Annotated in this window: 39 protein-coding genes and 1 tRNA gene; 14 read left to right on the top strand and 26 right to left on the bottom strand. The window is 60.9% G+C overall.

Going from position 1 to position 41,204, the window contains the following annotated elements:
- Positions 1-115 precede the first annotated feature (115 nt).
- The gene (locus tag O4H53_RS25285; protein WP_269367695.1) at positions 116-889 is read right to left on the bottom strand and encodes an MBL fold metallo-hydrolase; all 774 of its coding nucleotides are present in this window, start codon (positions 887-889) and stop codon (positions 116-118) included.
- Positions 890-975: 86 nt separating this feature from the next.
- Positions 976-3,411, bottom strand: coding sequence for a mechanosensitive ion channel family protein (locus O4H53_RS25280; protein WP_269367694.1), 2,436 nt, complete (start codon positions 3,409-3,411; stop codon positions 976-978).
- 336 nt (positions 3,412-3,747) lie between these two features.
- Here O4H53_RS25280 and O4H53_RS25275 point away from each other — a divergent pair, with 336 nt between their 5' ends.
- The 7 genes from O4H53_RS25275 to O4H53_RS25245 are packed head-to-tail and all read left to right on the top strand — an operon-like array spanning position 3,748 to position 10,215.
- On the top strand, positions 3,748-4,962 hold the full coding sequence (locus O4H53_RS25275; RefSeq protein ID WP_269367693.1) for a glycosyltransferase family protein: 1,215 nt from the start codon (positions 3,748-3,750) through the stop codon (positions 4,960-4,962).
- Entirely contained in the window at positions 4,959-6,200 is a 1,242-nt protein-coding gene (locus O4H53_RS25270; RefSeq protein ID WP_269367692.1) for a glycosyltransferase family 4 protein, read from the top strand. The genes O4H53_RS25275 and O4H53_RS25270 overlap by 4 nt, the downstream gene beginning before the upstream one ends.
- A complete protein-coding gene (locus O4H53_RS25265; protein WP_269367691.1) occupies positions 6,197-7,273 on the top strand; it encodes a glycosyltransferase family 4 protein in 1,077 nt (358 codons plus the stop codon). Before O4H53_RS25270 ends, O4H53_RS25265 begins: the two co-directional genes overlap by 4 nt.
- Entirely contained in the window at positions 7,270-7,854 is a 585-nt protein-coding gene (locus O4H53_RS25260; RefSeq protein WP_269367690.1) for a histidine phosphatase family protein, read from the top strand. Before O4H53_RS25265 ends, O4H53_RS25260 begins: the two co-directional genes overlap by 4 nt.
- Positions 7,851-8,984 carry a glycosyltransferase family protein gene (locus O4H53_RS25255; RefSeq protein ID WP_269367689.1) on the top strand — a complete coding sequence of 378 codons (1,134 nt, stop codon included), beginning with the start codon at positions 7,851-7,853 and terminating at the stop codon, positions 8,982-8,984. Before O4H53_RS25260 ends, O4H53_RS25255 begins: the two co-directional genes overlap by 4 nt.
- Positions 8,981-9,742 carry a polysaccharide deacetylase family protein gene (locus O4H53_RS25250; RefSeq protein ID WP_269367688.1) on the top strand — a complete coding sequence of 254 codons (762 nt, stop codon included), beginning with the start codon at positions 8,981-8,983 and terminating at the stop codon, positions 9,740-9,742. Before O4H53_RS25255 ends, O4H53_RS25250 begins: the two co-directional genes overlap by 4 nt.
- Positions 9,739-10,215, top strand: a complete 477-nt coding sequence (locus tag O4H53_RS25245) for a class I SAM-dependent methyltransferase (RefSeq protein WP_269367687.1) — start codon at positions 9,739-9,741, stop codon at positions 10,213-10,215. Before O4H53_RS25250 ends, O4H53_RS25245 begins: the two co-directional genes overlap by 4 nt.
- Here the strand turns inward: O4H53_RS25245 and O4H53_RS25240 are convergent.
- The 3 genes from O4H53_RS25240 to lepA all read right to left on the bottom strand — a co-directional run bounded on the left by O4H53_RS25240 (position 10,212) and on the right by lepA (position 13,777).
- Positions 10,212-10,712, bottom strand: a complete 501-nt coding sequence (locus O4H53_RS25240; RefSeq protein WP_269367686.1) for an alkylphosphonate utilization protein — start codon at positions 10,710-10,712, stop codon at positions 10,212-10,214. The two genes, O4H53_RS25245 and O4H53_RS25240, sit on opposite strands and share 4 nt — an antisense overlap.
- 95 nt (positions 10,713-10,807) lie before the next feature.
- Positions 10,808-11,956 carry a hypothetical protein gene (locus O4H53_RS25235; protein WP_269367685.1) on the bottom strand — a complete coding sequence of 383 codons (1,149 nt, stop codon included), beginning with the start codon at positions 11,954-11,956 and terminating at the stop codon, positions 10,808-10,810.
- A 21-nt stretch (positions 11,957-11,977) separates the two neighbouring features.
- Complete coding sequence (lepA, locus tag O4H53_RS25230) at positions 11,978-13,777, bottom strand: translation elongation factor 4 (RefSeq protein ID WP_269367684.1); 1,800 nt, start codon at positions 13,775-13,777, stop codon at positions 11,978-11,980.
- Between the two features lie 299 nt (positions 13,778-14,076).
- On the opposite strand from lepA, the gene O4H53_RS25225 reads away from it, so the two are divergent.
- Positions 14,077-14,460 (top strand): hypothetical protein, encoded by a 384-nt coding sequence (locus O4H53_RS25225; RefSeq protein WP_269367683.1) that lies wholly within the window; start codon positions 14,077-14,079, stop codon positions 14,458-14,460.
- Between the two features lie 165 nt (positions 14,461-14,625).
- Here O4H53_RS25225 and O4H53_RS25220 read toward each other — a convergent pair whose 3' ends face one another.
- The 9 genes from O4H53_RS25220 to O4H53_RS25180 form a co-directional block, all read right to left on the bottom strand.
- Positions 14,626-15,213: a GNAT family N-acetyltransferase gene (locus O4H53_RS25220; protein WP_269367682.1), complete on the bottom strand. Its 588-nt coding sequence runs from the start codon at positions 15,211-15,213 to the stop codon at positions 14,626-14,628.
- Between the two features lies 1 nt (position 15,214).
- Positions 15,215-15,607: a ketosteroid isomerase-related protein gene (locus O4H53_RS25215; RefSeq protein WP_269367681.1), complete on the bottom strand. Its 393-nt coding sequence runs from the start codon at positions 15,605-15,607 to the stop codon at positions 15,215-15,217.
- Between the two features lie 8 nt (positions 15,608-15,615).
- Positions 15,616-16,077, bottom strand: a complete 462-nt coding sequence (locus tag O4H53_RS25210; RefSeq protein ID WP_067294184.1) for an arsenate-mycothiol transferase ArsC — start codon at positions 16,075-16,077, stop codon at positions 15,616-15,618.
- A gap of 3 nt (positions 16,078-16,080) precedes the next feature.
- On the bottom strand, positions 16,081-16,560 hold the full coding sequence (locus O4H53_RS25205) for a UPF0262 family protein (protein ID WP_269367680.1): 480 nt from the start codon (positions 16,558-16,560) through the stop codon (positions 16,081-16,083).
- 143 nt (positions 16,561-16,703) lie between these two features.
- On the bottom strand, positions 16,704-18,005 hold the full coding sequence (hisD, locus tag O4H53_RS25200; RefSeq protein WP_269367679.1) for a histidinol dehydrogenase: 1,302 nt from the start codon (positions 18,003-18,005) through the stop codon (positions 16,704-16,706).
- A 252-nt stretch (positions 18,006-18,257) separates the two neighbouring features.
- Entirely contained in the window at positions 18,258-18,764 is a 507-nt protein-coding gene (locus tag O4H53_RS25195; protein WP_269367678.1) for a GNAT family N-acetyltransferase, read from the bottom strand.
- The gene (locus O4H53_RS25190; protein WP_269367677.1) at positions 18,754-19,224 is read right to left on the bottom strand and encodes a DUF2948 family protein; all 471 of its coding nucleotides are present in this window, start codon (positions 19,222-19,224) and stop codon (positions 18,754-18,756) included. Before O4H53_RS25190 ends, O4H53_RS25195 begins: the two co-directional genes overlap by 11 nt.
- Complete coding sequence (gene murA, locus O4H53_RS25185; protein ID WP_269367676.1) at positions 19,221-20,492, bottom strand: UDP-N-acetylglucosamine 1-carboxyvinyltransferase; 1,272 nt, start codon at positions 20,490-20,492, stop codon at positions 19,221-19,223. The genes O4H53_RS25190 and murA overlap by 4 nt, the downstream gene beginning before the upstream one ends.
- 1 nt (position 20,493) lies before the next feature.
- Positions 20,494-20,664, bottom strand: a complete 171-nt coding sequence (locus O4H53_RS25180) for a hypothetical protein (RefSeq protein ID WP_205388098.1) — start codon at positions 20,662-20,664, stop codon at positions 20,494-20,496.
- Between the two features lie 86 nt (positions 20,665-20,750).
- On the opposite strand from O4H53_RS25180, the gene O4H53_RS25175 reads away from it, so the two are divergent.
- A tRNA-Thr gene (locus O4H53_RS25175) sits at positions 20,751-20,825 on the top strand.
- Positions 20,826-21,217: 392 nt separating this feature from the next.
- Here the strand turns inward: O4H53_RS25175 and O4H53_RS25170 are convergent.
- On the bottom strand, positions 21,218-21,631 hold the full coding sequence (locus tag O4H53_RS25170; protein WP_269367675.1) for a Cu(I)-responsive transcriptional regulator: 414 nt from the start codon (positions 21,629-21,631) through the stop codon (positions 21,218-21,220).
- 94 nt (positions 21,632-21,725) lie between these two features.
- A complete protein-coding gene (locus tag O4H53_RS25165) occupies positions 21,726-24,185 on the bottom strand; it encodes a heavy metal translocating P-type ATPase (protein WP_269367674.1) in 2,460 nt (819 codons plus the stop codon).
- Positions 24,186-24,398: 213 nt separating this feature from the next.
- Here O4H53_RS25165 and O4H53_RS25160 point away from each other — a divergent pair, with 213 nt between their 5' ends.
- On the top strand, positions 24,399-25,391 hold the full coding sequence (locus O4H53_RS25160) for an aldo/keto reductase (RefSeq protein ID WP_269367673.1): 993 nt from the start codon (positions 24,399-24,401) through the stop codon (positions 25,389-25,391).
- A gap of 2 nt (positions 25,392-25,393) precedes the next feature.
- Here O4H53_RS25160 and O4H53_RS25155 read toward each other — a convergent pair whose 3' ends face one another.
- From O4H53_RS25155 to O4H53_RS25130, 6 genes are all read right to left on the bottom strand, one after another.
- Positions 25,394-25,576 (bottom strand): hypothetical protein, encoded by a 183-nt coding sequence (locus O4H53_RS25155; protein ID WP_114272831.1) that lies wholly within the window; start codon positions 25,574-25,576, stop codon positions 25,394-25,396.
- 15 nt (positions 25,577-25,591) lie between these two features.
- On the bottom strand, positions 25,592-27,037 hold the full coding sequence (locus O4H53_RS25150; protein ID WP_269367672.1) for a peptidoglycan-binding domain-containing protein: 1,446 nt from the start codon (positions 27,035-27,037) through the stop codon (positions 25,592-25,594).
- Entirely contained in the window at positions 27,019-28,800 is a 1,782-nt protein-coding gene (locus O4H53_RS25145) for a hypothetical protein (protein ID WP_269367671.1), read from the bottom strand. Before O4H53_RS25145 ends, O4H53_RS25150 begins: the two co-directional genes overlap by 19 nt.
- Complete coding sequence (locus O4H53_RS25140; protein ID WP_269367670.1) at positions 28,797-30,506, bottom strand: lipase/acyltransferase domain-containing protein; 1,710 nt, start codon at positions 30,504-30,506, stop codon at positions 28,797-28,799. The genes O4H53_RS25145 and O4H53_RS25140 overlap by 4 nt, the downstream gene beginning before the upstream one ends.
- Before the next feature lie 220 nt (positions 30,507-30,726).
- Positions 30,727-31,878: a lytic murein transglycosylase gene (locus O4H53_RS25135; RefSeq protein WP_269367669.1), complete on the bottom strand. Its 1,152-nt coding sequence runs from the start codon at positions 31,876-31,878 to the stop codon at positions 30,727-30,729.
- A 101-nt stretch (positions 31,879-31,979) separates the two neighbouring features.
- Entirely contained in the window at positions 31,980-32,432 is a 453-nt protein-coding gene (locus tag O4H53_RS25130; RefSeq protein WP_269367668.1) for a CreA family protein, read from the bottom strand.
- A gap of 1,308 nt (positions 32,433-33,740) precedes the next feature.
- Between O4H53_RS25130 and O4H53_RS25125 the strand changes: the two genes are divergently transcribed.
- The 4 genes from O4H53_RS25125 to O4H53_RS25110 are packed head-to-tail and all read left to right on the top strand — an operon-like array spanning position 33,741 to position 39,145.
- Complete coding sequence (locus O4H53_RS25125) at positions 33,741-35,171, top strand: class I SAM-dependent DNA methyltransferase (RefSeq protein WP_269367667.1); 1,431 nt, start codon at positions 33,741-33,743, stop codon at positions 35,169-35,171.
- On the top strand, positions 35,168-36,730 hold the full coding sequence (locus tag O4H53_RS25120) for a restriction endonuclease subunit S (RefSeq protein WP_269367666.1): 1,563 nt from the start codon (positions 35,168-35,170) through the stop codon (positions 36,728-36,730). Before O4H53_RS25125 ends, O4H53_RS25120 begins: the two co-directional genes overlap by 4 nt.
- Positions 36,660-38,300 (top strand): AAA family ATPase, encoded by a 1,641-nt coding sequence (locus tag O4H53_RS25115; protein WP_269367665.1) that lies wholly within the window; start codon positions 36,660-36,662, stop codon positions 38,298-38,300. Before O4H53_RS25120 ends, O4H53_RS25115 begins: the two co-directional genes overlap by 71 nt.
- A complete protein-coding gene (locus O4H53_RS25110; RefSeq protein ID WP_269367664.1) occupies positions 38,297-39,145 on the top strand; it encodes a hypothetical protein in 849 nt (282 codons plus the stop codon). The genes O4H53_RS25115 and O4H53_RS25110 overlap by 4 nt, the downstream gene beginning before the upstream one ends.
- Positions 39,146-39,336: 191 nt before the next feature.
- Here O4H53_RS25110 and O4H53_RS25105 read toward each other — a convergent pair whose 3' ends face one another.
- The 4 genes from O4H53_RS25105 to O4H53_RS25090 all read right to left on the bottom strand — a co-directional run.
- Entirely contained in the window at positions 39,337-39,702 is a 366-nt protein-coding gene (locus tag O4H53_RS25105) for a hypothetical protein (protein ID WP_269367663.1), read from the bottom strand.
- Between the two features lie 28 nt (positions 39,703-39,730).
- A complete protein-coding gene (locus tag O4H53_RS25100) occupies positions 39,731-40,444 on the bottom strand; it encodes an NlpC/P60 family protein (RefSeq protein WP_269367662.1) in 714 nt (237 codons plus the stop codon).
- A gap of 97 nt (positions 40,445-40,541) precedes the next feature.
- The gene (locus tag O4H53_RS25095; RefSeq protein ID WP_269367661.1) at positions 40,542-40,895 is read right to left on the bottom strand and encodes a hypothetical protein; all 354 of its coding nucleotides are present in this window, start codon (positions 40,893-40,895) and stop codon (positions 40,542-40,544) included.
- Between the two features lie 111 nt (positions 40,896-41,006).
- Positions 41,007-41,204 (bottom strand): hypothetical protein (locus O4H53_RS25090; RefSeq protein ID WP_269367660.1); only part of this gene is annotated, 198 nt, incomplete at its 5' end.

The raw sequence follows: 41,204 nt of genomic DNA, 5'->3' as shown, positions 1-41,204 counted from the left end.
CCCCCCCCCCCCCCCCCCCCCCCCCCCCCCCCCCCCCCCCCCCCCCCCCCCCCCCCCCCCCCCCCCCCCCCCCCCGCTCCCCGGTCGGAGGGGCGTCAGCCCATTCGAAAGCAGATCAATCGTACCACTTGCCCATCTTCACCTCGACATCCGTGCCCACACGTTTGGCGAAAGCTTCCGGATCCTGGGTGCCGCCGTCCCGGCCGCGGTAGTGGTAGGGATAGACATATGTCGGCGCAAATTCGGACACCGCCGATGCCGCGGCATTCACGTCCATGGTGAAGGGCAGGTTCATGCAGACAAAGGCCAGGTCGATGTCCGACAGCTGCCGCATCTCGGGAATGTCCTCGGTATCGCCCGAGATATAGACCCGGAACTTGTCGAAGTTCAGCACATATCCGTTGTCGCGGCCTTCGGGGTGAAAATTCTTGCGCTCTTCGGTCATGTTGTAGGCCGGGATCGCTTCGATGTTCATCCCGGCAAACTGCGCCATTTCCGCGTTGGCCACAGCCGTTGCCTTGCCCTTCAGGTCATCGGGCAACATGTCAAAGACGGCCGGGTTGGTGATCAGTTGGGTGCTCTCCCCCACCAGGGAGGACAGGGTTTCTGCGTTGTAATGGTCCCCGTGTTCGTGGGTGATCAATACCAGATCCGCGGGCGGGAAATCCGCGTATTGTGCCGCATCGCCCACCGGGTCGACGTAAATCGTGCCCTTGGGCGTCTCCATGACAAAGGAGGCATGGGAGACCGGATGCACGGTGATGGGGCCCGCTTCGGTGTCGAAGGTATCGCCCGCGTGGGCTGCGGCACGCGCGGCATAGGGCAAAAGCGTGACAACCCCGGCTGTCGCAGCGGTGGTGACAAGGAAATGGCGACGTGTCTGTGACATTGTGATCCTCCTTCTGGGTTAGGCAGGAGATAGGCGGCTGCCCCCCTTTGTCAAAACCGGGGGAGCGTAAATTCGGCGTCGCGCGCCTAACGGTCATCCCCCATGTCTGCGGCGTCCCCCATGTCCTCTTCCTCGATATGGGCATGTGCCGCCGCGGTGACCGCCTTGCGGTCTTCTTCGCTCAGGTTCTCGACCTTGCCATCGGCCAGGCGCACGGTCACTTCGCGGTGGGCGAATTTGATGCCTTCGCGTTCGAACAGGGCGCGGATGTCCTCATAGACCTTCTTGCGCACCAGCCATTGATCCCCGGGCTTGGTCATGAACTTGACCCGGATGATCATGGCGCTGTCCTGCATCTCGATCACACCCTGGGATTTCAGGGGCTGGATGAAGTTGTCCCCGATCACCGGGTCATCCAGCAGTTCCTGCCCCAGTTTCTTGATCAGCTTGCGGACCTTTTCCACATCGGTGTCATAGGTCACCCGCAGCGGCAGTTTCATCATCACCCAATCGCGGGAATAATTGGTGATCACCTGCAGTTCACCAAAGGGAATCGTGTGCAGCGCGCCCAGATGATGGCGCAGCTGGAAGGACCGGACGGAGATCTTTTCGACCGTGCCCTTGACCTCGCCCACGTCCAGATACTCGCCCTTGCGAAAGGCGTCGTCGAACAGAAAGAACGCCCCGGCAAAGATGTCGCGCACCAGCGCCTGGGAGCCGAAGCCGATCGCCACCCCGACGATCCCGGCACCGGCAAACAGGGGGCCGACATTGATCCCCAGCTCCATGAGCACGATCAGCAGAAGCGTCACCACCACGAGGATCAGGATGAAGTTGCGAAACAGCGGCAACAGGGTCGCAAGCCGGCTTGCGGAAGACCCGCCGCCCTCATCGCCCAGTTCGACTTCCTTTTCATCCCCGGTTTCCTCGGCGATCTTGTTGTCGATCCAGATCCGGAAGGCGTGATAGACCACGTAACCGACAAAGATGATCACCAGGATGTCGAGAAACCGGTCGGCATAGCTTTCGACCATCTGCGCGCCGTCGTTGTCCCAGATGTAGAAAAACGCATAGGCCCCCGCGACAAAGGCAAGAATGCCGGCAACCCGCCCGGCAAGACCTTCGAAGGTGTTCAGCCGGTGGCGCGGTATCAGCCCCATGCGCGCCTCTTCCTCGGCCACGGCGGCACGGGTATCGGCCAGTTCCTCGCTCAGCCGCGCCGCTTCAACTTCGGAGATTTCGGACTGTGCTTCCAGTGCGGCCGCCAGCTCGGCCTCCTGGGTTTCTTCCTCGGCCAGCTTTTCGTTCATGCGGCGCATCGCGCGGGCGCGGGCGAAACTGCGTTCGATCAGATAGTTGATCACACCGTAAACCACGATGATCGACATCATGATGCCGTAGGCCCCCGCGATCAGCGGAATGGAGGACGGGTTCCCAAGGACCAGATCAGCGGTCAGTTCGAGCCAGGCGAAGATGACGTAAACAATCATCCCCGGCGCCCATGCACGCGACAGGAACCGCACGAGGAAACTGCATTCCTCCAGGGATTTCCCGTTCCGCAAAGCGAGGCTGACTGCGCGGCGGTTGATCAGGACCATCAGGATGTTCATCAGGACGATACCCGCCGACATCATCGCGCTGAGAAAGGCATAGACCTCGTAGTTCAGGCCCAGCTCACCGATCCAGATGCCGAAAAGAATCGCGCAGATGTCCAGGACGGCCAGGATCCATATCCACCTGTGCAGCCGTTTTGCGTCGCGGTCGCTGAAATGCGGGATCCGGTATTGGCTCAGAAAGGGCGAAAGGATCATCCGCCAGATCCCCGCAACCAGGCGGCATGCAAAATAGCCGATATTGATCAGGCTGACGGTAAATTGCATCGCCGTGTCTTCCAGGGTGCCAAAGATCGCGAACCCCAGGATGTATGCCACCAGCATCGAAACCAGGATACCCACGACGCCGACGGCAAAGCGCATGACGAGGAAGGGCATTTTTTCCACATAGCCCTGCGGGTTTTCCATCACGCGGGAGGTAACAAATCCCTTCGCGATCCGTCTGCCAAACACATATCGTTCGAACAGCGACCCGACCGCAAACAGGGCGAGGCACAACAGCAATGTCTTGCCAAAGGCCCAAATGGTGCCATCCGGGCTGGCCGCGCGCAGGATATAGGCGACTTCGTTGAAGGCGGCAGGCAGCAGTAACAGCCGGTCTACAAGGGCGGCCCGGAGCTGCATCGCCCGGTCCTGTGCGGCCATCAGCGGTGATTTCCCCGCCGGCTGCTCTGCCGTGGTTTCCGCAGCCTCGGTGGTGCCCTGGGTCAGCAGGTTGCCCTCGGTGTCGATCACCACCACGCCCACACCATTTTCGGCGGCCTGCCGGATGATCCGGTCGATGTTTTCCTCGCTCGCGGAGGGGGCAGCCTTTTCCTTGCTCAGCAGCGGCCCCAGCCCCTGCGCCTGCGCATCGGGGGCGGCCAGGCAGATCATCAAGGCCATGATGAGAAAGGTAAGATAGCGCATGATGGCCCCCAAATTCAATTTTACTACGCTAAGTCAGGCGACACACCATTGCAATCGCCGCCCCGGTGCGGCAGGGCCTCGGGCCAAATATCAGTGCAGATGTTTTACAAGCCCATATAACTTGTGCCATATCGGAATGCAGGCGCCACGGGCTGCCACACTAGAACCGGAAAGACCGCCCATGATGCACCCTGCCTGCTTCAGCCGCCCAACGCGCAGCCAGACCAGCCAGCGCCCCGTCCAGATGACAGACCCGGTGAACCGGGAAAGCAGTTTCCCAGAACAAGCGGGAAATCGGGCTGCGTCCTGATGCGATCAGGACCGGCACCGCTGCACATGGAACGTATGACCCACACCGTCACGATGGCCCGCAAGGCAACGTCGCACAGGATCATGTTCTACAGTCATGACACCTTCGGGCTGGGCCATTTGCGCCGGTCCCGCGCGCTGGCCACCGCCCTGACAAAGGGCGATGACAAGGCTTCCGCGATCATCCTGACCGGATCGCCCGTCGCAGGGCGATTTACCTTTCCCGAACGGGTCGATCATATCCGCCTGCCGGGCGTCACGAAACTGCCGGACGGGTCTTATGTCAGCCAGACGCTTGGCATGGACATCGACCAGACAACGTCACTGCGGGCGGGGCTGATCCAGACCTCGGTCGAGCAATACCAGCCGGACCTGCTGATCGTGGACAAGGAACCAACCGGCTTTCGCGGCGAACTGCTGCCGACGCTGGAGTGGCTGCATGCCAAGGGGAACATACCCTGCGTCCTTGGACTGCGGGATGTGCTGGACGAACCGGAGGTCATCGGGGCCGAATGGGCACGCAAGGGCGCGATCGAGGCAACAGAGCGGTTTTATGACGAGATCTGGGTCTATGGCGCACGCGATGTCTATGACCCGACCGAGGGGCTTCACCTGTCGGAGGCCGCCCGCGCGCGGTTGCACTGGACCGGCTATCTGCGCCGCACTGTCACTGACGCCTCCGAGGTGCCGGACAGGCCCTATATCCTGATCACCCCCGGTGGCGGCGGCGACGGCGCCACCATGGTGTCGCTGGTTCTTGAAGCCTATGAAAACGACCCCTCCCTGGGGCCGGACGCGGTGCTGGTCTACGGCCCCTTCCTGTCTGGCGAAGTGCGCGCGGCTTTCGACGCACGGGTGGCCAAACTGGGCGGGCGCGTCATCGCGACGGGATTCGACAGCCGGATCGAGGCGCTTTTTGCCCGGGCCGAAGGTGTGATCTGCATGGGCGGCTACAATACCTTTTGCGAGGTGCTCTCCTTTGACAAGCCGGCGGTGATCGTGCCGCGCACCAAACCCCGGCTGGAGCAGTGGATCAGGGCGAGCCGTGCGGAACAGCGCGGGCTGGTGCGGATGCTGGATGAAACCCGCGACGGGATGACCACCGCGTCGATGATCGCGGCCATCCGCAACCTGCCGCGGCAGGGCAAGCCATCGGAAGCCGGGGCAGACGGGCTGCTGGAAGGTCTGGATGTCGTGGTGGCGCGGGCCCGTGCCCTGATGGCCGGGGAGAACAGCAAATGAACGTCGGAAAGCTGGCTGTCGTGGTCAAGGGCTGGCCGCGCCTGTCAGAGACGTTTATCGCGCAGGAACTGGTCGCGCTGGAAGAGGCCGGTCTGCAGTTTGACATCTGGTCGCTGCGGCATCCGACCGATCACAAGACGCATCCGCTGCATGACCGCCTGCAGGCCCAGGTGCGCTATCTGCCGGAATACCTGCGCGATGAACCCGCCCGGGTGGCCCGCGCGATGGGTGCTGCGGCCGACATGCCCGGTTTTGACGCGGCCGCTGCCGCCTATGCTGCCGATCTGAACCGTGACGACACGCCCAACCGCCGCCGCCGCTGGGGGCAGGCCTGCGTGATGGCGCATGAACTGCCGCAGGATGTGGCGGGCCTTTATGCGCATTTTCTGCATACGCCCTCCTCTGTCGCGCGCTATGCAGCCATACTGAGAGGACTGCCATGGTCCTTCTCCGCCCATGCCAAGGACATCTGGACGTCGCCGGATTGGGAATTGCGCGAAAAACTGTCAGGCCGGCATCACGGCGCCGCCTTTGGCGCGACCTGCACCGCCTTTGGTGCGGCGCATCTTCAGGGTCTGGCCGACACGCCCGAGCGGGTCGATCTGGTGTATCACGGGTTGGACCTCGCACGGTTTCCTGCCCCACCAGAGCGGAAACTGCGCAAACCGGGTGACCCGTTCCGGATGATGTCAGTGGGGCGGCTGGTCGAGAAAAAGGGTTTTGACAACCTGATTGACGCGCTGGCCCTCTTGCCTGCCACCCTCGACTGGCACTGGACCCATATCGGCGGCGGGGCGCTGGACGCGCAGATGCGCGCGCGCGCCGAAGCGCATGGGATCAGCGACCGCATCACCTGGCGCGGGGCCTGCGACCAGCCCGAGGTGATCGCGGCGATGCGCGCCGCCGATCTCTTTGTCCTGCCCTCGCGCATCGCGGCGGATGGCGACCGCGACGGCCTGCCAAATGTGCTGATGGAGGCGGCCAGCCAGAAGCTGCCGATCCTCAGCACGCCGGTCTCTGCCATCCCCGAATTCATCGACACCGGTGTGCATGGCGTGCTGAGCGATGACGCACCGGCGACACTGGCCGAGGCCATGGCCGGTTTCGCCGCAGACCCGGTGCGTGCGGCAGCGATGGCCGATGCCGCCCTTGCACGGCTGACCTCGGATTTCCTGATGCAACCGGGGATCGCACATCTGAAAAAGCGCCTTGTGGCAATGCTCGCGCCGGCAAGATGATGCGGCTGGCGTTCTATGCTCCCCTGAAACCGCCTGACCACCCCACGCCCTCCGGTGACCGGGCAATGGCGCGGGGGCTGATGACGGCGCTTGAAAGGACAGGCGCTGAGGTAACCCTTGCCAGCACGCTGCGCAGCAGGGACGGCAGCGGGGACACCGCACTGCAAGCCAGTTTGTTTGCGCAGGCAGAGGAGCAGATCGCGCGCCTGATCCCGCAGGGCCGCCGGGAGCGTTGGCAGGCCTGGGTCAGCTATCACAATTACTACAAGGCCCCCGACCTGATCGGCCCCGCTGTCGCAGGGGCATTGGGCATTCCTTATCTGCAGGTCGAATCCACCCGTGCGCGCAAGCGGCTGGCAGGCCCCTGGGCCGATTTCACAGCCGCTGCAGAATCGGCGGCAGATGCCGCAGCGGTGATTTTCTACGTGACGGCCCGTGACGCCGAAACCCTGCGCCGCGACGCACCGACCGGGCAACACCTGATCCACCTGCGCCCGTTCCTGTGCCGCGACACATTGCCGGATGCCGCAGCTTTGAGTGGTCCGATGCTGAGCGTCGGCATGATGCGCGCGGGGGACAAGCTGGCCTCCTACCGCATCATCACGGAAACCCTGACGCTGCTGGAAGGCGACTGGGCGCTGGAGATCGCAGGCGATGGTCCGGCGCGCGCGGAGGTGGCGGCGCTGATGGCACCTTTTGGTGACAAGGTACGCATTCTCGGTGCGCTGACGGAAGACGCGCTGCAGGGCGCCTATGCCCGCGCATCCCTGCTGTTCTGGCCCGGCGTGAACGAGGCGTTCGGCCTGACCTATCTCGAAGCGCAGGCGGCGGGCCTGCCGGTCGTGGCACAGAACCGTCCCGGCGTCCGCGACGTGCTGGCACCGGGCATATACCCCGCCCCCGGGGCCGGGGCAGCCGCCCTGGCCCATCGGCTGACGGCTTTGCTGGCAAAGCCTGAGCTTCGCCAGGCCGCCGGGGCCGCCGCAAGGGACCACATTGCAGCCCACCACCTGCTGCCCGCCGCGATGCAATGCCTGGGCAGGGGCCTGTTCGCTGCGGGGGTGGCGGCATGAGCCGCCTTGCCCTCTTGCGCCACGGCCACACGGAATGGAACCGCGCGGGCCGCATTCAGGGCCGCACCGACATCCCGCTTGATCCCGAAGCACGGGCGCAACTGGCGCTGCTGTCCTTGCCGCCCCCCTGGGACCGCGCCGCGATCTGGTCCAGCCCCCTGCGCCGCGCGGCAGAAACGGCACAATTGGTCAGTGGCCGCGCCCCGACAACCGACCCGGCCCTGACCGAAATGGACTGGGGCAGCTGGGAGGGGCAAAAACGCCCCGACCTGCATGCCGACCCGGATTGCGACTATCGCCCGATTGAAGACTGGGGCTGGCACTATGCCCCGCCCGGCGGCGAAAGCCCCGCCGAGGTCCGTGCGCGCCTGCTGCCCTGGGCAGAGGCGCTGACGGGAGATGCGGTGGCAGTTTGCCATATCGGCGTGATGCGGGTGCTGCTGGCCCATGCCCATGGCTGGGATTTCGACGGTCCCGCCCCCTTTGCGGTGAAGCGCAACAGGCTCTACATCATCGACATAGACCCCTCCGGCTGGCGCCCCCGCGCCGAGCCGCTGCGCCTGACGGAGACGGCACCATGAAGGTGATGATTGTCGTAACCCACCTGCTGGGCACCGGGCACCTGTCCCGTGCACTGACCCTTGCGCGGGCGTTCCGGCAGGCAGGCCACAGGATCAGCCTGATGTCGGGCGGGATGCCTGCACCGCACCTGCAGGACGCCGATATTCCCCTGCATCAGCTGCCACCAGTGCGCTCTGACGGCGTCGACTTCACCCGTTTGCTGGACATGCAGGGCGATGTGGTGACCGACAGCGCGCTGTCCCGGCGTCAGGCCGCCCTGCTGGATCATTTCCACGCCGAGGCCCCGGATGTGCTGATCACCGAACTCTTTCCCTTTGGCCGCCGCATCCTGCGCAAGGAATTCCGCGCCTTGCTGAGTGCGGCACGCGGGAGCGCCGGCAAGCCGCTGATCTGCGCCTCCATCCGCGACATCCTCGCGCCGCCGTCGAAACCCAGGAAGGCCGCGTTCGCCGATGAGATGATCGACACCTATTATGACGCGGTGCTTGTGCATTCGGATGCGGCGATAACGCCCCTGAGCCTCAGCTGGCCGGTATCTGAGGTGCTGCAACCCAGGCTCAGATACACCGGTTTCGTGGCCCCGCCCCCTGCCCCGGCACATCCCCAAAGTGCCGGCGCGGAAGAGGTGATCGTCAGCGCGGGGGGCGGCGACGTGGGCGCGGAGATTTTCGCCGCCGCGCTGCAAGCCGCCAGACGGGACCCCGACAGGCAATGGCGGCTGCTGCTGGGCGGAGCCAAGGCAGCGGAACGCGGCGCGCAGATGGACGCGCCCGCCAATGTGGTGGTCGAACCCGCGCGTCCGGATTTTCGCCAGATGCTGCACCACGCGGCCGCCTCTGTCTCCATGTGCGGCTATAACACTGCGCTGGATGTCTTGCAGACCGGCTGCCGGGCGGTCTTCATCCCCTTCGATGCGGGCAGCGAGGTGGAACAGGGCATCCGCGCCGAGGCGCTTGCCAAACGCCCCGGCATTGCAGTGGTGCGCAGCGCCGATCTGACGGCAGAGACCCTGCTGCAGGCGCTGCTTGAGGTCACCGCAGGCCCGCGCCCCGCCGCGCTGCATCAGGGGCTGGACGGGGCGACGCGCACGGTCGAGATCGTGTCAGAGATGCAAGGGGCGCGGTCATGAGCACCGATTGGTCCCCCCTGACCGATGAGCTGGCCATCTGGCGGGCCGAGGGCCGGGATTTGCCGCTTTGGTGGCGGGATGACGACGCGACGGAGCCGACGGCAGCGCTGGAGCAACTCCTGCACCTGGCGGAAGCGCTGGAGATGCCGGTCCACCTTGCCGTGATTCCGCAACCTGCCACAGCGGCCCTGGCAAAGGTCATCGGCACCAGCGCCCATGCGACGGCGCTGGTGCATGGATGGGCCCATCTGAACCATGCGCCCGAGGGGCAGAAGAAGGCCGAGTTTGGCCATGCCCGCCCGGATGCGGCCGAACAGGCGCAGGCGGGGCTGGACCGCCTGCGCGGACTTCTTGGGCCAAAGCTGTTCGAGATGTTCGTGCCGCCCTGGAACCGCATCGATCCCGCCCTCATCCCGCGCCTGCCCGATCTGGGCTATCGCGCGCTTTCGACCTATACTCCCCGCCCCGCCCGCGAGGCGGCACCCGGGCTGGTGCAGATCAACACCCATATGGATCCGATCCACTGGCGTGGCGGCGGCGGGCTGGTCGATCCGGACAGCCAGATGACCGCCCTCCTCCGGCACCTGCAGGACCGCCGCAGGGGCCGCGCGGATGCGGCCGAGCCGCTGGGCTTTCTCACGCACCACCTGGTGCATGACCCCGCGATCTGGGACTTTACCCGCGCCTGCCTGTCGACCCTGCTTGCGGGCGGCGCCAGACCTGTGAACCTCATCTCCCTGAAAGGACCCCTGCCATGAGCCGTCTTGAATCCATGCGCCGCCGCCTGACCGCCCAGATCGACGGCATCAACTGGGCCGCAGGGCAGATCGAAGGGCTGGAGGGCGATGTGCTGGAACTGGGTCTGGGCAACGGGCGCACCTATGATCACCTGCGCGAAGTCCTGCCCGGTCGGCGCATCTGGGTGATCGACCGCGAGATGAACGCCCATCCCTCCTGCGTGCCCCCGGCGGAGAATTTCCTGCAAGGGGATGCCGACCGGATGCTGATGCAGATGGCCCGGAGCGGGACAAAGCTGGCGCTGGTGCATTACGAGCTGGGCATCGGCGTGGCCGAGAAGGACGCCGCCAAAAGCCGCGCCATGAGCCCCCTGATCGCGCCGCTGATGGTGCCGGGCGGGCTGGTCATCTCGCAGGATCCGCTTGAGGGGTTCGACCGCATCGCGGGGCCGGAGACGGTGGCAGGGGACAGATACCTGTTTTACCGGGTCTAACGCTTTTTCACGAATTCCGTCAGGATCACGATGCGCTGCCCCTCGACCCGGCCTTCGATATGGGCGGGGTTGTCGGGCACCAGCGAGATTCGATGGACGGCCGTGCCACGCTTGGCGGTAAAGCCCGCGCCCTTCACGTTCAGATCCTTGATCAGCACCACGGTGTCACCGGTGGCAAGCGGCACGCCGTTGCTGTCCTTGTGATCCGACCCCTGCGGCACGTTATCGGCCCATGCGCGGGTCTCGTCATCAAGGTAAAGCTGTTCGGCGAGGTCACGCGCCCAGTCCGTATCCAGCCGCTTGAGGATGCGCGCGGCCAGAACCTGCAGCGCCGGGTCCTCTGACCACATGGTGGAGGCCAGCGGGCGGAAATGATCGGGCGGCGTGTCCGGGTCCGCACAGGCGGCGCAGATCTCGACGGAGGCACCATCGGGGCCGCCGGGGACAGGCGTTTCGATGAGCGGGGTGTTTTCGGTGGTGCAGAGCGGACATGTCATGGGGATGGAGTAAGTTTCGCCGGTCGGGGGTGCAATTGAATTGTGTCATTGAAGGGGACCACCGCGCCCGTGAGACGGAAATAGTTCAAGGATGTTCAGTCTGAAGCGTCTGCTCTGTTGCGAATATATGTCGCAATACGATGGTCCATACTTTCCACGAAATAATCAGCGAAGATATCGCGGATCAAATTAGTACTGATGGATTGCGCTACTCGTTCAAAATTTATTGGATTTTTCGACAGTGCCTCACAACCAAGAACTCGATTATCATGACAGACGATGCAGAAAGTCGCAAAACTTGAAGTATACTCACCAAATCCAGTATCAAAGAAATGATCGGGCCATTTCAATTCGCAGGTATCGGGTTGTTCAATTTTGGAATATTTGGCGTGAAACGTTTTGAGCCGAGTGAGCGTTACATTCGCGTCGTCGGGAATTGGAAATCTCATTCCATTCATGTCAGTACGAGCAACGATTGTTTGTTGCCCCGAAAAATGAGGCCTTGCTGCATATAAAAGGTCAATGTCCCCTTCAGGGCCATGATTGTACAAAGACACGACTGTATAAGGTACTTTCTCAAACCCTTCATTGGTCGCAAAACAAAGTTCATACCATCCGCCCGTTGCGTACATGGTAAAGTCCCTGACGACACCTTCTGAAACGAGGAAGTTTTGGATCAAGGTGCAAAGCCCATGCCCGAAATCCTGATCTTGTGCCGGTATTTTTTCATTTTGTCGCTCAAATCGTTCAAAGTCAGGCAAATAGGTTTCGATTAAATCTTGATAATTCTTTCCCGACCCACCAACAATTACCAGTCTGCCCTTTGAGAATTCTAACGTCTCGCATCCGTAGGACTCAAAACTGCAGTGACCTTCGCAGCTACGCGCAACGATCATAGTAAGCCTTTTTAGGTAGAAGGGATCCAACTGAGCTTTGACTAATCCAACAAGTTCAGGCGCGCTGTGTTCGGGGTTATTGCTATTCAGTTCGAACAACAATTCGACCGCTTTCTCAGCAGCCAAAAGACTTCCTGACCATGCAAATGCTAGTGTCTGAGAAATAAAGAATAGCTTGCTGTGCAAACCAACGGTTTCGCGTTGATCAGATTTTGGGCGAGGGAACGGCAGAGTTAGAGGTTCATGAGACTGGTCCTCACTTCCCTCTTTCGTAATCAGACTATCACACAAAAATGCCATCTTGAATTGATTGGCAGTCTGCTGGAAGTGGAGAGAAATAAAGGTCATTCTCTGGAAGTACTAGTCAAATCAACTATCCATCTTCAACGCTGATATGAAAGCCTCTTGCGGAATATCCACCTTGCCAAACTGCCGCATCTTCTTCTTGCCGGCCTTCTGCTTCTCCAGCAGCTTCTTCTTCCGGGTCGCGTCCCCACCGTAACACTTGGCTGTCACGTCCTTGCGCATGGCACTCAGCGTCTCGCGGGCGATGACCTTGCCGCCAATCGCCGCCTGGATCGGGATCTTGAACATGTGGCGCGGGATCAGGTCTTTCAGCTTTTCGACCATGGCGCGGCCCCGTGTCTCTGCCCGGTCGCGGTGGACCATGGTGGACAGCGCATCGACAGGTTCGTCATTCACCAGGATCTGCATCTTGACCAATGCGTCCTGGCGGTAGCCGATCATCGCGTAGTCAAAGCTCGCATAGCCCTTGGTCACCGATTTCAGCCGGTCGTAGAAGTCGAACACCACCTCGTTCAGCGGCAGGTCATAGACCACCATCGCGCGCGACCCGGCATAGGTCAGGTCCATCTGGATGCCCCGGCGGTCCTGGCAGAGTTTCAGCACGTCGCCAAGGTATTCGTCCGGCACCAGGATCGTCGCCTTGATGCGCGGCTCCTCGATGTGGTCGACATAGGTGAGATCGGGCATGTCGGCAGGGTTGTGCAACTGATCGACCTGACCGTCCTTCATATGGATGTTATAGATGACCGAAGGCGCGGTGGTGATCAGGTCGATGTCATATTCACGCTCGATCCGGTCGCGGATGACCTCAAGGTGCAGCAGCCCCAGAAACCCGCAGCGGAAGCCGAAGCCCAAAGCCGCACTGGTTTCCATTTCGAAGCTGAAGGAGGCGTCGTTGAGCGCGAGTTTCTCGATGCTGTCGCGCAGGTCTTCGAAGTCATTGGCATCCACCGGGAAGAGGCCGCAGAAGACAACCGGTTGCGCAGGTTTGAAACCCGGCAGCGCCTTGTCGGTGCCTTTCTTCTCATGCGTGATCGTATCGCCGACACGGGTGTCGCGCACCTGTTTGATCGAAGCGGTCAGGAACCCGATTTCGCCCGGTCCCAGCACGTCGATCTCCGTCATCACCGGGCGGAAGACACCGATGCGGTCGACGTGATGAACCGATCCGTTCTGCATCATCTTGATGCGGTCGCCCTTTTTCAACTGACCGTCCATGATGCGGACGAGGACGATGACGCCGAGATAGCTGTCGTACCAGCTGTCCACCAGCATCGCCTTCAGGGGCGCATCCAGCGTGCCCTTGGGCGCGGGCAGATGGTGCACGATGGCTTCCAGCGTCTCATGGATGCCCTGCCCGGTCTTGGCCGAGACGCGGATCGCGCCCGAGGCGTCGATGCCGATCACATCCTCGATCTGTTCGGCCACGCGGTCGCACTCGCTGGCCGGCAGGTCGATCTTGTTGAGGATCGGCACGATCTCGTGGTCCGCGTCGATGGCGTGATAGACGTTGGCGAGAGTCTGCGCCTCGACTCCCTGGGTGCTGTCGACAACCAGCAGCGATCCTTCGACCGCGCGCATGGAGCGTGACACCTCATAGGCGAAGTCGACGTGGCCGGGCGTGTCGATCAGGTTGAGGACGTAATCCTCGCCATTGTCGGCGGTATAGTTGATCCGCACGGTCTGGGCCTTGATGGTGATGCCCCGTTCGCGTTCGATGTCCATGCTGTCGAGCATCTGCGCCTTCATGTCGCGCAGGGAGACGGTATTCGTCTCCTGGATGAGCCGGTCGGCGAGCGTGGATTTCCCGTGGTCGATATGCGCGACGATGGAGAAATTGCGGATGTGTGAAAGCGGTGTCATGTATGGGGATATGGCGCAGCGCGGGGCAAGCGTCAATTGGTCAAAACACAGCGTAACAGGTTCATCCGGACGGGTCAGATGCGGCTGCAACGGCCGCGCTTCATGGCCAACGCGGCTTGCGACGGCAATTTTCCCGAATTTGCCATGCAAACCCTTCAGCGGGGTCCGAGCCGCACCGGTGGAACGGCGCGCAATCAAACGTGAATTGCCCCGCCATCCCGATTCAGGCATACTGCGCAGCAGAGCAAATAGGGACCATCAAGGGGCAAACCCCACGGTCCGGGCAGAGGGCAGTTATGATGATGCGTATCGGTGTGGCGCTTGTCGCCGTTTTGGGGCTGGCCGCCTGTGGGGGTGGCAGCAGGTATTCCAGCAGCAAAGCAACGGGTTACGGTGGCGGCTATTCACCCGCGCCGGTGGTTGTTCCCTTTGCAAGCGGACCCATTCAGAAGGCCTGCCAGGCAGACGGACGCAAGGAGGCTTCCAGAACCCGCTGCGGCTGCGTGCAGGCGGTGGCGGACCAGTCGCTTTCCGCCGCGGACCAGCGCCGGGGGGCCAAGATGTTCCGCGACCCCCATCAGCTGCAGGAAATCCGCCAGTCGGACAATGCCAACAATGAACGCTTCTGGAAGGCCTGGAAAGAATTCGGCCAGAACGCCGCGGCGATCTGCGCCCAGACCTGACCTCACCGGAAGGCGAAATTTTTACAGCTTTTCGGGATAGGCTTGAAACATCCAACATCACTTTTCGCGTTCGACCGAAGGGAGAGGCAGCGAACAAGTGATTCAGGTATATCCCGAAGCGCCATAGAAAAAATTTGCCCGGAGTTTTCCAAAACTCCGGCGCCCTCAGAGATCGCGGATCCAGAATTGCAGGGGCTTCGGCGTCTCTTTGCTCTCGCCCTGGTCTTTCCAGTGAAACGCGGCGACCACGCCGTCAAGCGGCTGGTATCCCCGCCCCCGCCAGAAGGCATCGAGCGGGCGGTAGCCGGTGGGGCGCGCCGGGTGATCCTCGGGCCGGATCACCGCGCAAAAGCAGCACCTGGAAAAGCCCTGGGTGCGGGCGTGGCGCTCTCTCGCGTCAAAGAACCGATGCCCGATCCCCTGGCCCCGGTAGCCGGGCAAGAGCACGCTTTCGGCGCAATAGAACACCTCTGACAGGTTGATGCCGCTGGGGGCAAAGGCGGCGGCGAAATCATCCGCGTGATCCGTCAATGGCATCCCGGTGCTGGCCCCCACCAGCCTTTCCCCGTCAAACGCCCCAACGACAATGGCCCGGTCGCTGTCGCGGTAGCTTTGCAGATACCGCTCCTCATAGGCCAGATCCCCGTCGTAGAGATAGGGCCATTCGGCAAAGACCGCGATGCGCAGCCGCGCCACCTCCGGCAGCGCCCTTGCCAGCGCCGCACCGGTAAGCGGCGTGATCCGCAAACCCATCTCAGCTGACCTGCGCGGTCCAGTCCGCCAGATTGTAATAGGTGGTGATGCGGCTGATTCTGCCGTCACGCAGGTCAAAGAATGACCCCGCCGGCAGCCGGTAGCGCTGTCCGCGCGCCTCCGGCAGCCCCGCGTCCGTTTCAAGGTAGCTGCCATTGACCGTGTATTCCGCGGCCGCCCGCGTGCGCTCGGGGTCAGAGAAAACCACCATGTCGGTCAGGTTCTCCTTGTAGCAGCGGCTCATATGGGCGCAGAAGTCCGCGAATTTCGCCTTGCCTTCGCGCACCTTGCCCTCGTTGACGTGATGGGCCACGTCATCGGTCAGGCAGGCCAGCATCCCGTCGGTGTCGCCTGCGTTGAAAGCATCGAAATAGGTCTTGATGATGTCAGCCATGGGGAATCCTAATTGTCAGGGCAAACCGGGTCGCCGAAGCGGTCGATCAGGCGGGTCTTGATCTGGTCGCGGGCGGCGCGAAACTGAACCAGCTTGGCCTCGCGTCCCTCGCCGAGGCCCGTCGGGTCCAGAATCGGCCAGTATTCAACCTCAAGGTGGAAAAACCGTGTCAGCTCCAGCGCGCGGCGCTGGCTTGCCGGGGACAGGGCGATCACCAGATCGAAGGAAGACAGGTCATCACCCCATTGCTCCATCTCGTCGAAACTGCGCGAGCGGTGGCGCGACAGTTCGACACCGATCTCGGCGCAGACCGCGATGGAAAAGCCGTCGATCTCCAGGTCGTTCTTGACGCCCACGGATTGCACGTAGGTGTCCGTGCCATAGAACTTCTTCATGATCCCTTCCGCCATGGGCGACCGCACCGCATTATGGTCGCAGCAGAACAGCACGGACTGGGGAAGCGCCGCCATCGTTCAGCCGCCGAAATGCAGAACGCAGATCAGGGTGAACAATCGGCGCGCCGTGTCGATGTCGATCTCGGCCTTGCCCTCCAGACGTTCCTGCAGAACGCGGGAGCCTTCGTTGTGGATGCCGCGACGGGCCATGTCGATGGTTTCGATCTGGCTGGGCGGCAGTTTCTTGACCGCGTCGAAATAGCTTTCGCAGATCTGGAAATAGTCTTTGACCACTTGCCGGAACGGCCCCAGCGACAGATGAAATTCCGCCGCCTTCTCGGCCTTCTCGGTCGCCACGTCGAACACCAGGCGCTTGTCGCGGATCGACAGGCCAAGGTGATAGGGCCCCTCGGGAACGGGGCGGTCGTCCCGGGCCGGGATGACAAAGTGGTTGTCTTCCAGCAGGTCGAACATCGCGACCTTGCGTTCCTGCTCTATCTCGGGCGTCGGAGGGGGCAGGTTGGCATCGTCAAGGACAATATGGGAGATGCGGGACATGGAAAGACCTCAGGCAGGAAAGTCGCATAGGCATAGCGCAGCAGGCCCCAAGGGGCAATCGCGCTCGTATTATCGAATTTCGCGATAACGCGGGCGGCCTGCCTGGCCGAACGGGGGGGCCGGACGGCACCCGTCGCTCCCGCCTATTGGTTCAGCTTTTTCAGACGTGCCGTGACGCTCATACCATGCGCCTGAAGGCTTTCGGAGGCTGCGAGAGTTTCGGCGGCAGGGCCGATGGCGCGCAGGGCCTCTGGCGTCATCCGCGCCAGCGTCGTGCGTTTCATGAAATCCAGCACCGACAGGCCGGATGAGAATCGGGCAGAGCGCGCCGTCGGCAAAACGTGGTTCGGGCCGCCAACATAATCGCCAATGGCCTCCGGTGTCCATTGACCGAGGAAGATGGCACCGGCGTGGGTGATCTGTGTGCTCAGCGCCTCCGGGTCGGCCACGCAAAGCTCCAGGTGTTCGGGTGCAACGCGGTTCGACAGCTCCGCCGCGGTGGCGAGGTCCGGCACGGTGATGACCGCCCCGTTGTCACGCCAGGATGCGCCCGCAATCGCCCGCCGCTCCAGCGTTTCAAGGTATTTGTCCACCGATGCCACAACCGCCTGCCCGAAAGCCGCATCCGTGGTGATCAGGATGCTTTGCGCGCTTTCGTCGTGTTCCGCCTGGCTGAGCAGATCAAGGGCAATGAAATCCGGGTCGTTTGCCGCATCCGCAATCACCAGGATTTCGGAGGGGCCCGCGATCATGTCGATGCCAACCTTGCCGAACACACGGCGTTTGGCCGCCGCGACAAAGGCGTTGCCGGGGCCGGTGATCTTGTCCACAGGCGCAATGGTTTCGGTGCCATAGGCCAGCGCCGCCACGGCCTGTGCGCCGCCGATGCGGTAAATCTCCGTCACGCCGGAGAGCTGCGCGGCCAGCAGGACCAGCGGGTTCAGCACGCCATCGGGTGTCGGCACCACCATGGCAAGGCGGTTGACCCCGGCGACCGCAGCAGGGATGGCGTTCATCAGGACGGAACTGGGGTAGCTGGCCAGCCCGCCAGGGACATAGAGCCCTGCCGCCGATACCGGCGACCAGCGCCAGCCAAGTGTTGCGCCGGTCTCGTCCGTCCATTCTGCGTCTTCCGGCAATTGCCGCGCGTGATAGGCCCGGATGCGCGCGGCGGCGGTTTCAAGGGCGGCGCGTTCTGCGGCAGGTACGGTTTCGACGGCCTGCGCAACCTCATCGGCGCTGATCGCCAGTTGATCCGCGGTCAGGGCGATCCGGTCGAATTTCTCCGTCAGCTCGATCACCGCGGCATCGCCCCTTGCGCGCACATCCTCGATAATCCGGGCCACAGTGGCATCCACATCGGGGCTGTCCTCGCGCTTGGCGTTCAGCAGGGCGGCAAATCCATCCTCAAAGTCGGGCTGGCGTTGATCTAGAAACACGGGCATGGGCGCATCCTTTTGCTGGCCCGTGCATAGCCGCCACATCGCCAACCCTCAAGAGCGTGCGGGAGGTCGGGTGCCAAGGCGGGCATCGCCCGACCTGGAGGGCGTTCGGAACCTATACGCGGCGCAGAACACTTCATCGCGCAATTCGGCTGCGTCCTGGCAGAGCGTGTAAAATCGCCTTCCTGGGGGAGGCCGGGCGGGGGCGCTTTTGGATCACGCTCCGCCGAACGGGGCGGCGGGCAGTGCCGCAGTTCAGGTGGCGCGCGAGGCAGATGTCAGGATCATCATCAGGTCGTGTTCCGGACCGTTCGCGCCCATGATCGCGTTGGGCACCCGGCCCACCCGCACGAAACCGTGTTTTTCATAGATGGCGATGGCGCGCCGGTTCTCTTCGTTGACGTACAGTTCCGGCTGCCAGATGCCGACGCGATCCGCGTATTCCAGCACTGCGCGCAGCAACTGCTGGGCCACCCCCGTTCCCTGAGCATCCGGTATGACATAGAGCGGCCCGATTTCCCCGCGATGGGACGACCGCCCGGCATGACGGTTCATACCGATCAGACCGACGGGCCTTTTGCCTTGAAAGGCCAAGAACCTGTCACCCTGCGCCAGACGGTCTGCATCTTGTGCCAAGGGGATCGCGTCATGCTCCGCCAGTGAAGGAATGAACGCAGAGGGGAACCGCGCGATACCGTCACGTCTGAGCGCGCGCCAGATCTCGGCGTCCGCGGGTGACGCGATGCGAACCTCAGTCGTCATGCCGGGGCAATTTGCCGGAGGGTGCCGCATAGGGCCGCGTCACGTCGCGCAGCGTGACCTCCAGCGCCTCGACGCTCAGCCGTATCGCCCCATCCCCGGCCAGTGTCAGGGTCACCTGACCGGAGGGCGCATCCGTTTCATCGAAACCGATGCTGAGCAGCGACAGGATCGTATCGGCATCGCCCTTTGTCACACCTTGCGAGGCGACCTGCTGCACGGTGTCGAACACCAGCAGCGATTGCACGCGCTCGGGCGCATGGCGTTCCTTGCCCGCGTCCTCCCACCGGACCCGGTTGAGAAGCAGCGCAAAGCGCGCGCCCTTGCGGTCCCAGCGCATTTCGGAAGCCGGAAAGACCGCATCCTGCGTCAGCGATGCAATGACCCTGAGATCATCCGCATCCAGCGCACCGATGTTCAGCGGGGCCTCGCGGCCGTCTTCAAACCTTGCGTCCTCGGTCATGCGTCCTTGATCCGTTCGATATCGGCGCCCACGCCCGAAAGCTTGGCCACCACATGTTCATAACCCCGGTCCAGATGGTAGACCCGCGCAACCTTGGTTTCGCCCTCTGCCGCCATCCCGGCAAGAATCAGCGAGATCGACGCGCGCAGGTCCGTCGCCATGACCGGCGCACCCTTGAGTTTCCGCACCCCCTTGACCGTCGCATGGCCACCATGCACTTCGATATCGGCCCCCATGCGGATCAGTTCCGGCGCATGCATGAAGCGGTTCTCGAAAATCTTCTCCTCCAGCACCGACGTGCCCTCTGCGGTGCAGAGAAGCGCCATCATCTGCGCCTGCAGATCGGTCGGGAAACCGGGAAAGGGGGCGGTCGTGACGTCAACCGCGCGGATGCGGCCATTCTTGCGCGCGACTTTCAGCCCCTTGTCCGTTTCGGTCACGGAAATACCCGCCGCGTCCAGCTTTTCGCAAAAGGCTTCCAGCAGATCGATCCGCCCGCCCAGGCATTCCACCTCGCCCCCGCAGAGCGCGGGTGCCAGCATATAGGTGCCCAGTTCGATTCGGTCCGTGACCACGCGGTGCGTTGCCCCGTGCAGACGGTCCACCCCCTGGATCTCGATCCGCGATGTGCCGTCGCCCTCGATCTGCGCGCCCATGGCCCGCAGGCAGGTCGCCAGATCAACGATTTCAGGCTCGCGCGCGGCATTGTTGATGACGGTGGTCCCCTTGGCCAGCGTGGCCGCCATCATGATGTTCTCAGTCGCGCCGACGGAGGCGAAGGGAAAGTCGATCACCGCGCCCTTAAGCGTGCCTCCGCTTGCCTTGGCATGCAGGTATCCGTCGCGCAGTTCGATCTCCGCGCCCATTTTCTCAAGCCCGTCGGTGTGAATATCCATCGGGCGCGCGCCTATGGCGCAGCCGCCGGGCAGAGACACCTCCGCATGCCCTTCGCGCGCGAGGAGCGGCCCCAGCACGAGGTTGGAGGCCCGCATCTTGCGCACGATATCGTAATCGGCGTGGGTGCTGATCGCACCATGCGACGACAGGGCCAGCACCAGCCCGTCCTGCAGCGATGTCGCCTCCGCCCCCAGGGAGCCCAGCAATTGCGTCATCGTGCGGATGTCACTGAGACGCGGCGCATTGGTCAGCGTCAGCGGTTCCTCGGACAAGAGCGTCGCGGGCATCAGGGCAAGGCAGGCGTTCTTGGCACCCGCAATCGGAATTTGCCCCTGCAGCGCGCCACCGCCTTTGACCAGAATTGAATCCATCTTAACTGCTTTCCTCGTTGGAGCCTTTGCGGCTTTCCGTTGTGTCCTGTGCCGCCCGCGCACGCATCTGCGCCTTGCGCCGCGCCATGTTTGCCTTCAGCGCGGCCTTGAGCCGATCCTCACGCGGGGATGCTTTTTTGACGGGTATTTTCGGGTCCTGCCGCTCTGCCATGCAGCGTGTCTAACTCAGCGGCCCCGAGCCGTCCAGATTGGGGTTGCACGATTGTCGGTTTGCGTCTAATCACCCCGCTCATCGGCGCTGCTGTAGCTCAGAGGTAGAGCACTCCCTTGGTAAGGGAGAGGTCGAGAGTTCAATTCTCTCCAGCAGCACCATTGACCACCTCCTCCGAAAATACCCAAGGCCCTGATAGGCAACACTTTTCAGTGCCCTTCACATGCCGCAATTCGAGCGGATGCAAAACTCTCTGCTGAGGCGAGCCTGAGCAGCGACCCACGCCGCGCAGATTCCACGATTTGTCATAGACTTCAACGCCCTGAGGAATTATCGGAGCGCGTTCAATGCCCCTCCAGACGTCCCTTTGTGGGATGAAACTTTTTCAGCGGCCCCAAAAGCAGGTTCTCGGCGCCTGCCAGCCTTTCGAATCTGGTTTCAGAGCCTGAGCGGAGACACCGCTGGCTTGAACAATCCAGCCAGCCACCCGGCTGGACATCTCAGGTCGCACCGGACCTTCCCTGCAACCTGCAGACAGGACCCGATTACCAGATCAATCCGGTTCGCCGGATAGGGGATCAGACCTTCCGTTCAATCCGTTCAGGATCGCGCAATGCGGGTCGTCGTCGCCGGGGCATTGGGAGATCAGTGTTTCCAACTGCCCTTCCAGCGCCTGCAACTGGCCGATCTTTGATCGCACCGTGTCAAGATTCCGCAGCGCCAGCGCCTTTACATCGCGGCTGGCCCGCGCGGGATCGGCGTTGAGGTCCAGAAGCCTGCGGCATTCCTCCAGCCCGAAACCCAGATGCCGGGCCTGAGCCAGCATCCGCAATTGCGTGATCTGCTGGTCGCCGAAATCCCGGTAGCCGTTTTCGGCCCGTTCCGGTTCCACAAGGCCGATTTCCTCGTAATAGCGGATCGTCTTGACGCTCAGACCCGTCTCGGTGGCGGCTCGTCCGATGTTCATGGGCAAACTCCATTTCCCCCCGGTACGGGTTCCACCAGCGGGGGGCTCAATTCAGATGCATCCTCTGCCGACAACATAAGAGTTCCGTCACCTTTCACAACTTCTGCGCCCTGAGCCGCAGCGCGTTGCCGATGACCGATACGGAGGACAGGCTCATCGCGGCGGCCGCGACCATGGGCGACAGAAGCAGCCCCAGGAAGGGGTACAAGATGCCCGCGGCAATCGGCACGCCGGCAGAGTTGTAGACAAAGGCAAAGAACAGGTTCTGACGAATGTTGCGCATCGTCGCCTCCGCCAGCTTCCGGGCGCGCAGGATGCCGGTCAGCTCGCCCTTGACCAGCGTGATCCCGGCACTTTCCACCGCCACATCCGCACCGGTGCCCATGGCGATGCCCACATCGGCCTCTGCCAGTGCCGGGGCGTCGTTGACACCGTCCCCGGCCATGGCGACCGACAGGCCCTCGCCCTTCAGCTTCCTGACCAGGGCCGCCTTTTCTTCCGGGCTGATGCCCGCATGTACCTCGTCGATCTGCAATTCCCGCGCGACGGCCTCGGCGGTGCCTTTGGCATCCCCCGTAGCCATGACGATGCGCAGGCCAAGGTCGTGCAGCGCGCGGATCGCCTCGGGCGTTGTCTCCTTGATCCGGTCGGCGACAGCAACCAGACCGGCCAACTGCCCGTCCAGGGCCACGAACATCGCGGTCTTGCCCTCGGACTGCAGCCGCTCTGCCCGACCGGCAAGCGCCCCGGTCTGCACCGAGAGATCCGCCATCAGCGCCGCATTGCCCAGCGCCACCTTGCGGCCCTCCACCGTCCCGGTCACGCCCTTGCCGGTGACCGCTTCGAAATCGCTGCAATCCTTCCGGGCCGCGCCACGCTCTTTCGCCCCGGCGACAAGCGCCTCGGCCAGCGGGTGTTCGGAGCCACGCTCCAGCGCCGCGACCAGGGACATCAGTTCAGCCTCGTCCATGCCTTGCGGCACCACGTCGGTCAGGCTCGGCCTGCCTTCCGTCAGCGTGCCGGTCTTGTCGACAATCAGCACATCCACCTTGGCGAAACGTTCCAACGCTTCCGCGTCACGGATCAGCACCCCGGCATGGGCCCCGCGCCCGGAGGCCACCATGATCGACATCGGCGTCGCAAGGCCCAGCGCACAGGGGCATGCGATGATCAGGACAGAAACCGCTGCCACAAAGGCATAGGAGAGCGCGGGCGACGGGCCAAAGGCCCACCAGGCGGCAAAGGCCAACAGGGCACAACCCACCACGGCGGGCACGAAATAACCTGCCACCCGGTCGGCCACCGCCTGGATCGGCGCGCGGGAACGTTGCGCACTGGCGACCATCTGCACGATCCGGTTCAGGGTGGTATCCTCCCCCACATTCTGCGCTTCCATCAGGAAGGAGCCCGACTTGTTCAGCGTCCCGCCGGTCACAGCTTCGCCCGCGGTTTTCTCGACCGGCACAGGCTCCCCGGTGATCATGCTTTCATCAACGAAGGACCGCCCCTCGGTCACCACGCCATCAACCGGCACGCTTTCACCTGGCCGCACCCGCAGGATATCGCCGCTTTGCACTTCTTCCAGCGGCACATCCTCTTCCGCCTCGCCCGATACCCGGCGCGCCGTCTTGGGAGCGAGGTCCATCAAGGCTCGGATCGCGTCACCGGTGCGTTCGCGCGCCGCCAGTTCCATCACCTGCCCGACCAGCACAAGCACAAGAATCACCGCCGTCGCCTCGAAATAGACCGGCGTCATGCCCATGCCATCCTGCATCTGCGCGGGCAGGAGAGCGGGGACAAGCAGTGAAACGATCGAAAACAGATAGGCCGCCCCCGTGCCCAGGCCGATCAGCGTCCACATGTTCGGGCTGCGGTTCAGGGCGGAATTCCATGCGCGTCTGAAGAAGATGCGGCAGAACCAGACCACCGGTGTCGCCAGGGCAAACTGCAGCCAGCCAAAGGCCCGATGCCCGATCCACTCGGCAAAGGGAATGCCGACATGCGACCCCATTTCCAGCAGGAAGACTGCCAGCGCCAGCGGCGCGGTGATCCAGAGCCGCCGTTTGAAATCGACGTATTCCGGGTGCGGGCCACTGTCGAGGCTGGGTGTCATCGGCTCCAGGGCCATGCCGCAGATCGGGCAGTCGCCGGGATGATCCTGCACGATTTCAGGGTCCATCGGACAGGTGTACATCGTGCCTTCCGGGGCCGGTTCGGGCGCTGGCCGGTCGCCAAGGTAGTTTTCCGGCGCCGCATCGAATTTGTCCTGGCACCCGGCTGAGCAGAAATAGAACCGCTCGCCTGCGTGCTTCGACATATGGGCTGCCACTGCCCTTTCCACCGTCATGCCGCACACCGGGTCGGTTGCGCTGCGATAGGCTTCGGGGTCGGCCTCGAACTTGTTCATGCAACCGGCACAGCAGAAATAATAGGTCCGGCCATCATGCACCGCTGTCGGTTTGCCCGCATCCGGATCAACCGTCATCCCGCAAACGGGGTCGCGGATGATGTCATTGTCAGATTGCCCGTTGCGGGGTGCCTGCGCGTCGGCCATGGCGGATACCTTCCTCGTTCAGTCGTGGTGTTAACAGCGATGTAGGGTCTCCAGTAGCTGGAGGGTCAAGGGGCACTTCCGCTACATTTGTCGGATTTTCCGTCTATCTGCTTGCAGACACCTGAATTGGCCGTTTTTCTGACGACGACAGAAACACCTGACACCTGCTGTCCTGATCTGCCCCGGCCGATCAGACGCGCAAAGGAACAGCCCATGAAGACAATCCAGCTTGGCCCCGATGGCCCATCCGTTTCACAATTCGGCATCGGCGCGATGTCCTTTGCCGGCATCTATGGGGATGCCAGCGTCGCGGACAGCCACGCGGTGCTGGACGCCTGCCGCGCGGCGGGCGTCAGCCATATCGACACATCGAATGTCTATGGCAACGGACGCTCGGAAGAGATCATCGGAGACTGGTTCGCCAAGACACCCGGCGCGCGGCAGGACATGGTTCTGGCGACAAAGGCGGGCATCACCCGGTCACCGGACCGGCGGTTCAACAATGATCCCGACTATCTGGAGGCCTCGCTGGACGAAAGCCTGCAAAGGCTGGGGGTGGATCATGTCGATCTGTTCTATATCCACCGTTACGACCGCAGCCACAGCCCCGAAGAGGTGGCAGGCACGCTGAAACGCCTGATGGACAAGGGCAAGACCCGTGCTGTCGGCTTTTCCGAAATCGCACCATCCACCCTGCGCCGGGCCTTTACCGAATGCCCCATTGCGGCGGTGCAATCGGAATATTCCCTGTCCACCCGCGCGCCGGAACTGGGGCTGGTGCAGACCTGCCGCGCGCTTGGCACCACGCTGGTTGCCTTTTCACCGGTCGGACGCGCCTTTCTGACCGACGCGCCCTTCAGCTTTGACAAGGTGCAATCGCTGGCCTTCACCAAGGGCAATCCGCGGTTCATGCAGCCGAACTACGACGCGAATATCGCTGCCACGGATGGTTTCCGCGCGCTTGCGGCAGATATGGGGGAACCTGCCGCCGCCCTCGCGATTGCATGGCTGATCGCACAGGGCGACCGGGTTCTGCCGATTCCGGGGACAAAGGACCTGGCCCACCTGGCAGAGCTGATCCGGGGCACAGAAATCGACCTCTCAGCCGAGGATCTGATGCGGATCGAAACCGTGCTGCCGGTCGGCTGGGCGCATGGTGACCGCTATAACGCGGCCCAGTGGGAAGGGCCTGAAAGATACTGCTGAAATCAGCAGCCACAGCCCGCCGGTTTGCCGCTGGAATCAAGCGACCCTGAACAGCATTGCTGGCCATTGGTCAGCGAACAGCAATAGACCGTGCTGCCCTGCACGGTCTGGGCAGTGGCGCATTGCGGCAGGGCATCCGCCTGGGGCGAGGACAGAACGGCAAGCAGGGAAATGACTTTGGTCATGGTATTTTCCTTTGTTCAGTCGTTGGCCAGCCGGGCGGGTTTCTCTTTCAACAGGTATTTCGGGAACGAGCTGACAATGCTCTGATAGAGCATCTGCGCATCCGCGTCAGGCTCATTCGATGTCGGCGATGTCTTGCCTTTACCGGACAGGAAATCCCCGACAGCCGTCGTTGTCTGCGGGCCAAGGATACCATCCGGGAAACCTGCCGACAAATCCTGCGCGTTCAGTTGCTCCTGCAGGGCCTTGATGGAGGGAAAACTGGCCGGCACCTGCAACCAATCCGACAGGGCCGCCGGATTTTCGATCACGGTGATGCGCCAATCCCCGCCAAAGGGCGCGCGGCCGGTGACGATGGCGGCGGCGGCACCATCGCTGCTCATCTCAAGCCGCTGGACCGGTGCGCCGGTGGCGATCCGGCCGCGATAATTCAGTCCGGTGCCGTCGAAATCGAACCGCAACACGACACTGGCGGACGTGCTGCTGACATGCACCTCGCGGCCCTTCGCATCGGTGGCAAGATCCGTCAGCACGGCATCCTGCGCCCCCGAGGGCATGAATTTTCCCAGATCGAGTTCAAGCGCGCCAAGGCGGGACAGGAAATGCGTATTGCCGAAGGGTTCGATGCGAAACAGCGACAACTTGTTGGTGTTCGGGTTCAGCACCATGATCGCCTTGCTGGCCCCATCGGTGGAAAACGGCGTATCGCCCAGGTCGATCACCGCATGGCGCACGGCGTCAAAGGTGGGCTGGCGTATCTGACCCTTTTCCATCTGCTCGACCATGAAACAATCGCCGGCCGCGCTGCGCTCCGACCCCAGGTCGAGCTTTCCGAATTCCAGCGTGGCCTGCCCCGCCGTCGAGGCAAGGTAGTGGTCAACGCCATCAATGGCAAAAATCGAAAGCTGCGAGACTCCGCCGCACCGGAACTTGAGCTGCGGATATTTGCGTGCATCACCGTTCTGCACATCCTCGCGGCGCGGAAAGGGGCTGGCGGTATAGCTGCTGGCACTGGCCAGGATCGCATTGCCACCACTGTCAAAGGCGATGGAGGAATATTGCGAAATCCCCAGGTTCGAATTGGCTTCGACCACTTCAAAGGCAGCACCTGCGGCCTCGTCCCGGCCAAATGCCACCGCCTTGCTGCCCGCCTGACTGAAGGAACCACGCGCGCTGCCCAGGCCAACGGAATAGAGCCTCTGATCCGGCCCCAGTACCATTTCATTGGCCAGAACCTGCGTGTTCTGGTGGTGAACAAGGTTGAGCGGATCAAGCTCCCATTGCAGCAGATGCCCCTCTACCGCGACGAATAATTCGCGCCCGCCCGGCGCAAACTCAAGGCTTTGGACAAAGGGCAGGTCAAAGATCGTCTCGAACCGCAGCCGGCTATCGGACTGTGCCTCTGCGGCACCCGCCTGGGTCAGCAGCGCAAGGCTCAGGGCGATCAGATATCTCTGGAACATTCGTTTTCCCTTGGCAGTTCTTCTTCGCCATCCGCGACGGCCTCTGTCAGGCTGGGACCATCCTTAAAGATTTTGCAGGGCATTGCCGAGCCTTCATTCGCAGCCGCAGGATCGCGCAGCAGATCAATCAGGGCGCGGGTGTGAATGTGGTACATGGCTTCCCCTTCGGCACTGCCGGGGACAAGTTCAAACACCTGAAAATAATACATGCCGTCCCAGTCGCTGCCCGGATAGCGGCGCTGCGCACCCCGGATCAGATCCAGCAAGGCACCCTGCTGACGGCTCCACTGAAAGCTGCCCCTGGTCACGGCATCTGACGCGGGGTAACCCGCATTCTGGCCCGAATGACCGGCGGGATAGCAATTGTCAGGCGATGTGTCGCCCGCAAATGGCCAGTTGATCAGGTTCTGGCTTGGCTTGAACGGCCCTTCAATGGGCACATAGAAGTTGCGGTTTGTCGGATCCTGATCGTTGGGCGTGCCGGGGGGGACGTCAAATGCGATCGGGGTGAAGCAAAAGACAAGCTCTTCGGCATAGGGCGGGCCGGAAAGCGCCCGGTCATAGGACAGGCTGATCGCCACGTCGTTCTTCGCACTGACAGAACCCGACAGAGTCCATTCCGGATTGCCCAATTCGCTGGAGATCCGGGTGACGGTGGGGCGCAGGGGCGGCAGGTCGCTTGGCTTTTCGACCAGTGTTTTATTGACCGCATGCAGCATCTGGTTGGCGGCCAGAATCTCCAACCCCTCTGTTTGCGGCAGCCCGGGCGTGCCCGTTCCCGCCCGCTCAGCCGCGCTGGCGAGCCAGTTCTGGTTGTGCATCAGCGTATTGATCTGGACCATCAGCATGTCGTTGCGCTGCACCAGCGTTTCAACCTGTTCCTTCAGCGCATCCTTTTGCGCGTGCAGCTCTGCCATATCCTCCCGCGCGGCGGTCAGGCCTTGGCGCAATTCGTCGATGGCGCGCAGGCGAATGCGGTCGCTGCAGGGGATATCCAGATATTCCTGCGTGCCGATCTGCAAGGGGATCAGGTCAAGAAAGGATTTCACCAGGGTCACATGAACCTCGTCCCGCACATCGCTGCCGCTGTCCGGGTTGATGGCAGAGACCAGACCGATCACCCGGTTGTCGGGGCCAAGTACGGGCGATCCGCTGTCGCCCTCGATGATCGTGCCTTTCGGCCCGGTCATCACCACCACACTGCCCGCATCACCCAGATTGGACCGGCCATAGGCCTTGAGCGTGATGCCTACCTCCTTGGGCTGAAAGACGTTGCCGTCATTGAATTTCAACACCCGGTAGCTGGCACTCGCGGTGATGTCGCAGGCGCTCAGGTCGAAAGGGGTTGCCGTCAGATCGGGAAAACCGATGCGGGCCGCGTCGATGCTCTCGAAAGGTGAGGTCGTCACGATGCCCTGCGGATATTTCTCTGCAGGCGTGCCCTGATACCGCTTGGTCGCCCCGACCTCGACCGTGACATCCCGGCGCGGGATGAAAACCTTGTCGGAAGAGGACATGTTCTTGTAATTCAGCGCCTTGCCGGTGACGTGATCTGCGGTGATCAGAATGCCCGGCGCCACGGCCCAGGCGGTTCCCTTGACCGGTTGCAGCGCGGTGCCATCCGCGCCCAGCCCTGTCACCACCACCCGGAACAGCTGCCGGGTTTGCAGAAATTCCGGCCAGTCCTGCGCCGCAGCAGGTGCGCCCCAAAGCGCCACCAGCAGCGCCGCAGCCTGCAGGATGCGTGACAATAGCCGCTTCATGATTCCTCCTCCAGCACATGCAACAATTCTTGCGCGATGCTCCTGTCGCCAATCCGCGCGCTCACCAGATAGACCCCTTCGGCAGGCGCGGGCAGGCTGGCAGTAAAGACAGCCAGCCCCCCGGCGGCAAAGGAAAGACCCTCGTTCACCCCGACCGACTGCTGCCAGACCGGCGCCGCCGCCCCATAGGGCGTCAGCACCAGTTCGATCTGCGCGGTTTGCAGATCATCGCTGTCGAAATTCTGGGCAGGGTCGGCGTTCAGATCCAGCCGGAGGCCCACATTCTGCCCCACCCCTGCAATCTGCGGCATCGCCATCAGAGCCAGCGATTCCACATCGCCTCCGCCGACGAAGATCCGCTCCGAATTCACCATCTGCGGTACGGTCTGCACCGGGTCGATCAGGACGTTGTAGACGTAACGATGCACCTCGTCGCTGCCGACGATGAACGGGTGTTTCGCGCGCAGGACAAAGGATTGATTGCCATCGGCCAATGCGCTGCCCTCATAGACCGTGCCATCGCCGCGTGCGCTGATCCGGTAGGTGATACCGGCCCCGTCGCCCGCAGCCCCCCGTGCCACATACATCGTTTCACGGGTGCCATCGACCAGCCTGCCCACCATGACATGATTGGCATTCACCGTGTCGGGCAACCCCTGGGCAAAGACCTGGTCCAGCAACGCGCGGTTCTGCAATCCGATCCGCAGCAAGGCGCGTCTGGAGGCGCAATGCGCATAAGGACAGGGATCAACCTCGAACCCCAGCACCAGCCTGGCCCAATAGGTCTCGTCCAGCGCGGCCACGACCGTGTTCTGGGGCCGGCCTGCCGCCCCCACGGCGCAGCAGTTTTCATAGGAAGGGATCAGCTCATAGGGACCCACCATGGACAGAAGGATGTTCTGAATCTCCCGCTTGCCCCCGATCAGGATCTGGCTCAGCCGGCCCCAGCCCTCAACCAGCGTGCTGGCCACATTGACCGAGCCCTGATGCGGCGTGGCGATCTCGACAAATGTGTGCAGGCGCGATGCCTCGGAAAAGCGGTTGTCGGCCCCGATGCCGCGCCAGCCCTGGTCGCCAAGGCTGCCATAGGCAGCATTGCAGGTGGCCGCCCGCGCCGCGGCAGGCAGATCGGTATCCATCTCCGGATCGGTACAGAAATCCTGCGGGCGCAGATCGGACAGGAACGCCCGTGACAGCAAGCCCCCCATGGAATGGGCAACAATATCAAACTGCTCGCCCGCCGGCACTTTGGCCTTCACGAATTCGTTCAGCAGAACCGCATTTGCGAAATTGGACCGCCGCCAGTCATAGGCAAAGACAAACAGGTCCGTACCCTCGACATAATCGCCCAGGATTTGCTGCTGCGCGGCGCTGTCAAAGATCGACCGTTTGCCCACCAGAAAGTCGATCAGCCCGGAATAAAGACCGACGTTTACCGTGCCAAACACCAATGGCACCTTCCGCAGGGCATCGGTTGGCGTGAGGGCCACCGGCTCACCCGTTTCGGGCAGCAGGTCAAGCTGGCGAAAGTTGGAAGATTTGAGCGAACTCACCCGCCCCCAGATCACCTCATCCGACTGGTTCGACAGTTCCGACCCGACGATGCCTGGAATGACGATCAGCTTGCGGTCAACCTGCGCCTGCGCGGGCAGCGCGCCAATCGACAGGACAAGTGCAAGAAGGAACTTCAATACCCGATATGTCATGAGAAAACCCCGGCTGCATAAAATATGAAAAGAATAACCTGGCAATATTCTACCCATGGTAGCGCCCATGGGCGATTCGAGGCAAGGCTGCTGAATTTGCTGCCAAACTCCCCCCGCCATCACCCGATTGTCCAACGCAAACGGGGCAGGCAACACTGTCACCTGCCCCGCGATAGGGGAATCTGAAAACGTCCTGAGCGCGGCTCAGGACCCATTGATCCTACAGCGTCTGCAACAGGTCCACCGATGGATCGCCTGTCGCGGCGCGGCCGATGCTGGATTGATAGGCGGCAATCGCCTTGCGGCTGTTGGGGCCGATCACGCCATCCGCGCCGTCGGTGTCAAAGCCCTTGGCGGTCAGCCGTTTTTGCAACTGGATGCGCTGATCCTTGGTCAGGCCGAACTTGTCGGGGGGGAAATTTCCCCTGATCGGCCCGCCGCCCGCGATGCGGTCCGCCAGGTGGCCGACGCCAATCGCGTAGCTGTCGGAATTGTTGTAGCGCTTGATCACGTTGAAATTGGAGGTGACGTTGAAGGTCGGTCCGCCCGGCTGCGGCTGAAGCGCCCGGCCCGCCGGTGCGCCATTGCCAACCTCGCCGCCCCAGCGGGTGCCGCGGGTCCAGCCGTTGCGCTGCAGGTAGGCGGCTGTCGACGCCAGCGAATCCGTCGGATCGTCCGACCAGATATCGCGCCGCCCGTCGCCGGTGAAATCGACGGCAAAGGCCTCGTAGGAAGTCGGGATGAACTGGGTATGGCCCATCGCCCCCGCCCAGGAACCGGTCATGTTCTGGGCCGTGGTGTCTCCGTTCTGGATGATCTTCAGCGCCGCCAGAAGCTGCTTTTCAAAGAACGCGCCACGCCGCCCGTCGAAGGCCAGCGTCGAGGTGGAGGAGATCACCGGCACATTGCCGCGCCGCTCGCCGTAGAAGCTTTCCAGCCCCCAAACCGCCGTCACGATCTCGGGTGCCACGCCATAACGGCTTTCGATGGCCGCCAGGGTGCTGCGGTGCCGGGCAAAGGCCGCACGTCCTTTGCTGACCCGCTCGTCCGAGGCGGCAATGGCGAGGTAATCCTCCAGCGTGCGGGAAAACTCCGTCTGGTTGCGGTCACGGGTGACCACGCCGGGCAGATAGCCTGCGCCGCGAAAGCCCGCACTCAGGGTAGAGGGTGAAATGCCTTGTCCGGCAGCCCGGTCGCGAAAGGACGCCACCCAGGCGTCATAGGCGCCATTGGGCACCGGGCGCAGGTCGTCGGGCAGGCTGCTGCCGCCGCCACTGCCCGCCACCGGCCCCAGCGCGCCGCCGCCCGTGGTGCAGGCCGCCAGACCCAGCGCACCAAGCCCAAAGGTGAAATTTCTGCGTGTCGAATTCATTTTACTGCCCCGTTTCTCGGATTTTTCCTGATGGTAACCCAAGAAAAACCCCGCGCAAAGCGGGGTTCTAGCGCATGTGCGGCTTTACGCTGTTCAGCCGGTCAATCGACCCCGGCGCCAAACAGGGGCACGGTGGACATCGACATCTTGGCCGACCCGTTCTGCACGTCGCGGGCGTGGCTGATATAGATCAGCGTCTGGTTCGCCTCGTCAAAGATGCGCTTGACCCGCAGTGTCTTGAAGATGATGGAACGGCGTTCGCTGAACACATCCTCCCCCTCGTCGCTGCGGTCGATCTCGCCGATCTCGATCGGCCCGGTCTGGCGGCATGAGATCGAGGAATTGGAAGGGTCCTCGAACCAATTGCCCTTTTGCAGGCGGTCGATGAGCCCCCGCTCGAAATAGGCAAGATGGCAGGTCACGCCCTTGACCTTGGGGTCCGCAACCGCTTCGACCACGATGTCGTTGCCCAGCCAGTCGACATCCACGTTTCCCACGACCTCGGCCGCAGCGGGCGTGGCCAGACCCGTGGTCAGACCAAATGACAGGAACATGGCGATGGCGGGAGGCAGGCAATTCAGTTTCATCCAACCGAACGCACCAATGCGCCGAAGGTTCCGCCGGGATGCATCCGCTGAAAGCGGCCTGGTGTGACCGGCGGCGCAGGCCAGGCGGCGCCAGACTGGCGACAAAGCCCTGTTCACCTGATGTCGAACGTCATGCACCTATGACTCAACGATGCGGAATCTGCTGAATCCTGTCTGTGGCCGCGCCAAGCAATCCTGACCCAATCGTCGCGCATTTCCGACCTAGACCGGGCTTTCAACGCAGGAGGCGCGTGGGTCCGCTTTGCGAGACTTTTTTGCCGTTCAATCAATGGAAACCAAAGCCCGGAACAAGCCGAAGGCGCCGGGCCATCGCCTGCCCGCCCCTCGGGTAGGCGATTTGGTGAGGCTGGGTGTTCCCTCGTTAGGATTCATCAAAGCTGAGACATAAAGTGGCATGAACATAGGTCAGTATCGCCCACCCCGGGCAGGCGCTGGCCCGGCTTGCGCTTTGCGTCACTTCGGGCTCAATCCCGCCGTTATCTGCATTTTTCACCAATGACCGCTGCGCTCTTGCCCCGCGATGTGACACAAAGCCGGGTTTGACTGGCATATGACACCCGAAAATGGCGATCCCTGAAGGAATACGCGGTTTCTTTACTCTCCAACAGCTTACGTACAAAGGTGTCACCAAACACCGTCTATAGGTTTCAATGGGTTAGAACCCAAGGTGTCACCTGAAACATGCCGCAAAGCTGCGGCGTTGACTATCGCGCGGCCTCGCCCTATCCGGTCGACCATGTCAGAAACACCTCTCTTTGCGCCCAGTGTGACGCACGTCGAGGTCCGGTGCTGGAATTGCAAAAGGATCGCCCGCCGTGAGCGAGATGATTTGCTGGGAGGCGTTACAGTCGAAAGCTTGACCCATCGCGCACGGCGCCAGAAGTGCGGCGCAGACGTGCCCGATGTGACACAGACTCCTAGGGCGGAAAGCGGTCTTTCGCTGGGGTAGCAACAGGGGCTTGCAACGAGCGCAATAGCGGATCTTCTAAGCCGAGCAGTCTGGACAAGCATCAGGCTCTCACTCCAGAAAGAATGTACAGCTGATTTTGCAGTATTAGCAGACCTCGATGCAGGAACACCTGCTACCACAATGAGAGACGTTCAAGTTGCTCAGCGCTACGCTTGGACCGGACCGGCAAGCATTTCTCATACTGTTAAGGCGACCCAGACCACGTGTTATTCCTCTTGAGGTCTACGTCAAGACCGGTCAAACTGCAGCAGGGGAAATAATCGACATGAAAAACATATAAAACAATGACTTACTCAGCAACGAGGGACGGGAATATCGTTCAGAAGGTTTGGGATTTGTGTCACATCCTTCGCGGTGACGGCGTCAGTTACCACCAATACGTCACCGAACTGACTTATCTTCTGTTTCTGAAAATCGCGGAAGAGAATGGAGTAGAACATCTTCTGCCAGCCGGTTGCCGTTGGAAAGACCTTATTGAACACCCGGAACACGGGCTGCTTGAGTTTTATCAAATGGCACTTACGCAGCTTGGTACAACCGCTGAAAGCGAGGTCATCCGTTCAATATACGCTTTTCCGACCACCGTGTTTTCCCATTCCGTAAATCTGCGTGCGGTTGTTGACGGGATTAATGACATCGGTTGGAACGTCGTTGACGGCGACCGGTTCGGTGAAATCTATGAAGGTTTGGTAGAGAGAATATCCCAGGATGTTCGCTCCGGCGCTGGTCAGTACTTCACACCGCGTGCGCTTGTGAACTCAATAGTGCGCATTATGAAACCTGGTATCGGAGAAAATATTCAAGATCCGGCGGTTGGAAGCGGTGGCTTTCTCGTAGCAGCAGATCGCTATGTGCGATCACGCAACTCAGTTGAGGACTACGCAGAAAACCCTCCTAGATATCAAGGAGCTGAAATCGAGAAAAACACGCGCAGAATCTGCCTGATGAATACTTTTCTTAATCAGCTTGATGCTCAGATAATCTATGGCGATGCACTCACGGATGATGGAAAGGCGCTGATCGAAGCTGATCTCATCCTTGCCAATCCTCCATTTGGAAGCAAAGCAGGTAGTCGACGCGAAACTCGGAACGAACTACCTTTTCCGAAGGCAAACAAACAACTTGTTTTTCTCCAACACATCTACTTGAGCCTTGGTGAAAACGGCCGAGCAGCAGTGGTCTTACCAGACAACGTGCTTTTTGATTCGGGCGCTGGCAGCCTCATACGAAAAGACTTGCTGGCAAAGTGTAGACTGCACACAATTCTGCGCTTGCCGAACGGTATTTTCTCGAGTGCAGGAGTAAAGACGAACGTTCTGTTCTTTAATCGTGAACATACCGAATCCGATCAAGCGGTATGGTTTTACGACCTTCGAGCCAACATGCCCTCATTTGGAAAGACAAACTCGATCACTGCGAGACACTTTGAAGAATTCGAGAGATTATACGGCGACGATCCTTTTGGTGGTTCAAAACGCGAGGAGCAAGGAGAGGAAGGTCGGTGGCGAAAGCTGAGTTGGGAGCAGATTGTTGATCAAAATTACAATCTCGACTGGACATGGCTTCGTGATGACAGCCGCGACGTCGACGACGCGCTGACTGATCCAGATGAGATAGCTGCGGCAATCATGGTGCATCTGCGTGCAGCGCTCGACGAAATCGAAGCACTAAGCGAAGAACTAGAAGACATTCCCGACCTAGAGCCAAAAGAATGAGTATCTTTCCACCCACTTGGATAGAAGCCGAGATTGGCGAGCTGTGTGATCTTATCAACGGACGGGCGTTCAAGCCGACTGAATGGAGCCAAAGCGGCCTGCCAATCGTACGCATTCAGAACCTCAATAACCCGGACAAGCCGTTCAACAGGTTTGATGGCGAAGTGCGGGACCGGTTCTTGATTGACAGCGGTGACCTGCTATTTGCCTGGTCAGGAACGCCTGGCACATCTTTTGGCGCTCATGTTTGGACAGGAGGCCCCGCGGTTCTAAACCAACACATTTTTAATGTGAAGTTCGACCGCGAGAACTTGGACAGAGACTTCTTTCGCCACGCAATCAACCAAAAACTCAGTGAGTTAATTGGCAAGGCGCACGGAGGGGTTGGCTTGCGTCACGTTACAAAGAGCCAGTTCGAGGAAACTAAGGTTTCACTCCCTCCTCTCCGCGAGCAACAACGTATTGTGAGGAAGCTCGACACCCTCCACGCCCGCACCAACACCGCCCGAGCCCGCTTAAACGCCATCGCAAATCTGGTAGTGAAGTACAAAGCCGAAGTGCTGACTCTTGGCATCCAAGGTCAGCTTACAAATGATTGGCGGGTCAAGAACGGTATTGGCGTAGGGCAGCCCGAACGACTTGAAAAGCATTCCCTCGATGTCCGCTACGGCTCTTCCGCAAAATCATCGAAGACCGGAGAAATCCCTGTCCTTAGGATGGGCAATATCCAGTCGATGGAACTTACTTGGACCAATTTGGTCTACTCGGACCGCCCGGACGAGATCGAAAAATATCGACTGGAGCCTGGAGACGTTCTGTTTAATCGAACAAATAGTCCTGAATTGGTTGGGAAGACGGCGATTTACAGAGGTGAACAACCGGCAATCTATGCAGGATATTTGATCCGTGTTAAGTGCGCCGAAACACTCCTGCCTGAGTACCTCAATTACGCCCTAAACAGTTCGGTGGGTCGCGCCTATTGCTGGCGTGTGAAGTCGGATAGCGTCAGCCAATCCAACATCAATGCTCAAAAGCTCAAGGCATTTGAGTTTCTAGTTCCGCCCATTGACGAGCAGCAGCAGATTATTGATCGAATTCATGGCGCATTCAGTAAGATTGACCGGCTTGCTGCTGAAGCTGAGAATGCGCGAAAGCTCAGCGACCGCCTGGATCAACGCGTCCTAGAAAAAGCGTTTTCGGGAGGACTTGTTGCCCAAGACCCGAACGATGAACCCGCAAGCGAACTGTTTGGTCGTATTCGCAAAAAAAGAGCATCTCGGTCCAAGCAAACTAAGCGAATCTCCAAGGGTACCAAAACCGTCAAAACCGGAACAGCGAAGGCAGACGAAATGAACGAGAAAAAGAGATCGCAAGTTTCCGAATCCCATCTGAGTGAGCTTCTGATACAACTTGGTGGCACATCACCTGTACGAGACCTTTGGTTGAAGAGCGAAATGGATTTGAATGAGTTCTATAAGCTACTTCGGGATGAAGTTTCGGCCGGACGAATTAACGAAACGACGGACAAAAGAAAGCTTGTTGCCACAAATGCGGCTTGATTGGTTAAAGATAAAGAAATTCAAGAACCTAAGTGACTTTGAGATTGATTTCGATGAAGACGAGCTCTCGACTGTTCTCATTGGCCAGAACGGGACAGGCAAATCCAACGTGATTGAGGCTCTTGTAGCGATTTTCCGAGACCTCGATCTCGAGAACAGAACCGACTTTGCCTACTCGCTTGCCTACCAATGTCATGGAAGGCGCATTGAGATAGACAACGGCGTCTACAGTAAGACGCAAACTTTCAGAGTCGATGGTAAGACGGTTTCAACTAAAGACTTCAGGGACAACAAGACCAAATTCTTGCCCGACAATGTTTTTGGCTACTACTCGGGAGCCAGTCGCAGGCTGGAGCAGCTATTTGACCCCCATCAGGCGAAGTATTACCGGCATGTGATTTCACCAAACTCGCAAAAAGACGATATCGAGGAAATCGACCTACGACGTCTCTTTTACTGTCGATCAGCATACGGCCAGCTCGCGTTACTTACTTACTTTGCTCGCGGCTCCGACTCGGCACGAGCCTTTCTGAAGCGGCAGCTCGGTATTAGTGGGTTCGATAGTGCTCTTTTAATCCTGAGAAAGCCAAGGTGGGCGGGTAAAAAACCGAACAAGAACCAACTTGAAAATGGTGACCCGCGCTTTTGGTATGCAGCTGGGTTGGTCAGATCATTGCTCCACCAGCTATGGGAACACTCACTTGCCCCCTTTGATCACAGGGTGAAGGAACAAGACGACTATCGCACGAAGTCAGCAAGCGAAGATCAAGCCTACATCTTCATCCGGGACGAAAAATCACTGCGAGACATCGCAAATCACTTTGGCAGCGAAAAAACTTTCTTCGCGCTCCTCGAAACACTTGATATCTCCGACCTCATTCGAGAGGTTAGGATTTGGGTGAAGCGCGACGATGTTGATGGCGAGATTCCCTTCCATGAAATCAGCGATGGTGAGAAGCAGCTCTTAAGCGTACTGGGCTTAATGCGATTTACGGGTCGCGATGAAAGCCTATTCTTGCTTGATGAACCAGACACTCACCTTAATCCTGCCTGGAAGTGGGACTACTTGCCACTCGTTCGAGAGGTCGCTCAAGGCAACCGCGAGAGCCATATCATCATGACCAGCCACGACCCGCTCACAATGGGAGGGCTTAAGGCATCGCAAGTTCAGGTCATGTACCGAGATGACGGCAACAAACTAGTTGCCAGACCGCCAGACGTTGAACCTCGCGGTCTTGGCTTCACCAGTATCCTTACGCAAATCTTTGGCCTTCCCACCACCGTCGACCCAAACACTCAGGAAAAGCTCGATAAGCGCAATGCTTTGCTGCGGTTGGAAAATCGCTCGAAAGCACAGGAAAGAGATCTCCTCGAGCTATCGAACGAGCTTAAGCGACTAGGATTCATAATAGAAGATAGAGAGCCAGAATATGCGCTGTTCCTCCGAGCGTTAGAGGAGGTTAATAAGGATACGCGCTCCGCTCTCACTCCAGACCAGATCTTGGCTCAGAACGAGGCAGCGAAAGTGATGCTTGAAAAGATCATGGCTAAGGACAAAGCCCACAAATGATCTACGTTTTTCAGGACGAAACAAAGATTCCTGGCGCGTGGTTAGCGAAGGTCACTGCGCTGCAGGATCAGCTGGAGGCACTGCCTGACCTTGATGCGCGCAAGGCTTTTATAGATGCGAACTCAACGGTTTGGGGTGAGATAAAGGCGCAGTTGCTTGAAATGTCTTCCGGGAAGTGCTGGTACTCCGAAGCACCGGATGCAGTGTCAGACTGGCATGTTGATCACTTCAGGCCAAAGAAGCGTGCTCTCGACCCCGACAAGACTGAGCACGAAGGATATCTTTGGCTGGCCTTTGACTGGAAGAATTATCGGATCGCAGGCAGTTACCCCAATTCCCCTCACAAAGACGGAGAGGGGGTGGCTCGCGGAAAATGGGACTACTTTCCGCTGGCCCCAGGCTGCCAAAGAGCAACGTGGAACAATCGAAACTGTAATGCCGAAACGTGCTTACTATTGGACCCGACAAACCCCGAAGACCCAAAACTAATGACGTTTGACGAGCGTGGTCTACCTTTGCCTTCAACTCCTGATCTTGCCGTCGTTCGGAAGAAGGTAATTACCACCGTGCATTTTCTGCATCTTGATCAAGAACGTTTGGTACAGGCGCGCAAGCAAAAATGGCGTGAAGTCACGAGTTGGATTGAGGAATTCCGTGCAGCATGTCCAGTCAACGAAGATGATTGCACGCAAGCTGACTATGATAGAATTAGGCGTCTCATCCCCAAAATCTCCGAACTTACAGCACCGAACTCGCCATATGCGGCAGCTGCTAGGGCATGCCTAGAAGCAAACGGGCTGTCTATGTTCATTAAAAGGCCTGAGGAAAACAATATTGCCGCATAGTACGATTAGCTTCTTTGCAGCCCTTCTGTTTCTTGCTTCTCATGATCAGAAATTCGCATTCGATTGCTTGCGATGCCGGTGTTGCCAAACAACCGCCGAATAACTGTTAAACTTGAGAGCCCGCTTTGTATAAGCCGCAGCGCAGCATCCAAGATGAGAGCCAACGGCCGGTTTGGGCCGTGAGCGAGATCTCACGCGTCCCTCAAGTACCTCCCCATCGCCTCGCGCACGTACCGCTCTGCCAGCCGATCCAGCACACCGTCGCCCGGCACCAGCGCGCGGATCGCGTCGGGCACCGACTGCTGAGCGTATCGCACCGCGCGGTGCTTGATCACCTCGATCCCGGCTTCCGGCCCGTCAATCATCGCGGCCTCGACGCCGGTCATGATGGCCGAGTGCAGCGCGCGCATGTGCTTTTCCTCGATGCGGATGCCGGTCGCAGCCTGGAACGCCCCGGCGGCACGGTTGGCGATGAAGGTGAGGACGGCGCCGATGATGGTCAGCAGCGCGGTCTGCACCGCCTCGTTGGTCAGGAACTCCGACAGAAGGTCGAGCATTGGTCTTTCCTTTCGGGATGATGAGGCGTCACGCCTCGTTGATGCTGGATGCCTCGGCAGAGGTCATGGCGGGGAGACCAGGTGCGGCCAGTGGATAACTCAAAGGCCAGCGCCAGGACGCGGGCACAAAGCGGTTCTTGTCGATCGGCACGACGCAGACGCGGTTCTGCTGATTGCCGCCCAGGCAGTAGATGCGGCGCGCGTCCTCACCCACGGCAAAGGCGACGTGCCCGCCCCCGTTGCGGGTGATCGAGATCACGGCACCGACCGTGGGCTTGCAGGGCTGGCCAAACTCGCGCCAGTTCAGCGCCCAATAGGGATTGCGCGCCAGGTCGCCGGTGAACCGTTCCTGCGGCAGCGCCAGGCGGATGCAGGTTTCCACGAAGTCGCCGCACCAGGGGAACCGGGACGGATCACCCAGGGCATGCCCATCGCTGGCCAGCCAGCGGCGCAGGATGCCGTTGTCGCGCCCCTCGTGCAGCCCCATGCGCTTGTACCCCTCGGCCAGCCAGGGAACCGGCGCGGTGGTGACGGGTGTTTCAGGGGGTTCCCGGCGATGCAGTGCGGCCCAGGTCAACGGCCCCACGTAGTCACGGGCGCGAAACCCGATCGAGCGCTTGAACGCGATGATCGCAGCTGAGGTCCGCGACCCTTTCAGGCCGTCAATCGGGCCGGGATCGAACCCGCGCTTTTTCAGGGCGATCTGGATGTCGCGGGTGCGTTCGGAGTATTTCAACGGCATGGCGTTTCCCCAATGCAAAAGGCCCGCGCGATAGCGGGCCGGGTTTCAGATTGTCAGGTGGTTCAGACGGTCACTTGCCGCCCCATTCGAGCGCGCCTCAGCGCCGCTTGGATTCCTGCTCCCTGAGGGTCATGGTGATGTCGCGCAGGGTGGCTTTCATCTCGTCCAGAGACTTGATGAGCGCATCATACTGCGCGATGGTCCGGGCGCTGCTCACCTGCAGGGATGTGATCTCATTTCGCGTCTGCGCGGCTTGGGCTGACAAATTCGCGAACCTGACCAAAAAGTCGGCCTCGATCCGCGCCACATTGTCCTTGTTGTGGGTTGCCTTGGCGTCGATCCGGTTGAACGCAGTGGCCACTGCCACCAGCATCGTTGCGCCTGTCAGAACTGTAGTGACTATCGAAATCAGATTGCCTCTGGTGAATTGCTTTTCCATCGTGCGCGCCATTCAACCTCTCGCCACTTTTGGGATTTCTGTCATAGCGCGATGCGGTCAGCAGGCCGCATCGCGCCCATCATGCTGTCCTTATTCAGACCAGCGTGATGTCGGTGGCCTCGCTCAGAACGTGACGCCCTTGGCCTCAGCGATGGTCTGCATATAGGCCATGTGGGCTTGTGCTTCTGCTTCAGTAAACGTCCTGGCATAGGCGGCGACGGCATAGACATGCGCTATGGTCGAAGCTGCCGAACGGGTTGCAGTGTGCGGCCAAACGCCGATCTCCAAATTGCCCCGATTGGTCACGCCGTCATAAAACGT

The organism is Sulfitobacter sp. G21635-S1 (assembly GCF_027213915.1).
GTDB lineage: Bacteria > Pseudomonadota > Alphaproteobacteria > Rhodobacterales > Rhodobacteraceae > Sulfitobacter.
This window is presented reverse-complemented; position numbering and strand designations above follow the sequence as displayed.

Excerpts from the sequence above, each read along its gene's own strand:
- O4H53_RS25285 (WP_269367695.1), bottom strand. The coding sequence starts at position 889 with ATGTCACAGACACGTCGCCATTTCCTTGTCACCACCGCTGCGACAGCC.
- O4H53_RS25280 (WP_269367694.1), bottom strand. The coding sequence starts at position 3,411 with ATGCGCTATCTTACCTTTCTCATCATGGCCTTGATGATCTGCCTGGCC.
- O4H53_RS25275 (WP_269367693.1), top strand. The coding sequence starts at position 3,748 with ATGGAACGTATGACCCACACCGTCACGATGGCCCGCAAGGCAACGTCG.
- O4H53_RS25270 (WP_269367692.1), top strand. The coding sequence starts at position 4,959 with ATGAACGTCGGAAAGCTGGCTGTCGTGGTCAAGGGCTGGCCGCGCCTG.
- O4H53_RS25265 (WP_269367691.1), top strand. The coding sequence starts at position 6,197 with ATGATGCGGCTGGCGTTCTATGCTCCCCTGAAACCGCCTGACCACCCC.
- O4H53_RS25260 (WP_269367690.1), top strand. The coding sequence starts at position 7,270 with ATGAGCCGCCTTGCCCTCTTGCGCCACGGCCACACGGAATGGAACCGC.
- O4H53_RS25255 (WP_269367689.1), top strand. The coding sequence starts at position 7,851 with ATGAAGGTGATGATTGTCGTAACCCACCTGCTGGGCACCGGGCACCTG.
- O4H53_RS25250 (WP_269367688.1), top strand. The coding sequence starts at position 8,981 with ATGAGCACCGATTGGTCCCCCCTGACCGATGAGCTGGCCATCTGGCGG.
- O4H53_RS25245 (WP_269367687.1), top strand. The coding sequence starts at position 9,739 with ATGAGCCGTCTTGAATCCATGCGCCGCCGCCTGACCGCCCAGATCGAC.
- O4H53_RS25240 (WP_269367686.1), bottom strand. The coding sequence starts at position 10,712 with ATGACATGTCCGCTCTGCACCACCGAAAACACCCCGCTCATCGAAACG.
- O4H53_RS25235 (WP_269367685.1), bottom strand. The coding sequence starts at position 11,956 with ATGACCTTTATTTCTCTCCACTTCCAGCAGACTGCCAATCAATTCAAG.
- lepA (WP_269367684.1), bottom strand. The coding sequence starts at position 13,777 with ATGACACCGCTTTCACACATCCGCAATTTCTCCATCGTCGCGCATATC.
- O4H53_RS25225 (WP_269367683.1), top strand. The coding sequence starts at position 14,077 with ATGATGCGTATCGGTGTGGCGCTTGTCGCCGTTTTGGGGCTGGCCGCC.
- O4H53_RS25220 (WP_269367682.1), bottom strand. The coding sequence starts at position 15,213 with ATGGGTTTGCGGATCACGCCGCTTACCGGTGCGGCGCTGGCAAGGGCG.
- O4H53_RS25215 (WP_269367681.1), bottom strand. The coding sequence starts at position 15,607 with ATGGCTGACATCATCAAGACCTATTTCGATGCTTTCAACGCAGGCGAC.
- O4H53_RS25210 (WP_067294184.1), bottom strand. The coding sequence starts at position 16,077 with ATGGCGGCGCTTCCCCAGTCCGTGCTGTTCTGCTGCGACCATAATGCG.
- O4H53_RS25205 (WP_269367680.1), bottom strand. The coding sequence starts at position 16,560 with ATGTCCCGCATCTCCCATATTGTCCTTGACGATGCCAACCTGCCCCCT.
- hisD (WP_269367679.1), bottom strand. The coding sequence starts at position 18,005 with ATGCCCGTGTTTCTAGATCAACGCCAGCCCGACTTTGAGGATGGATTT.
- O4H53_RS25195 (WP_269367678.1), bottom strand. The coding sequence starts at position 18,764 with ATGACGACTGAGGTTCGCATCGCGTCACCCGCGGACGCCGAGATCTGG.
- O4H53_RS25190 (WP_269367677.1), bottom strand. The coding sequence starts at position 19,224 with ATGACCGAGGACGCAAGGTTTGAAGACGGCCGCGAGGCCCCGCTGAAC.
- murA (WP_269367676.1), bottom strand. The coding sequence starts at position 20,492 with ATGGATTCAATTCTGGTCAAAGGCGGTGGCGCGCTGCAGGGGCAAATT.
- O4H53_RS25180 (WP_205388098.1), bottom strand. The coding sequence starts at position 20,664 with ATGGCAGAGCGGCAGGACCCGAAAATACCCGTCAAAAAAGCATCCCCG.
- O4H53_RS25170 (WP_269367675.1), bottom strand. The coding sequence starts at position 21,631 with ATGAACATCGGACGAGCCGCCACCGAGACGGGTCTGAGCGTCAAGACG.
- O4H53_RS25165 (WP_269367674.1), bottom strand. The coding sequence starts at position 24,185 with ATGGCCGACGCGCAGGCACCCCGCAACGGGCAATCTGACAATGACATC.
- O4H53_RS25160 (WP_269367673.1), top strand. The coding sequence starts at position 24,399 with ATGAAGACAATCCAGCTTGGCCCCGATGGCCCATCCGTTTCACAATTC.
- O4H53_RS25155 (WP_114272831.1), bottom strand. The coding sequence starts at position 25,576 with ATGACCAAAGTCATTTCCCTGCTTGCCGTTCTGTCCTCGCCCCAGGCG.
- O4H53_RS25150 (WP_269367672.1), bottom strand. The coding sequence starts at position 27,037 with ATGTTCCAGAGATATCTGATCGCCCTGAGCCTTGCGCTGCTGACCCAG.
- O4H53_RS25145 (WP_269367671.1), bottom strand. The coding sequence starts at position 28,800 with ATGAAGCGGCTATTGTCACGCATCCTGCAGGCTGCGGCGCTGCTGGTG.
- O4H53_RS25140 (WP_269367670.1), bottom strand. The coding sequence starts at position 30,506 with ATGACATATCGGGTATTGAAGTTCCTTCTTGCACTTGTCCTGTCGATT.
- O4H53_RS25135 (WP_269367669.1), bottom strand. The coding sequence starts at position 31,878 with ATGAATTCGACACGCAGAAATTTCACCTTTGGGCTTGGTGCGCTGGGT.
- O4H53_RS25130 (WP_269367668.1), bottom strand. The coding sequence starts at position 32,432 with ATGTTCCTGTCATTTGGTCTGACCACGGGTCTGGCCACGCCCGCTGCG.
- O4H53_RS25125 (WP_269367667.1), top strand. The coding sequence starts at position 33,741 with ATGACTTACTCAGCAACGAGGGACGGGAATATCGTTCAGAAGGTTTGG.
- O4H53_RS25120 (WP_269367666.1), top strand. The coding sequence starts at position 35,168 with ATGAGTATCTTTCCACCCACTTGGATAGAAGCCGAGATTGGCGAGCTG.
- O4H53_RS25115 (WP_269367665.1), top strand. The coding sequence starts at position 36,660 with ATGAAGTTTCGGCCGGACGAATTAACGAAACGACGGACAAAAGAAAGC.
- O4H53_RS25110 (WP_269367664.1), top strand. The coding sequence starts at position 38,297 with ATGATCTACGTTTTTCAGGACGAAACAAAGATTCCTGGCGCGTGGTTA.
- O4H53_RS25105 (WP_269367663.1), bottom strand. The coding sequence starts at position 39,702 with ATGCTCGACCTTCTGTCGGAGTTCCTGACCAACGAGGCGGTGCAGACC.
- O4H53_RS25100 (WP_269367662.1), bottom strand. The coding sequence starts at position 40,444 with ATGCCGTTGAAATACTCCGAACGCACCCGCGACATCCAGATCGCCCTG.
- O4H53_RS25095 (WP_269367661.1), bottom strand. The coding sequence starts at position 40,895 with ATGGCGCGCACGATGGAAAAGCAATTCACCAGAGGCAATCTGATTTCG.